The organism is Stenotrophomonas sp. B2, from assembly GCF_014947095.1.
Taxonomy (GTDB): Bacteria; Pseudomonadota; Gammaproteobacteria; order Xanthomonadales; family Xanthomonadaceae; genus Stenotrophomonas; species Stenotrophomonas maltophilia_P.
Map to the genome: position 1 here is coordinate 168,661 of NZ_JADCQA010000005.1, position 54,473 is coordinate 223,133.

Below are 54,473 nucleotides of genomic sequence, written 5' to 3' on the forward strand. Positions count from 1 at the left end.
AGGCGGTGCAGTGGGGTCTGCCTTCCCGCAAGGTCGATTTCCATGACCTGAAGGGGGATCTGGAGTCCCTGGCTGCTGCCAGTGGTGCCTCGCTGGAGTTCCGCCCGTCGAGCCGTGCGCATGGCCACCCGGCGCGCTCGGCCGAGGTGTTCCGCGACGGGGTTGCGATCGGCTGGATCGGCCAGATCCACCCGCGCCTGGCCAAGGCGATGGACATCGAGGCCGACGTCTACGCCTTCGAGCTGGACCTGGAGCCGCTGTCGGCGCGCCGCCTGCCGCGTGCCGGCGAACTGTCGCGCTTCCCGGCGGTACGCCGCGACCTGGCGTTCCTGGTGCCGGAGCAGGTGGCCTGGAGCGATCTGGCCGCGACGGTCCGCCAGGCCGCCGGCCCGCTCCTGCGCGAGCTGAACCTGTTCGACCGCTATGTGGGCCAGGGGGTCGAGCCGGGATTCAAGAGTCTCGCTATGGGCTTGATTTTGCAGGACAAGTCGCGCACTCTGACGGACCGCGACGTGGATGCGGTGGTGGCCGAGGCGGTCACCGCCATCGAGCGTGAACACCACGCCCGGATCCGCGGCTGAGCGGGCAGCACTCGGGGGTAGCAGGCAATGGCATTGACCAAGGCGGAGATGGCGGAAAAGCTGTTCGACGAAGTCGGTCTGAACAAGCGTGAAGCCAAGGAATTCGTCGACGCGTTTTTCGATGTGCTGCGTGAAGCATTGGAACAGGGACGTCAGGTGAAGCTGTCGGGCTTCGGCAATTTCGACCTGCGGCGCAAGAACCAGCGTCCGGGCCGCAATCCGAAGACCGGCGAGGAAATTCCGATTTCCGCCCGTACGGTGGTCACCTTCCGTCCGGGCCAGAAGCTCAAGGAAAGGGTGGAAGCTTATGCTGGATCCGGGCAGTAACCGCGAACTACCGCCGATCCCGGCCAAGCGCTACTTCACCATCGGTGAGGTGAGCGAGCTGTGCGACGTCAAGCCGCACGTGCTGCGCTACTGGGAAACCGAGTTTCCCAGCCTTGAGCCGGCCAAGCGCCGCGGCAACCGCCGCTACTACCAGCGCCATGACGTGCTGATGGTGCGGCAGATCCGCAGCCTGCTGTACGAACAGGGCTACACGATCGGCGGTGCCCGCCTGCGTCTGGAGGGCCCCGATGCCCGCGAGGAATCGGCGCTGAGCAACCAGATCATCAAGCAGGTGCGGATGGAGCTGGAAGAAGTGCTGCAATTGCTTCGCCGGTGACCCAAATCCCGCGTGATCCGCTATACTTCACGCCCCGCCGCACTGGCGGGAACATCGCAGCATCAGTCGGGGCGTAGCGCAGCCTGGTAGCGCATCTGCCTGGGGGGCAGAGGGTCGTCGGTTCGAATCCGGCCGTCCCGACCACTGTGATGGAACAGAAGGCCCGCGCAGCGATGCGTGGGCTTTTTTGTGGGTGAACCGATGGGCGATGCGGCCGCGTACGCCGGCCCATGCGTGACCGACATCCCGTATCATCGCTGCACATCCGATCGCATCGGTTTCTCCTTCCGTCTCTCTTCCGCGTCCGCTGGCGCAGCATGTGGCTGCGGTCACGGGCGTGCAGCGGGTCCGTGGAGGTGGATGCGCGGACCACGACGACCACAGGGGGTTGCGTTGATCAGCAGTACCGTCATTCATCGCTCGGCTGAGGCAGGTGCCGCCGAGGTGCAGGTCCTGGACACCACGTTCAAGGGCAAGCACGTCTTTGTCAGCTGGGGCCTGCGTGGGCCCGAGTTGACCCGCAGTGCCGACCCGGCCGCAACGGTGGCCGCGCGCCGCGCATTGCAGACCGTTTCCCGGCACAACGAGGGGCCGCGCAGCCCCGAGGTGTTCATCGCCAACCAGTCGGCGGTGGCGATCACGGTCTATCGCTTGTTGACCGAGGCCCGGTCCGGCGATGCGATCTTCTTTCTGTGCGACTCGCAGGCGGTGGTGGATTGGCTGGTCACGGCGCTGGAAGTGCAGGGGGCGGACTGATCGCGTCCATGCCGGCCGTCTATCCCGCCAGCGCGGCGTCAACCGCTGCCTGGGCGTGCAGGCTGGTGGTATCGAACAGCGGCACCGCACTGTCCTGCGGGCGTACCAGCAGCATGATTTCGGTACAGCCGAGAATGATCGCTTCGGCACCACGCGCCACCAGCCGCGCGATCACGTCTGCGTAGACCTGTCGCGAGCGCTCGCTGACCACGCCGGCGATCAGCTCCTGGTAGATGATGTCGTGGACCTGCTGGCGATCTTCGGCCTCGGGTACCAGCACTTCCAGCCCGAAGCGACCGGCAAGGCGTCCCCGGTAGAAGTCCTGTTCCATTGTGAAAGCAGTACCGAGCAGGCCCACCCTGCGCCAACCGGCCGCCACGACGGCGGTGGCGGTCGGGTCGGCGATGTGCAGCAGCGGCAGCGGGCAGGCTGCTTCGATCTGTGCGGTCAGCGCGTGCATCGTGTTGGTGCAGATCAGCAGTACATCGGCGCCGCCCGCCTGCAACCGCTCTGCCGCATCCACCATGTGCCGCGCAAGCGCATCCCAGTCGCCGTCGTGCTGCAACTGCTTGATCGGAGCGAAATCCACCGACCACATCAGCAGCTGCGCCGAGTGCGCGGCCCCCAGGCGACGGCGCACCTCTTCGTTGATGAGGCGGTAGTACTGCGCCGAACTCTCCCAGCTCATGCCGCCGATCAGGCCCAGGGTCTTCATGTGCAGCTCCAGGTGGGGAGGCGCCATTGCAGCACAGGCGGGCGGCGATGTCGCCGCGACCGCTGACAGGCGCGATAATGCGGCCATCGATGATCGAGGGCAGGGTGATGGGCGAATGCTGTGGCTGCGGCAGGACGATGGACCTGGCGGCGATGCAGGCGCGTCACCGCCGCGTGCTGCGGATCGTGCTGCTGGTCAACCTTGCCACGTTCGCGATGATGGTGCTGGCTGCCTGGTACAGCCATTCTTCGTCACTGCTGTCCGGTGCGCTGGATAATCTGGGCGACGCGGCCACCTATGCGCTCAGCCTCGCGGTGGTGGGTGCGGGCATCGTCGCCAAGGCACGTGTGGCGCTGTTCAAGGGGCTGCTGATCCTTGCCGCAGCGGTGGCCGTGGCGGTGCAGATCGGTTGGCGCCTGCTGCATCCGGAGGTGCCGCTGTTCGCCAGCATGGGCTTGGCCGCCCTGCTCAATCTGGCAGCCAATGCACTGTGCCTGTGGCTGCTCACACCCTATCGCAACGATGACGTCAACCTGGCGTCCGCCTGGGAGTGCTCGCGCAACGATCTGTACGAGGGCTCGGCGGTGCTGCTGGCTGCAGGGCTGGTCGCGCTGTTCGGTGCGGGCTGGCCCGATCTGCTGGTGGCGGCCGCACTGCTGATGCTGTTTCTGCGGTCGGCGATGCGTGTGCTGGGTACGGCGTGGTCGGAGCTGCGCGCGGCACGGCAGGTTCATGCGTGAGTGGCCGCCTGTAACCGTCGCATCGGCATCGCGCTGTATGTGACGTCGCGGTGAGCCACCGCCTATGCTGGGACGGTTCTCTTTCGTGGATGGCCGAATGTCCCTGCAGACCTGGTGGTGGTTCCTGGCTACGGTGTTCGTGCTGTGTGGCACCCCTGGACCGAACATGCTGCATATCCTCGGACGCAGCGTCGGCCTGGGATTCCGCGCCAGCCTCCCGGCCATGGCCGGCTGCCTGCTGGCCATGCTGGCGGTACTGGCGGCCTCCGCCGCCGGGTTGAGCGCACTGCTGCACTCCTCACCCATGCTGTTTGAAGTGCTGCGCTATCTGGGCGTGGCCTACCTGGCCTGGCTGGGCCTGAAAGCGTGGCGCGACAGCAGCCGGCTGGCAGCACCGGTGGACGTTGACGCCCCGGCGACGGTGCTGCCAGCGGACGGCGCCTGGGCGGTATTCCGCGGCGGCCTGCTGGTGGGCCTGAGCAATCCCAAGCTGCTGCTGTTCGCCACGGCGTTCCTGCCGCAGTTCGTCGATCCCGCGCGGGGTCAGGCCGTGCAGTACAGCGTCCTGGTGGCAACCTTCGCCAGCTGCGAGCTGTTCTGGTACGTGATGTATGCCGCCGGTGGCCATGGCCTGCGCCGTTGGCTCGGCCGGCCGTTCGCCCGGCGCTGGTTCGAGCGGCTGGTGGGCAGCGTGTTCCTGGCGTTCGCGGTGGCCCTGCTGCGCTTCCGGCCCCGTTGATCCGTATGCGGCTTCACGCCGCACGCGCGGCTCCCTCACGAGGCTGGCATCGGCTGCGGCCTAGGCTGATCGCACTGTTTTCAGTCCCTGTGGGGAAAGGATCGACATGATCAAGTGGGCCATCATCTTCGCCATCATCGGTGTGATCGCCGGCGTGCTCGGCTTCGGCGGCATCGCGGGTGCCGCGGTGGGTATCGCCAAGTTCCTGTTCTGGGCCGGCATCATCATTGCCGTGGTGCTGTTCCTGCTGGGCATGACCGTCGCGAAGAAGGTCAGCTAGCGGCTGCCTGCGTGGCAGCGCGCGCAGGCGTGCGCTGCCACGCGAGACGCACAGCCGTCAGTCTTCGATACGTGCGAAACGAGGCTGTGGGCCAAATGCGCCCGGTACCTGTTCTACGAACATGGCGTACGGTCGCACCCACAATCCGCCTTCGCCATACAGTGCGCGGTACAGCACCATCGGCTGCAGGGTCTCGCTGCTGCGCACGATGTCGATCACTTCATACTCGCCGCCCTTGAAATGGCGATAGCGGCCGCGCGCAAGCGTGGGCAGGGGACTGAGCGCCGTCATGGGTGCGGCACTCATCTGCGCGCCGGCTGTACCGGCATCGCGCAGTAGGCGTCGATCGCCTCGACGGTGTTGGCCAGGCCCTGCGCCTGGGCCAGTTCCCAGGGACGCTCGCAGCGCTGGCTGCGCTCGCACCACTGGTAGCCAGCCGAGCCGATGCAGCCATGGGCATCGCGATCACCGCCGACTACGGGTGCGGAAGTGGCTGCCGCTTCGCGCACGGGCGTCTGTTGCGGTGCCGCGCAGGCGGCCAGGGCCAGCAGCATCGGCGCCAGCATGAGGGCTTTCATCGAGGACACTCCGTGGCCTAAACCATCAGTGTGCGGCGGGCCAGCAGCAGCGGCAAGCACTCAACTCATCGACGCGCGGATCAGTTCCTCGATCAGGACCAGGTAGCAGGCTGCGAAGTAGAACTTCAGCAGCGTCGAGCGCTGCGGCGGTTGGAAGGTGCGCATGTGGAAGGGGCCCCTGTTGGTGACGATAGTGTGAAGCCAAGCTGACTTCGTGACAAGAATCACGAAAGTCATGGGGTGAACGGGCTCAGGGATGTGACGAAGCGCGAATTCCGATCCGCCGGCGGGGATTTTTCGGACAAATCTGATAGGCCCTGCCTGAAGCGCTCGCTAGCCTGAACAGGTATCGGCGCTCTCACCTCATCCCCGGCGCCGCGTCCATTCCCTCCGTTGGAGTCGATCATGGTGTTTACCGTCCACTGCAATGCCCAGCACTGGTTCGTGCTGGACCCCGAGGCGCGCACCACCGCCTCGTTCGCCCGCGGCGCCGACGCGTTCGATGTCGCCACCGAACTGGCCCAGGAACATCACCGCCGCACGGGCCAGCACTGCATCGTGCGTGTGGAGGCACTGGGGGGGGCAGTGGATGTACTGCGGATCGGTGCCTAGCGGCCGACCCCGCGGCGCAGTCAGCCGCGGTTGAGCTGTTTGAATGGGGAAAGAACCGACGGTGCGTTGCCCTCTGTGCGCCGCGCCGCGAATCCCGGATGCTTGCCGCCACGCATTCATCTGGAGATCTCGATGGGCAACGCACTCACCTGGCGCACCCTGGCCTGCGCACTGCTGCCGATGCTGGCCGCCGCCGGGGGCGCGCAGGCGCAGAACTATGGTTATGACGACGATCGCCATGGCGGCCGCGACGGCAGCGGCATCGTGCGATGCGAATCGGTCAAGAACCGCAGCAATGAGTGCCGCCTTGAAGGGCGGCCCCGGCTGATCCGCCAGTTGTCCGGCTCGCCGTGCGTGGAGGGCGAGACCTGGGGCCAGTCACGCTCCGGCGTGTGGGTGACCCGGGGCTGCCGGGCCGAGTTCGTCGGCGAGTCGCGTCGTGGCGGCGGCTGGGGCGGTGGATGGGGCAACGGGAATGGCCGCGGTGGCGAAGTCATCGCCTGTCATTCCAACGGCCATCGACAGGAATACTGTGACACCCGCGTCCGCCGCAGCGTACGCCTGATCCGGCAGGACTCCCGCAGTGCCTGTATCGAGGGCCGGACCTGGGGCTGGGACCGCCGCGGCATCTGGGTCAGTGATGGTTGCCGCGCCCAGTTCCAGGTGAACTGATCCTTCTGGCCATCTGCGTCAAAATCAGAAAAATCTGATATTGCTCACAGTTTGAACGCCGTATCGTCTGCGATCAGGGCACGGGTGGCCTGATCGCATCGGCAATCCGTGCCGGCACTGATGCACGCCTTCCGCCTTCATCGATACGCTGCCTCAAGGAGTGAGCTGCATGTTGATCCGCCTTCAGTGCGAACAGCGCCAATGGCGCGTTCTGCACCCGGATAGACCGGAGCCGATCGAGTTCCGCGACGGCGCCCGGGCCTTTGATTTCGCCCAGGCCCTGGCCAGGCTGCACTTCGTGGACACCGGGCAGCGCGCCGCCGTGCGCGTGGAAGCCAGCGGCGCGTTCGTGGAAGCGATCAGCTACGGTTGAACAGGGACCGCGCGTCGTTCCGCAGCAGGCGAGGGGAAACCGGGCGCCTGCCCGGTTCCACCCGGAACGGTCAGCCTGCCGCGCTCAGCGGCGGAGTGGTGGCAGCCAGCTGCGGCCAGCGCTTGAGCACGGCCGCGCGGATCCCGGCGGCATCGATGCCGGCTTCAGCCAGCAGGTCCTCGCGGCTGGCATGATGCTGGTAGGCGTCGGGCAGGCCGAGATGCAGGATCGGTCGCAGCACCGCTTCGGCGTTGAGCAGCTCGGCCACGCCGGAACCGGCGCCACCGGCCACCACGTTGTCTTCGATGGTCACCAGGCCTTCGTGCTGGGCGGCCATTGCCAGCACCAGGTCGCGGTCCAGCGGCTTGATGAAGCGCATGTTGACCACGCTCAGGCCCAACTCGCGGCCCACCTGTTCGGCGGCGGCAACGGTGCTGCCGAACGCCAGCAGGGCGATGTGGCTGCCCTGCACGCGCAGCTCGCCCTTGCCGATCGGCAGCGTGGACAGGTCACTGCCGGCCGCGACGCCGGTACCGCTGCCACGCGGGTAACGCACGGCGGCCGGGCCGGCGTACTGCAGACCGGTGCTGAGCATCTGCCTGCACTCCGCCTCGTTCGACGGGGCCATCACGACCATGTTCGGCACGCAGCGCAGGAAGCTCAGGTCGAGGTTGCCGGCATGGGTCGCCCCATCCGGTCCGACCACGCCGGCGCGATCAATCGCGAACAGCACGTCGAGGTCCTGGATGGCCACGTCATGCACCAGCTGGTCGTACGCGCGCTGCAGGAAGGTGGAATAGATCGCCACCACCGGCTTGCCGCCCTGGGTGGCCATGCCGGCGGCCAGGGTGACCGCGTGCTGCTCGGCGATCGCCACGTCGAAGTAGCGCTGCGGGTATTCCCTGCTGAAGCGCACCAGGCCGGAGCCTTCGCGCATCGCCGGGGTGATGCCGTACAGGCGTGGCTCCGCGGCGGCAGCGTCGCACAGCCAGTCGCCGAACACGTCGGTGTAGGTCGGCTTCTTGGCGCCGGTCTTGGCCACCAGGCCCTTGTCGGGATCGAACGGGCCCACTGCGTGATAACCGATCTGGTCGCCTTCGGCAGGCTCGTAGCCCTTGCCCTTGGTGGTCATCACGTGCAGCAGCTTGGGGCCCTTGGAGGCGCGCAGCGTCTTCAGCGTGGACAGCAGGGCGGGCAGGTCATGGCCGTCGATCGGGCCGGTGTAGTGGAAGCCCATCTCCTCGAACATCGTGGAGGGCACGAACATGCCTTTCCAGTGCTCTTCCCAGCGCTTCACGAAGCGCGCCGGATTGTTCTTCTTGTCGCCCAGGATCTTCTTGCCGCCTTCGCGCAGTGCATTGAGCGTGCGGCTGCCGGTGGCGCGGCCGAGCATCTTGGTCAGCCCGCCGACGGCCTCGGAGATCGACATGTTGTTGTCGTTGAGGATCACCAGCAGATTCGGCTCCGGCTCCATGCCGCCCGCGTGCATCAGCGCCTCGAAGGCCATGCCGGCGGTCATCGCGCCGTCACCGATCACTGCCACGATCTTGCGGTCGTCGCCCTGTGACTGGCGGGCGATGGCCATGCCCAGTGCGGCGGAGATCGAGGTCGAGGAATGACCGACCCCAAAGGTGTCGAACTCGCTTTCCTCGCGCTTGGGGAACGGCGCCACGCCGTCCTTCTGCTTGACGGTGTGGATCTCGTCACGGCGGCCGGTGAGGATCTTGTGCGGGTAGGTCTGATGGCCCACATCCCAGACCAGCTGGTCATGCGGGGTCTGGTACAGGTAGTGAAGGGCGACGGTGAGTTCGATCACGCCCAGGCCGGCGGCGAAATGTCCGCCGCTCTTGCCCACCGATTCGATGAGGTAGGCGCGCAGTTCGTCGGCGACCGCCCTCAGCTCGGATTCGTCGAACGTGCGCAGGTCATCCGGCGTCTGGATGTGCGCGAGGCGGGGATAGCGGGCAGAGTCGATCATCATGTTCGCACGTGTTCTGAACGACCATTTTCGCCCTCAAACGGGGGTGGGGCAAGCAAACGCCGCCGTCCGTGACAGGACGGTGAGGGTTGCCGGCCGGCAGGTTCAGGTGCTGAGCTTGGAACGCTTGGGCAGCTGCGCTTTCAGGAACGCCATCTGGTCGGCCAGGATGTTGCGGTTGGACAGGATCAGGTGCTCGATCCAGCTGGGCCGGTAGGGCACCGCCAGCAGCGGCATGCCGGCCTGCTGGGGGGTACGGTCACTCTTGCGCGAGTTGCAGTGGAAGCAGGCGGTGACTACGTTTTCCCAGCAGTCCAGCCCGCCCTTGGACAGCGGCATGACGTGGTCGCGGGTCAGCGAGGGACGGTTGAACTGCTGGCCGCAATACAGGCACAGGTGCGAATCGCGGGCGAACAGGGCCGGGTTGGTCAGGTTCGGGGTAGGGTCGATGGCACGGGATCGCGCGTGGCCGCGCGCGGCGATGATCGGATGCAGGTCCAGGCCACTCTGCAGGCCGCTGAACCGGTTGGTTCCGCCGTGGATGTGCAGGCAGGGGTCGCCAAGGGTCCAGGCGACGGCCTCGCGGGCGTAGAGGCAGGCGGCATCCTGCCAGGTGATCCAGTCCAGTACGCGTCCGTGGGCGTCGAGCGAGAGCAGCCGGACCGAACCGGGGCGGTGCAACGTCGTGACGTTGGGCGATGCTTCGACGCCCGGAGCAGAAAGCGGGGCTCCGGCTTCGATCAGACCCAAGCGTGTAGTGTCTGTCTCCATCGGGAGAACAGCTTATACCTGAATGTTGACGATTTGTGTATCGCCCGTCGGCGATACGCAAATCGCAAGATTCAGGTCCGCGCATTCCTCCTGTCTCCCGCGCCGTTGGCGCGCCCCCCTTAACAAAGGGGGGCTTTTCTCCAGAGGGATGATCGAGGGCGGTCAGGCCGGGGTCGGATCCCTTTCCGAGGGAAAGGGCTCTGACCCCTCATCCACGCATGGCGTGGATCTACCGGCGGGATGGGCTCAGGCGCCGAAGCGCTCGTCGTCCATCGCCATCAGCGGCGCCGCACCGGCCTGGATCGCGGCAGCATGGCTGAGCGTACGCGGCAGCACACGGGCGAAGTAGAAGCGCGCGGTCTCGCGCTTGCCCTGCGCGAATGCCGCGCCGTGCACACTGGCGTCGGCGGCGGCGACACTGCGTGCCCACCAGTACGCCAGCACCACGTAGCCGGAATAGAACAGGTAGTCGTAGCTGGCCGCACCCAGCTCGTCCGGGTTGCCGGCGGCGCGCTGCAGCACGTCCATGGTCAGCTTGCCCCATTCGGCGGCCTTGGCGCGCAGCGGGCCGATGAACTCGGCCAGCGCTTCGTTGCCCTCGTGTTCCCTGGCGAAGGCCTCGATCTCGGCCAGCATCAGCTTGAGGCCGGCCCCCTGGCTGGAGGCGGTCTTGCGGCCGATCAGGTCCAGCGCCTGGATGCCGGTGGTGCCTTCATACAGCGTGGTGATGCGTGCATCGCGCGCCAGCTGCTCCATGCCGTGTTCGCGGATGTAGCCGTGGCCACCGAAGCACTGCAGGGCGTTGTAGGTGTTCTCGATGCCCCATTCGGTCTGGCACGCCTTGGAGATCGGGGTCAGGAAGCTCACCAGGGTGTCGGCGCGCTCGCGCTCGGCAGCGTCGTCGGCGCGGTGGGCGATGTCGATCAGGGTGGCCGCGTGCAGGGCCAGCAGACGGCTGCCCTCGACCAGTGACTTCACCGTCAGCAGCATGCGGCGCACGTCCGGGTGGACCAGGATCGGGTCGGCCGGCCTGTCCGGGAACTTCGCGCCGCTCAGGGCGCGCGACTGCAGACGCTCACGGCTGTACTTGAGCGCGTTCTGATAGGCGCGTTCGGACAGGCCGATGCCCTGCAGGCCGACGCCCAGGCGCGCAGTGTTCATCATGGTGAACATTGCCTGCAGGCCCTTGTGCGGCTGGCCGACCAGATAGCCCTGCGCGCCGTCGAAGTTCATCACGCAGGTGACCGAGCCCTTGATGCCCATCTTGTGCTCGATGGAGCCGCAGCGCAGCGCGTTGCGCTCGCCGACGTTGCCCTCGCGGTCGACCTTGAACTTCGGGGTGACGAACAGCGAGATTCCCTTTGCACCCGGAGGCGCGTCGGGCAGCTTGGCCAGCACCAGGTGCACGATGTTGCCGGTCAGGTCGTGCTCGCCGGCAGTGATGAAGATCTTGGTGCCGGTGATCGCGTAGCTGCCATCGGCGTTCGGCTCGGCCTTGGTCTTGAGCAGGCCCAGGTCGGTACCGCAGTGCGGTTCGGTCAGGCACATGGTGCCGGTCCAGCGGCCTTCGATCAGGGGCTTAAGGAAGGCGTCGTGCTGCCACGCTTCGCCGTGCTGCTTGAGCGCTTCAATGGCGCCGTGCGAGAGCAGCGGGAAATTGCCCCACGCCAGATTGGCAGCGTTGATCATTTCATTCAGCGGCACGCCCAGGGTGTGCGGCAGGCCCTGGCCGCCCAGCTCGGGTGCGGCGGTCAGGCCGGTCCAGCCGCCGTCGACGAACTGGTCATAGGCCTGCTTGAAGCCAGGCGGGGTGGTGACTTCGCCGGTGGCCTGGTCGAGCACGCAGCCGATTTCATCGCCCACGCTGTTGAGCGGGGCCAGCACGCTCGCGCTGAAACGGCCGGCTTCCTCCAGCACAGCATCGACCACGTCGGCGGTGGCGTCGGTAAAGCCCAGGCGGGCGAACAGCGGTTCGACCTTGAGCACGTCGTGCAGGGCGAAACGGAGGTCGGAAAGCGGGGCGGTGTAGCTGCTCATCGGATACGTCTCGATCAGGGACAGGGAGAACGGCGCGGTGCGCCGCGATGGAAAGCGGTGTTCAGCGCAGCACGCCCGGCAGGCCCGGCGCCTGGTTCAACGTGCTGCGGCTGCTGACGTCGAAGCTGCGCTGCTTCTTTTCCTGCGGCGTGGCTGTCACCGAACCTTTCAGGCCATAGGCCAGGGTGCGGTTGCCGGCCAGCGCATCGGCCACCACCAGGCGTGCGGCCGAGCTGGGCACCAGGTCGACCGTGATGACGTCGGCGGAGGTGCCGCCGATGGAGATGCCGGGACGGGCCTGCAGGGTGCCGGCTTCGCTGTCGCCGACGCTCAGCGCCAGGGACACATCGTCGAACGTCATCGGCATCGAGCTGTAGTTCTGCAGGCGCAGCGCCACGGTCCAGTTGCCGTCGGCGCGGACGGTCAGCTGCTGCAGGCTGGCGGCCGGTTCCGAGACGCGCTTGACGATGCCGTCGCTGCAGGCGGCGAGGGCGAGGGTGCACAGGACGATCAAGACGGTACGGAAACGGTGCAACATGGGCGCAAGTCCTCTGAAGGGGGTGCGTTGGCGTAAGCATACTACGGCGTATGGTTCAGTGGATCGCCTGTGGCGACCCGCCGCAGAGGGTAGCGCGTGAAGATGGCGGCCGGGCACGTGCAGCGCCGGAGCGGGCGCGTTGCGCGCAGCCGCGCGGGGCGGCTCAGTCGGCCGGTGCGTCGCGTATCGGCGCCATCAGGCGCAGCGGCGCCAGGTCGTAGCCCATCGCCTCGGCCTTGGCCTTCAGCTGTTCGAACCGTGCGCGGTCCATCTCCGGCAGGCGCGACAGGATCCACAGATACTTGCGGTCAGGGCCGCCGACCATCGCCCACTGGTAGTCCGGATCCAGCGCCAGCACCCAGTAGTCGGCCCAGACCAGCGGCACCCAGCTCAGCCAGTCGGGGACGAAGCGCACCTGCAACTGGCCGGGATGTCCGGCCACGGGCCGGGCCACGCCTTCAGCCACCATGCGTTCGCCGTCGCCATTGCGGCAGGCATTGGTGACGCTGATGCGGCCATCGCGGCGCAATGCATAGTGGGCGGTGATGTCGCCGACGCAGCGCTTCTGGAACGACACGGGCAGGTGGGCGATCTCGTGCCACTGGCCGGCATAGCGGTCGATGTCCAGCGCATCGACGGCACGCACGGGTTCGCTGGCGGTCGCGGACAGCGAAGCCAGCAGCAGGCAGGCGAACAGGGCAGGGCGCAGATGCATCGGCAGACTCCGGCAGGACACTGGAGCGTAGGGGGCGTGCTGCGTGCCGGTGTGAATGTTTCGTCAACCGCCTGCATGGCGCGCCGGAAACAAAAAAAGACCCGCATTTCTGCAGGTCTTCAAGCATGGTGGCCGAGGACGGAATCGAACCGCCGACACGGGGATTTTCAATCCCCTGCTCTACCAACTGAGCTACTCGGCCAGATTGTGCGGCAGACCGCGATCGACAGCGGTGGCCGGAAAAAAAAGACCTGCATTTCTGCAGGCCTTCGAACGTGGTGGCCGAGGACGGAATCGAACCGCCGACACGGGGATTTTCAATCCCCTGCTCTACCAACTGAGCTACTCGGCCACGTGTTTCGTTGCAGCGACGTCGCTGCCAAGGACGCGCATATTACGGAGGTCGGCTGTCTTCGGCAAGCATTTTGGAAAAAAACCTTCACATTGCCGTCTGCGCGGGCGCAAGTGGTTGATCCTGCGTCGTGCCGAGGTGGCGGCGCAGGTCGATGGCGGACGAGGCGGGTGGTCGCGGCGGCGGCGAGGATCGTCGCCTGCAGCGGAAATCAGCGGGCCGCCCGCATCGGCAAACATGCAGGGGCAAGGCATGCGGCCGCGGTTGCATCAGGCAGGCGATGGAACGCTGTTTTCGCCGCCGCACGCGCCGATCGTCGCGGCGTATTGTCGCCCCTCCTGTCCAATGCTGTCCGCAGCAGAGTCCATCCCATGGCTGATCAACCGACCACCACCCGCATCGTCCTCGCCTCGCGGCCGCAGGGTGCGCCGATCGCTACCAATTTCCGCCTGGAGCAGTCGCCGCTGCCGGCGCCGGCAGCAGGACAGGTGCTGCTGCGCAACCGCTATCTGTCGCTGGATCCGTATATGCGCGGGCGCATGGACGAGGGACCTTCCTATGCGCCTCCCGTTGCCGTGGGTGCGGTGATGGAAGGGCAGACCGTCGCCGAAGTGCTGCAGTCGAATGCGGCGGGAATCGCGGTGGGCGAGCTGTTCCTGGCGCCGGGTGGATGGCAGACCCATGCGGTGCTGGATGCGCAGGTGCTGGGGCGTCGGCTGGACCCGGCGGGCCTGCCGCTGAGCACGGCACTCGGCGTGTATGGCATGCCGGGATTCACTGCGTATTCCAGCCTGCATGAAATCGCCCGGCTGCAGCCGGGCGAGACGCTGGTGGTCGCCGCTGCGACCGGGCCGGTGGGGGCAACCGTCGCCCAGCTGGCCAAACTGCAGGGCGCCCGCGTGGTCGCCATTGCCGGTGGGGATGGCAAGCGTGCCTACCTGCAATCGCTTGGCGTGGATGTGGCGCTGGACCATCGCGCGGCTGATTTCGCCGCGCAGCTGCGCGCCGCCGTGCCGGACGGCATCGACGTCTACTTCGAGAATGTCGGCGGCCACGTACTCGACGCGGTGCTGCCACTGCTCAACGATTTCGCCCGCATTCCGGTCTGCGGCACCATCGCCACCTACAACGCGCGCGGCGTCGAGCATCCCGGGCCCGATCGCCTGCCGGCATTGTTCAGCCAGATCCTGCGGCAGCGGCTGACGGTTCGCGGCTTCATCGTGCACGACTTCAACCACCTGTGGCCGCAGTTCGAGCGCGAGATGGCGCACTGGCTGCGGGAAGGGCGCATCCAGTACCGCGAGGACGTGGTCGAAGGGCTGCAGAGCGCACCGGATGCCTTCTTCGGGCTGCTGCAGGGGCGCAACTTCGGCAAGCTGGTGGTGAAGCTGGACTGAGCTCTCGCCGGTGTCCGCCGGGCATGGCCCGGCGCTGCCACGGCGCGAGCCGGCCACGGTCGGCATCCACCGGTCCTGATGCGGCGGCATCAGCCGTTGGCGGCTTTCTCCCGGCGCAGCAGTTCGCGCTTGCGGGCCACACCCCAGGCATAGCCGGACAGATCGCCATCGCGACGCACCACGCGATGGCATGGCACCGCCACCGCCAGTGGATTGCTGGCGCAGGCACGCGCGACCGCGCGGCTGGAACGCGGCGCGCCGATGCGCGCGGCAATGTCGGCATACGATGCGGTCTGCCCTTGGGGAATCTGCTGCAGCGCCTGCCAGACGCGCTGTTGGAAGGCGGTGCCGCGGATGTCCAGTGGCAGTGTCGCGCCACGTGCCGGATCCTCGACCAGGCCGATCACCTGCGCCACCAGCTGCTCGTAGCCGCTGTCGGCGCCGACCAGCTTCGCCTGGCGGAAGCGTTGCTGCAACGACTGCAGCAGCGCTTCCGGATCGTCGCCGAGCAGGATCGCCACCACGCCGATGCTGCTGCTGGCCACCAGTACGCTGCCCAGCGAGCTTTCGGCGATGGCGAAATGGATCACCTCACCGCGTCCACCGCTGCGCCATTGCCGGGGCGTCATTCCCAGCAGGCGCGGCGCGTTCTCGTAGAAGCGGCCGCTGGAGCCGAAGCCGGCGTCGTGGAAAGCATCGGTGATGCGCGCCTGCTGTTGCAGTCCTGTGCGCAGCCGATCGGCGCGCAGGGCCGCCGCATACTGCTTCGGGGTCAATCCGGTGGCCTGCTTGAACAGGCGATGCAGCCGGGTCGGGCTGCAGCCCGCCAGTTCGGCAAGCTCCTGCAGTGAGGGTTCGTCGAGACGGGCCTGCAGGTGGCGGCAGACGCGTTCGACGCGGGCATCGGTGGTTGCGATGGCAGTGTCCATGCGTCGATTCTGGCACGTGCCCCGCTGGCGGAAACTCCGTTTCCTGCACGCGCCGGCAGGGCCTGGAAACGGAGTGTCAACGGGGCAGGGGCGCGACATCGTAGGGTCCACTTCACTGCCTGGACCCCGAACATGCGCCTGCACGACAAGATCGCCCTCATCACCGGTGCCAGCGCCGGCATCGGCCGCGCCTGCGCGCTGCGTTTCGCCGCCGAGGGCGCAAGGCTGGTGCTCAACGCGCGGCAGCCGGAGCCGTTGCAGGCGCTGGCCGATCAGATCCGTGCTGCCGGCGGCGAGGCGGTGGTGCATGCCGCCGATGTCGCCGGGCCGGACACTGCACAGGTGCTGGTCGACCTGGCGCAGCGGGCCTTCGGAGGCCTGGACATCGCGATCAACAATGCCGGGATGCTGGGGCCGGGCGTGCCCGCTGCGGAGTTTCCGGTGGACGCCTGGAGGCAGGTGATGGCCACCAACCTCGATGCAGCCTTCCACGCCGCGCGTGCGCAGTTGCCAGCCCTGCTGGCGCGGGGCGGCGGCTCGCTGGTGTTCGTCGGCACCATCGTCGGCCATACCGTCGGCTTGCCCGGCATGGCCGCCTACGCCTCGAGCAAGGCCGGGCTGATCGGCCTGAGCCAGGTGATCGCCGCCGAGTACGGCGCACGGGGCGTGCGTTGCAACGTGCTGCTGCCCGGCGGCACCGACACCGAGATGGGCCGGCAGGCTGCGCCAGACGAGGATGCGCTGGACTTCGTACGGTCGCTGCATGCGCTCAAGCGCCTGGCCGGGCCGGAAGAGATCGCCAACGCTGCGCTGTTCCTGGCCAGCGATGAAGGCAGCTTCGTGACCGGTAGTGCGATGCGCGTGGACGGCGGGATATCCATCAATCGCACCTGAGGGGACGGCCGGCGGCTGCACATGGCGTTCGCGCCGGACTGACCCGTCCGTTACCCGGCGACCTCTAGCGTGGCTCCAGCGCCGGCCTCCGCCGGCGGCGGAGCCACGCATGAGCAGACACGAAAAGGACACGCCCGATCCACGCCAAGGGGCGCAGGAAAGCCGCCAGGACCGGAAGCAGGACGACGTCGCCAAGCAGCGTCCGGGACAGCGCGACCAGCAGGTACGTGACACCCACTCGCGCAGTCCACGGCGCAAGGATGGTGGGCAGGAGCCTGCCTGACGCGTCATTGCTGCAAGCGCCCTCGGCCCGAGCCAGCGGCTGCCCGATGCTGGGTTTGTCGCCACCGGGCTCGGTCATGCGCAGGTCGCGCGTCTCATCGGCCCGTTAGCCCGGGGCGCGCAACGAAAAAGGCCGGACCCTGGGTGTCAGGAGTTCCGGCCTTTTTCATGCCCTGGTGGGCATGTGGATGGTGGAGCCAAGGAGGATCGAACTCCTGACCTCGTCATTGCGAACGACGCGCTCTCCCAGCTGAGCTATGGCCCCGTAGTGCGCTGTCATTGTATCGCTGGCGGTCGGCCTTGCCAAGCGACGCGCGGCCGTGGCCATAGGCGACTGTGCCGAGTCCGCCGGCTTTCGTGCGATTCCGTTGCGCGAAACGAAATCGTAACAATTTGGAGGATAATCCCCAGTCTGCGCAGCAGTTCCCTTTCTCGCCGCCCGGCCCGCGCAGGCCGCCCGGACGTCTCCTCAGAGCTTTCGATGCCTTCCCATACCGATTCCCGCCGTCTGTCGGGCATGTCGTCTTCCCTCGTTTCCTTCCGTCGCCATCCGCTCGCGCTGGCCTGCGCAGGCCTGGCGCTGGTCGGCAGCTTCGGCGCCGCGGCGCAGGACAGTGCGCCGACCCCCACCGGGCTGGATACCATCACCGTGACCGCCGAACACCGTGAGCAGAACCTGCAGGAGGTGCCGGTGTCGGTGGGCGTCGTGCAGGGCGAGCGCATGCGCGACTTCACCGCCGGCGGCGACGACACCCTGCTGGCGCTGTCCGGCCGCGTGCCGAGCCTGTATGCGGAAACCACCACCGGTCGTATCTTCCCGCGCTTCTACATCCGCGGGCTGGGCAACATCGATTTCTATCTGGGTGCTTCCCAGCCGGTGTCGATCATCCAGGATGACGTGGTGCTGGAGCACGTGGTGCTCAAGTCCAATCCGGTCTACGACGTGGACCAGGTGGAAGTACTGCGCGGCCCGCAGGGTTCGCTGTTCGGCCGCAACACCACGGCCGGCATCGTCAAGTTCGACACGCTCAAGCCGACGCAGGACTACACCGGCCGCGTCAGCGCCAGCTACGCCAGTTACAACAGCGTGTCGATCGATGGCGGCTTTGGCGGTCCGATCAACGATATCGCCTCGTTCCGCGTGTCGGCCCTGTACCAGCATCGCGACGACTATGTCGACAACACCTACAGCGGCCCGAGTGCGGATGGCACCGTCAGCCCGAAGAAGAACGCCATGGGCGGTTTCGATGACCGCAACGTCCGCGCCCAGCTGCTGCTGACGCCGAGCGAGCAGTTCTCGATCCTGGCCTCGGCACACGCGCGCGATTACGAAGGCACCTCGACCCTGTTCCTGCGCGGTGCGCTGACCAAGGGTTCCAACCGCACCGACGTGCCGCGCGACCAGGTCGCCTACGACGAAGCCGACAACAACCCGCAGGCCTACAAGACCTACGGTGGCTCGGTGAAGGCGCGCTATGATTTCGGCGCGATCGACTTCACTTCGATCACCGCGTATGAAACCACCTCCGGTTACAGCCGTGGCGATACCGATGGCGGTGCTGCGGTGAACTACCCGGTCAACGGCGTGCCCACCGGCTACGGCCAGTCGATGGGCCGGATCCGCGACCTGGACCAGTGGACCCAGGAATTCCGTCTGGCCAGCCATGACGACAGCGCGTTGCAGTGGCAGGCCGGCGCGTTCTATTTCAACGGCAGCGACACCACCGACTTCTACCAGCGTGCCTGGTTCCTGCAGGGCGCTGCGCGCAATCCGAACAACTGGGTACGCCTGCGCAACAAGAACACCTCCTGGGCCGGTTTCGGCCAGCTCAGCTACGCCTTCACCGACAGGTTCACGGTCACCGCTGGCCTGCGCCAGACCCGCGACGAGAAGCACACCCGGCTGCTGAAGACCGCCGACACCGCTGCCGGGGTGGTGACCTACAAGGGCCGCACCGACGTCAGGATGTCCGATACCACGCCCAGCTGGGACCTGAGTGCGATGTACCAGATCACGCCGGACGTCAGCGTCTATGCGAAGGTGGCGCGCGGCTTCCGTGGGCCCACCATCCAGGGCCGTTCGGCGGTGTTCAATGCCGACTTCACCACCGCCGACTCGGAGACCATCCTGTCCTGGGAGGCCGGCGTGAAGAGCAGCCTGTGGGACGACCGCCTGCGCCTGAACGCCACCGCGTTCACCTACACCGTCAACGATATCCAGCTCAACGGTAACGATTCGGACGGCAACGGCGTGCTGTTCAACGCAGACAAGGCCAAGGCGTATGGTTTCGAAGCAGACATGGAACTGCGTCCGGTTCCCAACCTGACCCTGAGCGCCGGTGTCAGCCTGCTGCACAGCGAAATCAAGGACAAGCGCGTGTACGCGCAGGTCTGCGGCCTGAATGGCCAGGTGGTGTGCACGGTGGATGATCCGACCATCAAGGTGGGTGCGAACACCTTCGCGCAGATCGACGGCAACCCGTTGCCGAACGCACCGAAGTACAACGTCAACCTGGCCGCACGCTACGATTTCCCGGTCAGCGACGCGGCCACGATGTTCGTGTCCACTGACTGGAACAAGCAGGGCTATACCAGCTTCGTGCTGTATGACAGCAAGGAGTTCAACTCCAAGGGTGACTTCGAGGGCGGCCTGAAGATCGGCTACTCCGGCAACTACGGTGCCTATGAAGTCGCGCTGTTCGCACGCAACATCACCAACGAGAAGAATCTCAAGGGCGTGATCGAGAACTACATGGCCGCGGTGTACAACGAGCCGCGTACCGTGGGCGTGTCGCTGAACATGAACTGGTAATCGAACGGTTGCGGGAAGGGGCGGCCCGGTGATCCTGGCCGCCCCTTTCCGTTGCTGCAGCGGGTTGTCAGCGCACCGGCAGCAATGGCTGCAGGCGCGATTCCAGTGCCTGCTGGCGCCAGCCGGCCAGCGCCGACGGCCACTGGCGGTGCTCCAGGTAGCTTTCCAGGTGCTTGCGCGAGGCCAGCACCCCGTCCGCCAGGCCCAGTTCGCGGCTGCATTCGGCCACGGCGTCCTGCATTTTCTTCAGCGTCTTCTTGCTGCTGTCGGTGGGCTGGGTGGCCAGCGGCGCGTCCTGCTCATCGGCCAGCGGAGTGTCCAGGGCCTGCCACACGGCGGCTGTCAGCTTGCGCGGCGCCTTCGGGAACGGCTCGAACAGCTTGGCGAGCGCGTCGACATCGGCCGGTGGCGAGCGCGCCAGCAGGGCGGCAAGTTCGTTGTCCAGGATCCAGCTGCGCGGCCGGTCGCTCTGGCGTGCCTGCACATCGCGCCAGCGCAGCAGGCGCAGCAGGCGTCGCTGTGCCTCGGCATCGAGGAACTGGGCCGAGCGCATGGACAGGTGCGGCCAGCGGTCCTCATCGTTGGCGACGCTGGCCAACAGGCGTTCAGCGTCGTCGTGCAGCCACTGCTGGCGTCCCATCGCCTGCAGTCTCGCGTCGATCGCGTCATGCAGCGCGAACAGGTGCTCGACGTCATCGGCGGCATACTGCAGCTGCGACTCGGAGAGCGGGCGGCGCATCCAGTCCGAGCGGGTCTCGCCCTTGGCCAGGGTCACGCCGGTGATCTCCTGCACCAGCTTCTGGTAGCCCATGCCGGCACCGATGCCGGCCAGCGCCGCGCCGATCTGGGTATCGAACAGCGGTCGTGGCAGCACGCCGCAGGTCCATTTGAAGGCCACCAGATCCTCGCTGGCGCTGTGCATCACCTTGATGATCGACGTATCGGTCAGCCAGGGGGCCAGTGCTTCGGGCATGCCGGGAATCAGCGGATCGATCAGCAGGATGTCCTCGCCGACCGCCATCTGCACCAGCGCCAGTTGCGGCCAGAAGGTACGTTCACGGATGAATTCGGTGTCCAGACCGATGCGGGTGGGACGCTGCTGGTAGTACGCATCCAGCTCGGCGGGGGTGGTGATCCAGATTGCCACGGGTCAGGGCCTGCTACTCGGGTTTGCTCAGGCAGGGGAGAATAGCCTAACGTCGGTCCGCGTCCGTGCCGAAGGAGGCTCTGCTTGCGTTTTCCGCTGTCGTCCGCGCTGTGCGCCAGCCTGGCCCTGGCTCTGGTCGCCTGCACCCCGTCACCGCCGACACCGGCAGGCAAGGCCGGCGAGGGTTCCGGCCAGGCGGCATCGCCGCCGGCGCCGGAGGATCGGCCGGCGGTGCAGGGCAGCGTGACCATCGCCGGTCAGGATGCCGCCGAAGACGTGCAGCAGTGGACGCCGCCCCGTGTCGATCGGGAGGGGCGCAGCCTGGCGCAGCTGCGCAGGGCCGCCGAGCAGGCGTTTGCCCAGGATCGGCTGTACGAGGATGGCGATGCCGCCATCCCGCTGTGGCTGGCGGTGCAGGAGGAGGTGCCTGACGACCGCCAGGCCCGTGCTGGCCTGCAGCGTGCCCGCCAGCGCCTGCTGCAGCAGACCGATGCCTTGCTGGTGCGGCCGCTGCAGCAGCGCGAGGCGCTGGCCGAAGCGGGACGCCAGGCGCTGGTGTTGCTGACCCTGGCCCCTGACGATGAAAAGGTGCGTGCCCTGCAGGCGCGGGTGGAGATCGCGCAACGCGTGGTGGCCTACAACCGGGCCGGCGAGGAGGACCTGCGCGCGGACCGGATCGGCGAGGACGGTGACGGCGCGATCGGCAGTTTCCGCGAGGCGTTGGCGCTTGACGAGGGCAACCGCCGCGCACGCCAGGGCCTTGCTGCGGCGGAGAGCGGCCTGATCCGCCGTGCCGAGGAGGCCGCCCGCCGCCGTGACTTCGCCAGTGCCGGCACCTGGCTGGCCGAAGCCAGCAAGGTCCGTGATTCCTCTCCGACCATCGCCGACGCCTTCGAGCGCATCGAGCAGATCCGGGCCAACACCCTGGCGCAGCTGCGCGACGAGGGCCTGCGCGACCTGGCGACGCCGCAGGGCCTGAAACCTGCACGCGAGAAGCTGGCCGAAGCACTGCGCATCGCGCTGCCCGGCGACGCGGTCGTGGCGCAGCTGCGCGAGCGCATCGATCTGGCAACCCATTACGGCAGCTTCCGTCCCGGCCAGGTGTTCAGCGACGCGATGCGCGATGGCGGGCGTGGCCCGCAGATGGTGGTGGTGCCGCATGGCGGCTTCCAGATGGGCGCAGGGGATGCCGAGCCCGGCGCCACCGATGCCGAGCGCCCTTCGCATTACGTGCGGTTTGACCGCGGTTTCGCGATGGCCATCACCGAGGTGACCGTCAGCGATTTCGAGCGCTACGTCAAAGCCACCAATGCCCGCCCACGCGCGACCCGTCGCGGTCATTCGGTGGTCTATGACGAGCGCAGCGGCAACTTCATCCGCCGCAGCGGTGTCGACTGGCGCTCGGATTACGACGGCGCGCGCGCGCTGGGCAACGCGCCTGTGATGCATGTGAGCGTGCGCGACGCGGAAAACTATGCCGCGTGGCTGTCCGAGCAGACCGGCTACAGCTACCGGCTGCCCAGCGAGGCCGAGTTCGAGTATGCGCTGCGCGCCGGCAGCAGCGGCCGTTATCCCTGGGGGGATACAGGCACGCCCCCGCCGGGCAGCGGCAACTTCACCGGCAGCAAGGATGTCTCGCCGTCTGGCCGGCATTGGCACAACGCGTTCATCGGCTATGGCGATGGCTGGTGGGGCCCGGCGCCGGTGGCGAACTTCCGGGCCAACGCGTTCGGCCTGCACGACATGGCCGGCAATCTCAGCGAATGGGTGGCCGACTGCTGGCATTCCAGCTACCGGCGTGCGCCCTCCGACGGCGTGGCCTGGTTCAACCCGGGTTGTCGGGCGCGGGTGATCCGCGGAGGCAACTGGGCGAACTCTCCCGAGCAGACCCGGGCGGCCTGGCGGCAGTCGCAGGACTCGGACACCACCAACGCCCGCATCGGGTTCCGCCTGGTACGCGGCATCTGAGCGGCCGGCTTCACCCGGCGCGGGCTCCGGCACACTAAGATTGCGCCGTGCCCGCCGGCCGGCGGGGCCAGCCGGAAGACCACCGCATGCGCAACGACCCATTTTCCCGCTCGCCGCAGGGCCCGCAGCGGCGTGGCCTGTTCGGCAACATCCGCTGGTGGGTACTGCTGCTGGCGGCGGGTTACGCGGCCTTTTACTGGTTTTCGAACCGGACGGTCGATCCCTATACCGGCGAGAAGGTCATGATCGACAGCAGCCTGGATGCCCAGCAGGAAACCGCGCTGGGGCTGCAGGCCTACCAGCAGATCCTGGCGCAGGAGCGGCCACTGGACCCGAACGCGCAGATCTCGCGTGACGTGCGTGCGATTGCCGAGCGGTTGATCGCCAAGGTCGATGTGGTGGAGACCGCATTGGCGCGGGAGCATGGCGTGGAGCCGGCCCATTTCGCGCGCAGCTTCCAGTGGGAGGTGAACGTGATCCCCTCCGAGCAGGCCAACGCCTTCTGCCTGCCGGGCGGGAAGATGGCGGTCTATACCGGTCTGGTGCCGGTGGCGCGGACCAAGGATGCGATGGCGGTGGTGATGGGGCATGAGATCGCCCATGCGCTGCTGCGCCATGGAGCGCAGCGCATGGCACAGCAGAAGCTGACCCAGATCGGGCAGATGGCCGGGGCTGCCAGTGGCATGGATGCGCAGCAGCAGCAGATGGTGATGTCGGCGATGGGTTATGGCTATCTGCTGCCCTACGCACGCAGCCACGAGACCCAGGCCGATGAGGTGGGGCTGATGCTGGCTGCGGCTGCCTGTTTCGATCCGCGCGAAGCGGTGCCGCTGTGGCAGCGGATGGGCCAGGCCAGTGGTGGTCAGTCGCCGCCGGAGTTTGCCTCCACCCATCCCAACCCGGGAACCCGGATCCAGAATCTGCAGGCCCTGATGCCGAAGGCGCTGGAGTACCGGAAGCAGTTCTGCGAGGCGGCCAGGTAGGAAGGCGCACGCCGGGCTGCGCCTTGGCCCCCGCTTACCTGACCGAGGTGACCTGCACGTCGATGACGCCGTCGCCCACGCGTGCCTGCAGTGCGTCGCCGGGCTGGACCTGTTCAACCTGTCGTACCAGTGCACCATCATCGGCACGGGTCACGATGCTGTAACCGCGTGCCACCGTGGCCAATGGACTGACCGCTTCCAGGGACCGGGCCAGGCCGCGCAGGCGCAGCGCATCGCGTTGCAGCAGCCGCTGCATCGCTGCATGGGGGCGTCCGCGCAGGGCCGACAGGCGACGCTGCATCGCGTCCAGCTGGCGCTGCGGATGATGGCCACGCAGCACCGCGGCAGCATGGCGCAGGCGCGCGGCACGGCGCTCCTGCTGCTGGTTGAAAGGCGCGTGCAGCCGCCGGCCCAGCTCCAGCTGACGGCGCCGCAACAGGTCCAGCCGGGCCTGTGGACTCTGCGCATTCAATCGCAACAGCGCACGGTCGGCGCGCTGCATGGCCTGTCCTACCGCGTGGCGCTGCAGCTGTGCCAGCCGCGCGGCATTGCGGCGCAGGCGCAGGGCCAGGTCAAGCTGGTCGGGGACCAGCAGCTCGGCCGCCACCGAAGGTGTCGGCGCGCGCAGGTCGGCGGCAAAATCACTCAGGCTGAAGTCGGTCTCGTGGCCGACGGCCGACACGACCGGCGTATCGCTGGCGGCGATCGCGCGCGCCAGCGCTTCGTCGTTGAACGCCCATAGATCTTCCAGTGAACCGCCGCCGCGGGTCAGCAGGATCACGTCGTAGCGACCACTGGCATCGGCTGCCTGCAGCAGGCGGGTGATCTGCGCGGCGGCGCTGGAGCCCTGCACCAGGGTCGGCAGCAGGTCCACCTCCAGCAGCGGGAAACGACGCCCCAGTACGCTCAGCACATCGCGCACGGCGGCGCCGGTCGGCGAGGTGATCACCGCCAGCCGCCGCACATGCGCGGGCAGCGCCCGCTTGCGTGCAGGATCGAACAGGCCTTCGGCGTCCAAGCGCGCCTTCAGCTCCTCGAACGCCCGCCGCAGCGCGCCTTCACCGGCTTCCTCCATGTGGTCGAGCACCATCTGGTACTCGCCGCGTGCGTCGTACAGGGTCACCCGGCCACGCACCAGCACGCGCATGCCCTCGCGCGGTACGAACTTCAGGTACTGCGCCTTCATCCGGAACATCGCCGCACGCAGCTGTGCCCGTGCGTCCTTCAGGGTGAAGTACAGGTGCCCGGACGCAGGGCGGGCCACACTCCCCAGTTCGGCTTCGACCCAGATCGCCGGGAAGCTGCCTTCCAGCAGGTCGCGCGCCAGCGTGTTGAGCTGGCTGGGAGTGAGAATGTCGTTGTTGCGTGGCTGCATGGGTACGGCGCGCTGCGGGTGGAGCGGGCACTCAGGATCGCACGTTGGCGCGCGCCGGGCACGCCCGGCTCAGGTCGTGCGGTGCTGTGCCAGCGCCCACTGCACGTGCTCGCGCACCAGCGGCGAGGGATCATCGATGCGGGTCTGCAGTGCGGCCAGGGTCTGCGGCGCTGTCGGCGCGTTGCCCAGTGCCACAGCGATGTTGCGCAGCCAGCGCTCATGGCCGCTGCGACGGATCGGGCTGCCCTCGGTGCGGCGCAGGAATGCCGCCTCGTCCCAGGCGAACAGCTGATCCAGGCGCGCGGTGTCCAGGTTGTTGCGTGCGCGGAAATCGGCTTCATCGGTGCGCTTGGCAAACTTGTTCCACGGGCAGACCAGCTGGCAGTCGTCGCAGCCGTAGATGCGATTGCCGATCAGTGGCCGCATGTCCTCGGGGATCGCGCCGTCATGCTCGATGGTCAGATAGGAAATGCAGCGGCGCGCATCCAGCCGCTGCGGGCCGGTGATGGCGCGCGTGGGGCAGATGTCGATGCAGCGCGTGCAGGTGCCGCAGTGCGCAGTGGCGGGCGCGTCGACCGGCAACGGCAGGTCGATGTAGATCTCGCCGATGAAGAACCATGAGCCCCCCTGGCGATCGATCAGGCAGGTGTGCTTGCCGATCCAGCCGAGCCCGGCGTTGCGGGCCAGGGCCCGTTCCAGCACCGGTGCCGAATCGACGAAAACGCGGTAGCCCAGTGGCGCGACTTCATCGTTGATCCGCGCAGCGAGCTTCTGCAGGCGGTTGCGCATCAGCTTGTGGTAGTCGCGCCCCAGCGCGTAGCGCGCCACGTAGGCGCGGCCGGGATCGGCCAGGGTCGCCCAGGCTTCGGTATCGTCGCGGTGGCTGTAGTCCATGCCCACGGAAATGACCCGCACCGTGCCCGGCAGCAGTTCCGCCGGGCGTGCGCGCAGCGTGCCGTGGCGTGCCATCCAGTCCATGGTCCCGTACAGGCCCTGGCCCAGCCAGTCGGCCAGGTGTGCCTCGTCCTCGCCCAGCTCGATGCCGGCAATGCCGCAGCGCTGGAAACCGTGTGCACGGGCCAGTTCGCGGATGCGCTGCACGGCCTGGACCGGGTCGGCTGGGGCAGGGGCGGGGACGGAGGACATGTGCACCAGTATAAAATCCCGGCATGCCCGATCTCTCTCTTCTGTTCGACACCGCTGCTGCGCGCGCGCTGGACGCCCGCGCGTCGGCGCTTGCCGGTGATGGTGGCTGGAGCCTGATGGCGCAGGCTGGCCTGGCGGGCTGGCAGTGCCTGCTGCAGCAATGGCCGGATGCCCGCAGTCTCTATGTGGTGGCTGGCGCCGGTAACAACGGCGGCGATGGCTACGTACTGGCGACCCATGCGCTGCAGGCGGGCCGCCAGGTGCAGGTGATCACCCTGCCGGGCAGGCTGCCCGCCACGCCGCTGGCGCAGCAGGCGGCGGCGGCATTCGCTGCCGCCGGCGGCAGCAGCATCGAATTCGACGGCCAGCTGCCGGTCGCCGACGTCGGCGTGGATGCGCTGTTCGGTCTCGGCCTGGATCGGGCCCCGGCCGGCATGGCGCAGGCGCTGATCGAAGCACTCAACGCCTCTCCGGCGCCGGTGCTGGCACTGGATGTACCCAGCGGTGTCGATGCCGATCAGGGCGGCGTTCCCGGCGTTGCGGTGCGCGCGGCGGTCACCCTGCAGTTCATTGTCTCCCACCGGGGCCTGTACACCGGCGACGCGCTGGATCATGTCGGCCAGCGTCGGCTGGCGCCGTTGGACCTGCCGGAGGCGGCGCGGGAAGGCATCGCGGCCAGCGCGGAACGCTGGGTCGGCGACCGTCTGCGGGCGCTGCTGCCGCCGCGCCGGGCGAATACCCACAAGGGCGAGTCCGGGCATGTGCTGTGTGTGGGCGGCAACCACGGCAGTGGCGGTGCAGCGGTGATGGCGGCCGAGGCCGCACTGCGTGCCGGTGCCGGACTGCTCAGTGTCGGCACCCGTCGTGAGCATGTGGGGGCGATGCTTGCGCGCCTGCCCGAGGCGATGGCGCATGCGCTGGAAGATGGCGCGGCGTTGCCTGCGCTGCTGGACCGCGCACGGGTCGTTGCGATCGGGCCGGGCCTTGGCCAGGACGACTGGGCGCGTGCGCTGCATGCCAGCGTGCTCGCCTGCGGGCGTCCACTGGTGATCGACGCCGATGCCCTGAATCTGCTGGCGCAGAACCCGCACGCGGTGCCTGATGCCATCCTGACGCCGCATCCGGGAGAGGCTGCACGCCTGCTGGGCTGCAGTACCGCCGAGGTGCAGGCCGATCGCTTCGGCAGCGCGCAGGCGCTGGCCGAGCGCTATCACGCCACGGTGGTGCTGAAGGGTGCCGGCAGTGTAGTCGCGGCACCTGCGCGGCTGCCGCGGCTGATCGCGGCCGGCAATCCGGGCATGGCGGTCGGCGGCATGGGAGATCTGCTGACCGGCGTCATTGCTGGACTGCGCGCGCAGGGATTGGACGCATTCGATGCCGCGGCAGGCGGCGCCCTGCTGCACGCGCTTGCTGGCGACGCCGCGGCCATCGACGGCGCGCGTGGTCTGCTTCCCACCGACCTGCTGGCGCCCCTGCGGCGGCTGGCCAATCCGGAACGCTCCCCATGAACGAATTCTTCCTTGCCGACAGCGATGCCACCGAACGTCTCGGGCAGTGGCTGGCGGCCACGCGACCGCCGCAGGCGTTGATCGAGCTGCGCGGCGACCTCGGCGCCGGCAAATCCACCACCGCGCGTGCGCTGCTGCGTGCGCTGGGCGTGCAGGGTGCGATCCGCAGCCCCACCTACACCCTGGTCGAGCGCTATCCGCTGGCCAGTGGTGGCGAGGCGTGGCATCTGGACCTGTACCGCATCGGCCAGGCCGGGGAACTGGATTTCCTGGGCCTGGACGAGGGCAGTGCGGTGCTGTGGCTGGTCGAGTGGCCGGAACGGGGGGCGGGCGCATTGCCGCCGACGGACCTGGTCGTGGCGCTGGAGATCGAGGGCCAGGGGCGCCGGGCGCGTCTCAGTGGGCTCAGCGACGCTGGCCGGGAATGGCTGCAGCGGCTGGCCGAAGGTGGAGACTTGCGGCCTGTTTCTGTCGCCTGACGAGAACAAAGATCGGCAGGTTACGGATTATTAAGGAAAAAGGTATTGCATTCCGTTCAGCGCGGTGATTGAATCCTGAGCCATGCGCCTGGGGAACCGTCTCATCGCCATCTGTGCCGCCGTCGGACTGGGTCTGGCGAGCCTCAGTGCGTGGGCGGGTGAAGTCCGTCAGGTACAGCTGAATACAGGCTCCACCGGCACCCGCGCGGAAATCTCGCTGGTCGGCAGTGGCGGCTACAAGACGCTGTCACTGGCCAACCCGAACCGGCTGGTGGTCGATTTCCCGGATTCCACTGCCGTGCGCAACCTGAAGATGCCGGCTGCGCAGGGCGTGGTGACGGCAGTGCGCACCGGACAACCGGTTCCGGGCACCTTCCGTGTTGTTTTCGATCTTGCGGAATCCGTGGCGCCGTTCCGCCCGCAGATGCAGCGCGAAGGAGAGGCGTCAAAGCTGGTGATCGAATGGCCGGGTGACAGCCCGGGCGTGGCCGCTGCGGCGCCGGCGCCGGCTCCGGTTGCCACGACCACGCAGACGACGGCACCCAGCATGCAGACGCGCAGCGACGCCGCCCGCGCTACCGCGTTGTTGACCGCGCAGGTGCAGCAGCAGGCCAGTGCCACGGCTGCCGCCCCGGCCGCGCCCACGCCGGCGCCGTCCACCGCGCCCGTGCAGGTGGCCGCTGCGGGCACCAGCGCCAGCAGCACCCCGCCGGCATCGTCGCCCGCGGCGATCCTGGCCGGCCAGCGCACCGCTGCGGTGGTGAGCAATCCGCCAGCCCCGGCACCGGTACCGGCATCGCCGCCGCCCGAACCGCCGCGTCCGGCGATGCCCAGCGACGCTTCGCGCATCCGTATGCAGCCTGGCATGCGGCACCTGGTGGTGGCGATCGATCCCGGCCACGGCGGACAGGATCCGGGCGCGATCGGACCCACCGGCAAGCGCGAGAAAGACGTTACCCTGGCGGTGGCGCGTGAGCTGGCCCGTCAGGTCAATGCCACGCCGGGCCTGAAAGCCTATCTGACCCGCGACAGCGACGTGTTCATCCCGCTGCCGATGCGCGCACAGAAGGCCCGCGCGAACAAGGCTGACATCTTCATCTCGATTCATGCGGACGCCGCCGAGAACCGCTCGGCGACCGGTTCATCGGTGTACGTGCTGTCCACCAAGGGTGCCTCGTCGCAGCGTGCGCGCTGGCTGGCGGACAAGGAAAACGCCGCCGATCTGGTCGGTGGTGTGCGCCTGCAGCAGACTGAAGGCACGCTGGCCAACGTTCTGCTCGATCTGGCGCAGAGCGGTTACATGAAAGCGTCCGAAGATGCGGCCGGCCACGTACTGGGTGGACTGAAGCGGATCGGCAACAACCACAAGCCAAACATCGAGCGGGCCAACTTCGCGGTGCTGCGCACCTCGGACATGCCGGCGATGCTGGTGGAAACCGCCTTCATCTCCAATCCGGACGAGGAGCGCCGCCTGATCGACCCGGGCTACCAGCGCAAGATCGCCGGTGCGGTGCTCGATGGCGTGCACACGTTCTTCAGCCGGCAGCCGCCGCCGGGGACGCTCTACGCGGCCCGCGCACAGGCCGAGATCGACGCGGCTGCCACCATGGCCGGCGGCAGCAAGTAGGCCGCACCCTGTTGGACCGGCCATGCCTGGGGCGTGGCGCATCATCGGCATCGCACAGGTGATCCGGCTCGACTCTCCACGCGGTACCTCCGCTATCATCGGCGCATGAAGTCTGCTGCCTACCTTGCCCCATGAGCGCGCCCGGCCCGCGCCCGATCCGGCCCCTGCCGGACATCCTGATCAACCAGATCGCCGCCGGCGAGGTGGTCGAGCGCCCCGCGTCAGTGGTCAAGGAACTGGTCGAGAATGCGATCGATGCCGGCGCCAGCCGTGTCGACATCGACCTGGAAGAAGGCGGCGTGCGCCTGATCCGCATCCGCGACAACGGCAGTGGCATCGCAGCGGAGCAGCTGCCATTGGCCGTCTCGCGGCACGCCACCAGCAAGATCGCCAACCTGGACGATCTGGAGTCGGTGGCCACGCTCGGGTTCCGCGGCGAAGCGCTGCCATCGATCGCGTCGGTCAGTCGTTTCACCCTGGCGTCGCGCCGCGCAGATGACGAGCACGGTTCCGCGCTGCAGATCGATGGCGGCAAGATCGGCGAGGTCACGCCGCGCGCGCACGCACCGGGTACCACGGTGGAAGTGCGCGAGCTGTTCTACAACGTGCCCGCGCGACGCAAGTTCCTGCGCGCCGAGCGCACCGAACTGGGGCACATCGAAGAATGGCTGCGCTCGCTGGCGCTGGCGCGGCCGGACGTCGAGCTGCGGGTCTCGCACAATGGCAAGGCATCACGCCGCTACAAGCCGGGTGACCTGTATTCGGACGCGCGGCTGTCCGAGACACTGGGCGATGATTTCGCGCTGCAGGCGGTGCGCGTGGACCACAGCGGCGCGGGCCTGCGCCTGCACGGCTGGATCGCGCAGCCGCATTATTCGCGGGCCAGTACCGACCAGCAGTACCTGTACGTCAACGGCCGTTCGGTGCGCGACCGCAGCGTTGCCCACGCGGTGAAGATGGCCTACGGCGATGTGCTGTTCCATGGCCGGCAGCCGGCCTACGTGCTGTTCCTGGAACTCGACCCCACGCGCGTTGACGTCAACGTGCATCCGGCCAAGCACGAAGTGCGTTTCCGTGATGCGCGGCTGGTCCATGATTTCGTCTACCGCACGCTGAAGGACGCGCTGGCCGATACCCGAGCCGGCGTGTCGGCGCAGGAGATCGGTGCAGGTGCCGGGCAGGCAGCGGACGCCGGGGCAGCAGCGGCGGCATCGACCGTGGGCGCGTCCGGATTCGGTCTGGTCCGTGGTCCTGCTCCGGGGGCGGGCGGCGGTGGCGGATATCAGGGATGGCGCCCGCAGCAGCCGCTGGGCCTGCAGGTTGCCGATGCGCCGGCCGCCTACGCTGCGCTCTATGCCACGCCTGCTGCAGGCGAAGGCGGCACCGCGCAGCCTGCGATGCCGAGCGGAAACGGCCTGCCGGACACCCGTGCAGACGCGGGCGTGCCGCCCCTGGGGTATGCGATCGCGCAGCTGCATGGCATCTACATCCTGGCCGAGAATGCCGAAGGCCTGATCGTGGTCGACATGCACGCGGCGCACGAACGCATCGGCTACGAGCGGCTGAAGAACGCGCACGATGGTATCGGCCTGCAGTCGCAGCCGTTGCTCGTGCCGATCACGCTGGCGGTGGGCGAACGCGAAGCGGATACCGCAGAGAGCGAGGCCGCGACGCTGGCCTCGCTTGGTTTCGAGGTGACGCGGGCCGGCCCGGGCTCGCTGCATGTGCGCAGCATTCCCGCGCTGCTGGCCCACGCCGAGCCGGAGGGGCTGCTGCGCGATGTGCTGACCGACCTGCGTGAGCACGGCCAGAGCCGCCGCGTAGCGAGCGCGCGCGATGAACTGCTGTCGACCATGGCCTGCCATGGCGCTGTGCGTGCCAATCGCCGGCTGACGGTGCCGGAAATGAACGCCCTGCTGCGCGACATGGAGATCACCGAGCGATCCGGCCAGTGCAACCACGGCCGGCCGACCTGGGCCCGTTTTTCGCTGGCGGAGATCGACCGCTGGTTCCTGCGCGGACGTTGAGGGGAGCATCGATGGCGTATCGGGGAATGGGCGGCCTGCTGGCTGTCTTGTTGCTGGCAGCCTGCAGCCCGGCGCCGCCGCCGGCGCCTGCGGTGGTGGAAGATCCGGCATACGCCGCCGCGCAGCAGCAATGGCGCGTGGCGCGTTATCAGGACCTGACACGGCCTGATGGCTGGACGGCGCTGGTCGGTCTGCACTGGCTGCAGAACAGCTCGCACTTCGTTGGCAGCGGTGCCACCAATGGCATCCGCCTGGCAGTGGGGCCGGACAAGCTCGGCCTGCTGCGGCGCGAGGGCCGGCAATGGTGGTTCACGCCGGAAGCCGGGGCGGAGCTCACTCACAATGGCCAGCCGGTGAAGGGGCGCATCCGCATGGATACCGACAAGGATCCGCAGCCTACCCTGCTTGCCTTCGACGGTGGCAAGGGCCAGCTCAGCCTGATCCGGCGTGGTCCGCGCGATGCGCTGAGGGTCAAGCATGCCGACGCGCCTGCACGCCGGGATTTCGCCGGCCTGCAGTACTGGCCGGGAGGTCCCGACTGGCAGGTGCAGGCGCGCTTCGTTGCGCACGCACCGGGCAAGACCTTGCCGATCGTCGACATCACCGGACTGACCACCGACATGCCCAATGCCGGTGCCGTCGAGTTCGAGCGTGATGGCCGGACCTGGCGGCTGGAGGCGATCGGTGCCCCCGGCGAGCCCCTGTTCCTGATTTTCGCGGACCGCACCAGCGGCCGCGGCAGCTATCCCGCTGGCCGCTATCTGGATACCGGCGCTCCCGGCGCCGATGGCCGCGTGCTCATCGATTTCAACCACGCCTACAACCCGCCCTGCGCGTTCACGCCCTACGCGACCTGTCCGTTGGCACCGCCGGAGAACCGGCTGGACCTTCGCGTGGACGCGGGCGAAAAGGCCTACCACCTGCCTGAAGGAGAAGGCTGACATGCTGATCAGACACCTGTTACACGCCGCCCTGTTGCTGCTGGCCTGCGCGGTGGCGCCACTGGCGCAGGCCCGCAATGCGCCGGCCGCTGAAGGTGCGTCGGTCAAGCCGCCGGTACCGCTGCTGTGGAAGGTCACCGGCCCCGGCGATTCACGGCTGTATCTGCTGGGCTCGTTCCATCTGTTGAAGCCGCAGGACTATCCGCTGTCGGCCGACGTGGAGCAGGCCTTCGGGGCCTCGCAGCGCGTGTTGTTCGAACTCTCGCCGGAAGACATGCAGTCGCCGCAGCTGGCCAGCCGCATGGTGCAGGCCGCCGTGCGCACCGACGGCAGCGAGCTGAAGCGTGATCTCGATGCAGCGACCTGGCAGAAGCTGCAGGCCTTCGCCACCGCGAACAAGCTGCCGCTGGCGCAGATGCAGGGCATGAAACCCTGGTTTGTCGGTCTGAGCATTTCAGTGGGGCAGATGCAGAAGATGGGCCTGGACCCGGCCCTCGGTCTGGACCGTCACTTCATGGAGCGCGCACAGGCGACCGGGCGCAGCACCGGTGGTCTGGAGGACATCGATACGCAGATCGGCATGCTTGATGGGATGTCGGTGCAGGAGCAGCGGCAGATGCTGTCCGAAGCCCTCGATCAGGCCGACAAGGGTGATGAACAGGCGCGCATGCTGCACGACGCATGGCGCCGCGGTGACGAGCGCCTGCTGTGGACGAAAATGGCTGCCGAGATGCGCCAGCAGTATCCGCAGCTGTATCAGCGCATCAATACCGGCCGCAATGATGCCTGGGTGCCGAAGCTGGTGCCCTATCTGCAGGCGGGGCAGGGTGGCACGCTGGTGGTGGTTGGCACGCTGCATCTGCTCGGCAGCGATGGCGTGGTCGAGAAGCTCAGGGCGAAGGGCTACAAGGTCGAGCGTGTCTGCACGGCGTGCAAGGCGAAGCGCTGACGTCTGCCTGCGGATGACCCGCAGACGAAAACGGCGCGCCAGTGGCGCGCCGTTTTCATGTCAGTCCCTGCCGTAGCTCAGCGGCGGGTCTTGCCGCCGGTGCCGGTGCCCGGTTCGTTCGGCTTGCTGCCGGTTCCGGTTCCCGTGCCGGTTCCGCCGGGGCGGGGGCCGCCGAAGCCGGTGCCCATGCTGCGCTGGAATTCCTGCCACAGCTCCAGGTTGCGTTCGGTCAGCTGGTTCATCATCGCCCACGGCGTCTGGCCCAGCAGGTTGCCCATCTGCTGGCGGAACTGCTGCTGCTGGTCCAGGAACACCTGCATGCTGCGTTCCAGGTAGTTGCCCATGAATCCCTGCAGGGAGTCGCCGTAGAAGCGGATCAGCTGGCTCAGCAACTGGGTGGAGAGCATCGGCTCGCCGTCCTGCTCCTGGTCGGCGATGATCTGCAGCAGGACCGAACGGGTAAGGTCGTCACCGCTCTTGGCGTCGCGGACCTCGAAGTCTTCACCGTCCAGTATCAGCTGGCGGACGTCCTCGATGGTGATGTAGCTGGAAATCTCGGTGTCGTAGAGACGGCGGTTCGGATACTTCTTGATGATGCGGGTCGCAGCCATGAAGCGGTCACTCGTCACAGTAGACGCGCAGCATGGCGCAGTGCAGCAGCCGTTGCAACCGCCCCAGCCCCCGCCAGGCTTGGCTTTCACGGCGGATCATGTTGCGCAACAAGGGTTTGCGTGCTGCGCAGCATGACCGCAGGCAGGTGCGGTCCGGCACGTGACCGGCCGCGCCCGCGCGGATCACCAGCCCATGTGGTGGCCGCCGTTGATGTCCAGGTTGCTGCCGGTGATCCACGAGGCCTCCTCGGCCACCAGGAAGGACACGCCGTAGGCGATCTCCTCCGGCTTGCCCAGGCGCCCGGTCGGAATGTCGGCGATGATCTTGGCCCGCACTTCCTCCGGCACGGCCATGACCATGTCCGTGGCGACATAGCCCGGCGAAATGGTGTTGACGGTGATGCCGAAGCCCGCGTTCTCGCGCGCCAGTGAGATGGTGAAGCCGTGCATGCCGGCCTTGGCGGCGGCGTAGTTGGCCTGGCCGTACTGGCCCTTCAGACCGTTGATCGAGCTGATCTGGATGACCCGGCCCCAGCCGCGACGACGCATGCCTTCGATGACCGGGCGGGTGACGTTGAACACCGAGTTGAGGTTGGTGTTGATCACGTCATGCCACTGGTCCGCACGCATCCGGTGGAAGGTCGTATCGCGGGTGATGCCGGCGTTGTTGACCAGGATCTCGACCGGGCCCAGTTCGTTTTCGACGGCGCGCACCATCGCTTCGGCACTGTCCGGATCGGACACGTCGCCGGCGAAGATGGACACGCTGTAGCCGCGTTCGGTCATCGCCTGTTGCCAGGCGCGGGCCTTGGCTTCATCACGATAGTTGGTGGCGACCCGGTGGCCCTGGTCGGCCAGGCGTTGGCAGATGGCGGTGCCGATGCCGCCGGTTCCGCCGGTGACCAGTGCGACGCGAGATGTCATGGAATGCAGTCCGGGTTTCAGGTGGGGGAAGGGGGATTCTGCAACATCGGCGCGGAAAGTGCGCCCGTCGGCAACAGGATGTCCGTGCGTGGCAGGCGGGCCGGATCGAATGCCTGCCGGGCCGCCGCGAGCAGGTCGTGCAGATCGTCGTGACCCTCGAGTGCGGCGGGCGACTGGCCGAGCAGGCCCCACAACTGACGCAGCACCGGCACCGGGCGGGCGCTGTCGACCGGCAGCGCGGCCAGCGACTTGGACAGCTTGTGCCCCGGGGCGTCCAGCAGCAGCGGCAGGTGCCAGTACTGCGGCACTGCCAGTCGGAGTGCCTGCTGCAGCAGGATCTGCCGCGCGGTGGAGTCGAGCAGGTCGGCGCCGCGCACCACGTCGGTGACGCCCTGCGCGGCATCGTCGACCACCACCGCCAGCTGGTAGGCCCAGCACCCGTCGGCGCGGCGCAGCACGAAATCACCCACCTCGGCGTGGACGTCCTGCACCTGACGGCCGCGCAGGCCGTCGTCGAACTGCACCTCGCTGCCGGCCGGTACGCGGAAGCGGACGGCAGGGTCCGGTCGGGGCTGCCGCGCGACGCAGCGATGGTGGATGCCACCCCGGGCTGCCAGTTCGCTGCGGCTGCAGTGGCAGATGAAGGCCTGCCCGCTGGCCAGCAGCCTGTCCAGAGCCTGCTGGTAAGCATCGCCACGTTCGCTCTGCCACAGCACCGGACCATCGTGGGCCAGGCCGAATGCCGCCAGTGCCTGCAACTGCGCGTGCGCAGCCCCGGGCACGGTGCGTGGGGGATCGATGTCCTCGATGCGCAGCCGCCACAGGCCATGGTGATGGCGCGCGAGCAGCCAGCTGCCGAATGCAGCCAGCAGGGAGCCGGGGTGTAGCAGGCCGGTAGGCGAGGGCGCGAAGCGGCCGCAGGAAAGGGGGGAGGTCATGCTGGCTGAATCGTCGGTCAGGTTGGTGCTTGAATTCAAGCTGACCGCACCGCAAATTGGCGGATATCGACCCCTTCCGAGCCGGAATTTCCCATGTTTACCCGCATCGCACTCTTTCTAGCCACCAACTTTGCAGTGCTGATCCTGGCCGGCATCGTGATGTCGCTGCTGGGGGTCAATCCGAACCAGATGAGCGGCCTGCTGGTGATGGCTGCGATTTTCGGCTTCGGCGGTTCCTTCATCTCGCTGCTGTTGTCCAAGTGGATGGCCAAGCGCTCCACCGGCGCGGTGGTGATCACCGAGCCACGCAACCAGACCGAGCGCTGGCTGCTGGCCACCGTCGAGCGCCAGGCCAAGGCGGCCGGCATCGGCATGCCCGAAGTGGCGGTCTACGATGGCCCGGAGATCAACGCATTCGCCACCGGCGCCAACCGCAACAACGCGCTGGTGGCGGTGTCCACCGGTCTGCTGCAGAACATGAGCGAAGATGAGGCCGAAGCCGTACTGGGCCACGAGATCGCCCACGTGGCGAATGGTGACATGATCACCATGGCGCTGCTGCAGGGTGTGTTGAACACCTTCGTGATCGTGCTGGCGCGCGTGGTCGGCGGCGTCATCGACAGCGCGCTGTCGGGCAACCGCGAAGGCGGCGGCCGCGGGTTCGCCTACTACATCATCGTGTTCGTGCTGGAGATGGTGTTCGGCCTGTTCGCGACCATGATCTCGATGTGGTTCTCGCGCCATCGCGAGTTCCGCGCCGATGCCGGTGGCGCCTCGCTGGCGGGTCGCCAGAAGATGATCGCCGCGCTGGAGCGCCTGCAGCTCAACCACGGCCAGAGCACGCTGCCGACCCAGATCGCCGCCTTCGGCATCGCCGGTTCGACCGCGAAGAAGCTGTTCATGAGCCATCCGCCGCTGGAAGAGCGCATCGCCGCGCTGCGGGCCTCGACGGTGGTGTAAGCCTCCGGTTGCAACGCACTGCTACAGGAACGCCCGGCCCCGTGCCGGGCGTTTCTGTTTGCGCGTCGGCAGCATCGACGCGTGCCCGCAGGATCGTTTCCGCGACTGCGGAGGGGTGTCACTTTCAAGGTCGAAGGCGAAGCGGCCGCTTCGCTCGCCGGGCATGGCCCGGCGCTACCCGTCATCGTCGTGCAGCTGTGGTTCTTGACCTTGGGTCCGCCTTGAGCGAGCCGAGCACCGCAGGTCCGGCGAGGGCGAAGAGGTGCGGGTGTCTGAGCGCAGCGAGTTCCCGCACCGTCCCTCGACGGACCGAGGAGCGCAGGGAACCGGCGTGCACAGCACGTCGGCTCGCGTCCTGGCGGCGTGTTTCTTTGGTTACTTTCTTTGCACGAGCAAAGAAAGTGACAAGCACGATCACTGCGGATACGAAAACGGCACCTTCACAGGTGCCGTCTCCATGAACCGCTTTACAGGGAAGCTCAGAACTTCGCGTCGAACTCGGCCGCATAGCCCGTGTTGACCAGCACCTTCTGCAGCGACTCGGCCACCTTCAGGTTGCCCGCCACCACCTGCTGGGTTTCCGGACCGCGGTTGTCCATGCGTGCAAGCGGCGCTCCCTTGAAATCGCACACCTTGCCACCGGCCTCACGCACCAGCAGCACGCCGGCCGCGATGTCCCAGGCCTTGACCCCGGCCTCGAAGTAGGCGTCGGCGCGACCGCAGGCGACATAGGCCAGGTCCAGCGCAGCGGAACCGGTACGGCGGATGTCCTCGGCCTGCACCAGCAGGGCATCGACCGCCTTCAACTGGGCGCCGGCACGGGCGCGCTCGCGCGGAGCGAAGCCGGTCTGGATCATGGTGCCGCCCAGGTCCTTGCGATCCGCCACGCGGATGCGACGGTCGTTCAGCACGGCGCCCGCGCCACGGCTGGCGGTGAACAGCTCGTTGCGCAGCGGATCGAAGATGACCGCGTCGGTCGGCTCGCCGTTCTCGACCAGGGCGATCGATACACAGTAGTGGGGCACGCCGCGCAGGTAGTTGCTGGTGCCGTCCAGCGGATCGATGACCCACATGTGGCGATGTTCGCCCTGCACGCCGCCTTCCTCGCCAAACACGCCGTACTCGGGATACGCGCGCTTGAGCTCCTTGACGATGACCTTTTCCGCGTCCGCATCGACTTCGCTGGCGTAGTCCATCCGCCCCTTCTGCACCACGTTCAGTGCCTCGAGCTTGTTGATGTTGCGCAACAGGACGTTGCCGGCGAGGCGGGCGGCCTTGACCATGACGGTGACGGCGGGTTTCTGCATGGCGTGGGCTCCCGGAAAGGCAGAAGGGTAGGACTGGCGGGGGAAAAGAGCGGGTCCGGCGCAGTGGCCGGCCGCACAGTTTACCATTGGTCATCGTCCAGCTCGACCTTTTCCCTGTTCATGTCCCAGTTCCCCGCCGCCACCCGCCTCCGATTCGTCCTGGTCGGAACCCAGCATCCCGGCAACATGGGCGCCGCCGCCCGCGCCCTGAAGACCATGGGCCTGGCCCGCCTGGTACTGGTGGCCCCGGAAAAACCGCTGGACGAGGAGGCATTCCGCCGCTCGGCCGGCGCCGAGGACGTGCTCGGCGATGCGCCCGTGGTGGCCACCCTGGCCGAGGCCGTCGCCGACTGCCGTCTGGTGTTGGGGTGTACGGCCCGCGCACGCCGGGTCCAGCTGGAGGAGTACCTGCCCGCCGACGCAGCGGCCCGTGCGGTCGCCAAGGCCGGTGAGGGTGCCGAGGTGGCGCTGGTGTTTGGCCGGGAACGGACCGGCCTGACCAACGAGGAGCTGCAGCTGTGCCACGCGGCGGTGCACATTCCGTCCGATCCGGCGTTCAGTTCGCTCAACCTCGCCGCCGCCGTGCAGGTGTTGGCCTACGAGGTGCGCATGCAGCTGCTCGGCGCCCAGCCTGCCGTTGGCGCCGAACCGGGCTTTCGTGAGCAGGTGGCCAGCCACGAACAGATGGAGAGCTTCTTCGCCCAGCTTGGCGACACCCTGGACGAGATCGATTTCCACAAGGGCCGTGCGCCGGAGTCGGCGATGCGCAAGCTGCGCCGCCTGTTCCTGCGCAGCGAGCCGAGCGAGCAGGAAGTGCGGTTGCTGCGCGGCATCCTGGCCGATGCCCAGCGCATGGCGCGTCTGGCCAAGCCGGGCAGTCACAACGGCTGACGACGTTCTCATTTTTTCGGGTAGTCTGTCCGGATACCCAGGGGGGGATGAAACCGGTGTCGGGTCTGCGAACGGCAATGCAGGGGGCGCTGCTGAGCCTGGCCATGGTCCTGCTGGCCGGAACGGTGCGCGCTGCGCCGGATCCGGTGCTGGTGCTGGGCCGGATCAGCGACGATCCCAAGGCCCATTACCAGCAGCTGCAGCCGCTGCTGGACTACGTGGTGGCACGCATGCACGACGTCGGCATCCAGGAGGGGAGGATACTGATGGCGCGTGATCCGCAGCAGATGGCCAGCTATCTGCGGCGGGGGCAGGTCGACTGGGTCACGGAAACCGCCGGAACCGCAGTGGCGCTGGGTCAGCGCAGCGGTGCGCGGCCGTTGCTGCTGACCGAGCGCAATGGCGTGCGTGAGTACCAGACCGTATTCTTCGTGCGCCGCGACAGCCCGTTCCAGCGGCTGGAGGACCTGCGGGGCCACCGCCTTGCGCTGCAGAACACCGCATCCACCAGCGCCTACCTGGTGCCGGTGATGACGTTGCTGGGCCACGGGTTGTCCCCACAGATCCTCGCGGGTACGTGGGACGCTCCGGGCACGGACAGCGTCGGCTATGTGTTCGCCCGCAGCGAGCTGAACATCGCCACCTACGTGCACAAGGGCGTGGCCGATGGGGGTGCGGTGAGCAGCGTGGACTGGAACGATGAACGGCGCATGCCGCGGGCGTTCCGGCGCGACTTCCGCGAACTGTTGCGCACGGAGCCCTATCCTCGCGCCGTGGAGGTGGTGCGCGCCGACCTGGATGCACGCGTCCGTAACCGCCTGCAGGAGGTCCTGCTGCAGGCGGCCAGTGATCCACAGGCACAGGCGGCGCTTCACCGTTTTTTTGGTACTTCCGGTTTCCACCGCGTCGACGCGCATGCGCAGCAGCGGCTGGATGAATTGAAACAAGGATTGACGCGCGTGCGGATGGAAGTGGAATGAAGTGGCTCGGCTCGGGAATGCAGGCGCGGTTCCTGCTCGCGATGGGCGGGGCGATGCTTGTGGTGGTGGCGATCCTGGCGGTGCTGCTGGGGCGGCAGGCGGCGATGCAGAGCGAGGTGCGCAACCTCAGCGGCGGCGTCATCCATGAACTGTTCGACCGCAGCGTGCGCAGCCGCGGCGAAGCGATCGCCCGTGAGCTTTCCGATGCGCTGGCCAACCCGCTGTACTACCACGATCTGGACCAGGTCGGCGCACTGGTGCGCAGCACGTCGCGGCAGCCCGTGGTGCGCTATGTGCTGGTGTTCGACGAACGTGGCCGGCTGGTGCACGACGGTTCGGTGGAGGTCGCCGCCTTCGGTCAGCCGATGGGAGACCCCCTTGCACCGGGCGCGATCGCCGCGCGGACGCTGGTGGTGCAGCAGTCGCCAAAGGTGCTCGACAACACGATGCCGATCATGGTCGGCAACCAGCGCATCGGCGGCGTCCGCGTCGGCATGGCGCTGGACGAAGTGCAGCAGCGCGAGCAGGCCGCCAACGCAACGCTGGGCGAGCGCCTGCAGCAGGTCGGCAGCCGTCATCTGGGCTGGCTGCTGCTGATGCTCGGCCTGCTGGTGGTGATCGGCGTGGCGGTGATCTTCTACGTGCAGCGCACCCTGGTCGCGCCGATCCGCGACCTGGCGGTGGCGGCCCGTCGCATCGAAGCCGGCGACTACCAGGCGCCGCTGCTGGAGAATACCCGCGACGACGAGGTCGGCGAGCTGGTGCGGGGATTCGCCCGCATGCGTGATGCCATCGCCCGCCACGACCGCGAGGTGCGGCACATGGCCTACACCGACGCACTGACCGGCCTGACCAACCGCTTGGCGTTCCGCGAAGCTCTGGACCACCGGCTGATGGCCGCGCGTGCGTCCAAGCAGCGGTTGGGCCTGTTGTTTGCGGACATCGACGATTTCAAGCGGGTCAACGATACCCTCGGGCATGAAGCGGGCGACGAAGCACTGCTGCAGTTTGCCCAGCGGATCGGCCGCGCCGTCGCCGAGGCCGGGGGCGATGAGGCGCTGCTGGCCCGTTTTGGCGGCGACGAGTTCGTGATCCTGGTCGGCGACGGCGATGTCGCTGCCAATGCGCGGCTGCTGGCCGAGGTGCTGGTGCGCGAACTGGGCAAGCCGCTGGTGGTGCAGGGCAGGGAGCTGTTCCTGGGCACCTCCATCGGCGTGACCCTGTTCCCGGACGATGCCGCAGACGCGACCACACTGCTGAAGAACGGCGACATCGCCATGTACCAGGCGAAGATGGCCGGCAAGAATTGCTACCGGTATTACAGCCGGGCGATGGACCATGCGGTCGAGCGCCGCGTGCACATGGAACAGGAACTGCGCGGCGCCTGGGAGCGCGGCGAGCTGCGCCTGGCCTACCAGCCGATCTTCCGCACCCGCGACCGGCGGATGGTCGGCGTCGAGGTGCTGCTGCGCTGGCAGCATCCCACTCTGGGCACGATCCCGCCGTCGGTGTTCATCGAAGTGGCCGAGCAGAGCGGGCTGATCGAGGTGATCGGGCCGAAGGTGCTGCGCGCGGCCTGTATGGAAGCGTCGCAGTGGCCGCGCAGTGCGGGCGGCGATGATCTGTTCGTGTCGGTGAACGTGTCGCCCCGGCAGCTGCGTGGCGGCGAGCTGCCGTCACTGGTCGCACAGTGCCTGCATGAGTCGGGGCTGCCGGCTTCGCGCCTGCATCTGGAACTGACCGAGACCGCCGTGATCGGTGATGAGATGGTGGCCGCGCAGTTGCTGGACAAGCTGCATCGCACCGGCGTCAAGGTGTGGCTGGACGACTTCGGCACCGGCTTCTCGGGCTTGAGCCACCTGCGCCAGGTGCCCGTGGACGGCGTGAAGATCGACAAGAGTTTCATTGCCGACATGCAGCGTGATCCGGACGACCTGGCGCTGACCACGGCGATCATCGCCATGGCCCACGCGCTGGGCATCACGGTGGTTGCCGAGGGCATCGAGCAGCAGGCGCAATTCGAGCTGCTGGCCCAGCGTGGCTGCGATCTTGGCCAGGGCTACTGGCTGAGCCACCCGGTCACCGCGACCGAAGTGGTGCGGATGATCGAGTCCGGCGTCTGAATCCTGGTTCAGGGGTCAGATCCCTTTCTGCAGGAAACGGCTCTGACCCCGGCGGGATCGTTACAGCGGGCGCTTGCTCGGGTCGCCGGGCAGTTCCCGCACCAGCTTGGGAACCAGGTAGCCGGACAGGCGCGCGGTCAGGCCGGCGATCAGCTCCCTGGCGCGGGTGTCATCCACCTCGAAGTGGGCCACGCCCTCGACCCGGTCCAGCTGGTGCAGGTAATAGGGCAGCACGCCGGCGGCAAAGCTGCGTTCGCTCAGTTCCTGCAGCGCCTGCACGCTGTCGTTGACGCCACGCAGCAGCACTGCCTGGTTCAGGAGCTGGGCGCCGGTGCCACGCAGGCGCGCCATTGCCGCGTCCACGCTGGCATCGAACTCATTGCCATGGTTGGCATGGACCACGATCGCCAGCGGCCACGGCAGGCTGCCCAGCCAGGCCAGCAGCTCGTCGTCGACCCGTTCCGGCAGCACGATCGGCAGCCGGGTGTGGATGCGCAGGCGACGGATGTGCGGAATCCGCCGCAGCGCGTCGGTCAGTTCGACCAGCTTGTGGGTGGCCAGCGACAGCGGATCCCCCCCGGACAGGATCACTTCGTCGATATCCGGATCGGCGGCGATGGCGTCCACCGCTTCCCACCAGCCGCCCTTGGCGGCATTCTCAGCGGCGTAGTCGAAGTGCCGGCGGAAACAGTAGCGGCAATTGATTGCACAGCTGCCGGTGGCGATCAGCAGCGCCCGGCCCCGGTACTTCTGGATGACCCCGGTCGCCTTCCTGGCCGCACCATCGCCCACCGCGTCGAAGCTGAACCCGGGAACGACCTGCATCTCGTCATTGACCGGCAGCACCTGGCGCAGCAGCGGGTCGGCCGCATCGCCCTTGCGCATGCGGGCCACGAACCCGTCCGGTACGCGCAGCGCGAACTGGGCCATGGCCGCCTCGGACACGCCCAGTGCGACCGGATCCAGCTCCAGCCGCGCCAGCAGTGCGTGCGGGTCGCGCAGCGCCTGGCGCCAGAGTTCCTGCCAGCGTGCTGGTGCACCCGGCGACGACGGGCGGGGAAAGGCGGAAAGCTGCATGGAGAGGGGGCCTGCGGTTATCATGGGGGCAGAAAAACAGTCGCCCACCGGCATCCGGTGGGCTTTCCATTCTACCGGCTCGCCGCACCCGCGGCGGTTTTGCCATTTGAGGAGCTTGAGCATGGCCACTGTGGGCATGAATGACGTCAAGAACGGGATGAAGATCCTGGTCAACAATGAACCGGCGGTCATCACCGATACCGAATACGTCAAGCCGGGCAAGGGCCAGGCGTTCACCCGCGTCAAGTACCGCTTCATCCGTTCGGGCCGCGTGGTCGAACTGACCATGAAGGCGACCGACGACCTGGAAGTGGCCGACGTGGTCGACACCGACATGAACTACATGTACAGCGATGGCGAGTACTGGCACTTCATGGATCCGGAGACCTTCGAGCAGGTCCAGGCCGACAAGGCCGGCATGGGCGGCGCCGAAAAGTGGCTGAAGGGCGAGGAAGCCTGCATCGTGACCCTGTTCAACGGTGCGCCGATCTTCGTGCAGCCGCCGAACTTCGTCGAGCTGAAGATCACCGAAACCGATCCGGGCGTCCGCGGTGACACCTCCGGCGGTGGCGGCAAGCCGGCCACGCTGGAAACCGGTGCCGTGGTCCGCGTGCCGCTGTTCGTCAACCAGGATGAAGTCATCCGGGTCGACACCCGTTCGGGCGAGTACTCCTCGCGCGTGAAGTAATCCGGCGCAGCCGGATGACCTGTGAGCCGGGCCCAGGCCCGGCTTTCCGGGCATCGCCCGGAACCCGTTGCCGGCGTCTACGGCGCCGCAACGGACAGCCGCCGGGCGTGGCCCGGCGCTACCGCCTCCCGTGAGGTTCTCCCCCCAGCCAAGTGAGCCTGCATGAGCGACAGCCCGCACCTCCCCGAAGCCTGCGACCTGCTCATCGAAGCTGGCTACGTCGTTCCGATCGAACCGCATGCCGTGGTGCTGGAAGACCATGCCGTAGCCGTGCGTGGCGGCGAGATCGTGGCCGTGCTGCCGCGTGCCGAAGCGCGGGCGCGCTTCCGTGCCGCGCAGGTGGTCAGCCGTCCGGACGCCGCGCTGATGCCGGGCCTGGTCAACGCGCACACGCACAACCCGATGACCCTGCTGCGCGGCGTTGCGGATGACCTGCCGCTGATGACCTGGCTGCAGGAGCACATCTGGCCGGTGGAAGCGGCGGTGATCGGCCCCGAGTTCGTCGCCGACGGCACCACGCTGGCGATTGCCGAGATGCTGCGCGGCGGCACCACCTGCGCCAACGAGAACTACTTCTTCGGCGACGTGCAGGCGGCGGTCTACAAGAAGCATGGTTTCCGCGCGCTGGTGGGGGCGGTCATCATCGATTTCCCGACCGCCTGGGCGAAGAGCGACGACGAGTACTTCGCCAAGGCCGGTGAACTGCACGACCAGTGGCGCAACGACAGTCTGATCGGCGTCGCGTTCGCACCACATGCGCCCTACACGGTCAGCGATGCCAATTTCGAGCGGGTGCGGATGCTGTCCGACCAGCTCGACATGCAGGTGCACCTGCATACCCATGAGACCGCGCAGGAAGTCAGCGACTCGATCAGGCTGCATGGCCAGCGTCCGCTGGCGCGACTCGATCGCCTCGGCCTGGTCAATGACCGGTTGATCGCGGTGCACATGACCCAGCTGACCGACGCGGAGATCCACCTGTGCGCCGAGCGTGGCGTCAGCGTGGTGCACTGCCCGGAATCGAACCTGAAACTGGCCTCCGGCTTCTGCCCCGCCTGCGCCCTGCAGCGCGCAGGCGTGAACCTGGCCATCGGTACCGATGGCTGTGCCAGCAACAACGACCTGGACATGTTCAGCGAGAACCGCACCGCGGCGATCCTGGCCAAGGCTGTCGCCAACGACGCCACTGCGCTGGACGCGGCCACCACGTTGCGCGCTTCCACGCTCGGCGGTGCCCGTGCGCTGGGCTTCGGCGAGCGGATCGGCTCGATCGAGGTGGGCAAGCAGGCCGATCTGGTCTGCGTGGACCTGTCCGCGCTGGAAACCCAGCCGCTGCACAACGTGCTTTCGCAACTGGTGTACGCCACCGGCCGGCAGCAGGTGAGCGACGTCTGGATTGCCGGCAAGCCCAAGCTGGTGCAGCGCGAGCTGGTCGGCATGGACCTGCCGGGCATCATCGCCAACGCGCGCCAGTGGCGCGAGCGCATCCGCCATATCCGCGCCTGAACCCCGGCGCTGCAAGGATTCCCCATGACTGCCCCCCATGCTTCCTCCAATTTCGATCAGGCCGAGCTGAACAAGTTCGCCGCACTGGCCAACCGCTGGTGGGACGCCGATGGTCCGCAGAAGCCGCTGCATGCACTGAACCCGGTGCGCCTGAAGTACGTGGCCGACCGCGTGCCGCTGCGCGGCGCACGTGTGCTCGACATCGGCTGCGGTGGCGGCCTGCTGAGCGAAGCACTGGCCCAGGCCGGCGCCGATGTCACCGCCATCGATCTGGCCCCGGAGCTGGTCAAGGTCGCGCGGCTGCACGCACTGGAAAGTGGTGCCAAGGTCGACTACCGGGTGCAGGCCGCCGAGGACCTGGCCGCTGAACAGCCGGGCAGCTTCGATGTGGTGACCTGCATGGAGATGCTCGAGCACGTGCCGGACCCCGGCGCGATCATCGAGGCCTGCAGGCGGCTGCTGAAGCCGGGGGGGCACCTGTTCCTGTCGACCATCAACCGCACGGCCGCCGCATTCGCGGTGGCCATTGTCGGTGCCGAATACGTGGCGCGCCTGTTGCCGAAGGGCACCCACCACTACCAGGAATTCATCAGGCCGGCCGAACTGGCACGCTGGTTGCGCGAGGCTGATCTGCAGCTGGCCGATGTCAGCGGCATGGCATACGAGCCGTGGCGCAACCGTGCCCGCCTCAGCACCCGCACCGACATCAACTACCTGGCCTACGCAGTCAAGCCGGCATGACCGCCACGCACTTCCCGCGCGCGGTGCTGTTCGACCTGGACGGCACCCTGCTGGACAGTGCGCCGGACTTCGTTGCCACCTGCGACGCCATGCTGGCCGAACGTGGACGCGCGTCGATCGATCCGGCGCAGCTGCGCCCGGTGGTGTCCAAGGGCTCGCGGGCGATGATCGCGGCGGCCTTCCCGGACCTGGATGCGCATGCGCGCGACGCCCTGATCCCGGAGTTCCTGCAGCGCTATGAAGCGTTGATCGGCCAGCACGCGGTGCTGTTCGATGGCGTCGCCGGCATGCTCGCCGCGCTCGATGCTGCTGGAACGGTATGGGGCATCGTTACCAACAAGCCCGAGTACCTGGCGCGGTTGATCCTGCCGCAGCACGGTTGGCAGCAGCGCTGCGCCGTGCTGGTCGGCGGCGACAGCCTGGCCGAGCGCAAGCCGCACCCGCTGCCGCTGCTGCACGCTGCGCAGGCGATCGGTGTCGCGGCAAGCGACTGCGTGTATGTCGGCGACGACGAGCGCGACATCATCGCGGCGCGCGCCGCGGCCATGCCATCGGTGGCAGCGCTGTGGGGCTACCGCCTGCACAGCGACGACCCGTTGGCCTGGCAGGCCGATGTACTGGTCGAGAACGCCGCACTTCTGCAACTGGCCAGCCTGTGGCCAACCCGGCCGGCACGCCCGGCCCACCCGTAAGGACGATCGTAGTGAGCAGCACCGCGCTGGAAAGCTTCCTCGACAAATGGCGCAGCCGTTGGCCGGAATGGTCGGTGGCCGCGCCGTTCGTGGCCGAATCGCACCGTGAGTTGGCCGTAGCGTGGTTCGCGCTGCTGCAGGAATTCGACGACATGCTCAATACCAGCGGCGATCCGTTGCCGGCCGATGCCAAGCTGGCATGGTGGGGCGAGGAGCTGCGCAGCTGGGAAGGACAGCGTTCGCGCCATCCGTTGGGTCGTGTGCTGGAACCGGTGCGTGCGCCGTGGGCGCGGTTGGCGGAAACGCTGCCGGATCTGGTGGAGGCACGCACCGTCGCGCCGGATGCGGCCAGTGCCGAAGCCGCGCTGGCCCGCTACGCTGAAGCAGTCGCGGCCGTGGAAGTGGTGTTGTTCGATGACAGGCCGCGGACCGGTGCGGGCCGGGCCGTGCAGTTGCAGACGCTGGCCCAGCGCCTGCAGGACGCAGGCGTGGCCGGCGTGCCGCGCAGCCTGCTGGACGAGGACACCCGCTCCGCCGCGCAGCGCTGGGCGCAGCACCTGTTGAAGGGGTGGGGCGCGCGCGTGCCCGGGCCGCGCCCGCGCCGCGTGTGGTCCAGCCTGGCCCGTGCACGCCTGACGGCCCAGGCGGCCGGCAAGCCGATCGAGGCGACCCCGCTGCGCACCCTGTTGCGGGTGTGGTGGGCCGCACGCGGCTGATTCCGTTGCCGCTGCGCTCGCCGGGCATGGCCCGGCGCTACCGGGTTGCAGGTTGTTGATTCCGTTGCCGCTGCGCTCGCCGGGCGTGGCCCGGCGCTACCGGGTCGCGTGTCGCTGATTCCGTCGCCGCTGCGCCGCCGGGCAATGGCCCGCCCCACCCGTTGGGGGCACTTGTAGCGCCCGGCCCGGGCCCCGCGGCCCGGTTTGGGGGGGGCGGGCCGCGCCGGCCCCCCCCCGGCGAGGGTGCACGCGGGTTACTTCCGCTCCAGCACCAGCAGCGGATCGATGCGGGTGTCGAACCAGTTCATGCCCCAGTGCAGGTGTGGGCCGGTGGCACGGCCGGTGGCGCCAACCGCGGCAATGACCTGGCCCTGCTCGACGCGATCACCGACCTTGACGTCGATGCGCGACAGATGCAGGAAGTTCGAGCTGACGCCGTAGCCATGGTCGATCAGCAGCGTGCCACCGGTCAGGTACAGGTCGGGGCCGGCAAAGGTGACCACCCCGGCGGCGGGTGCCTTCACCGGGGTGCCGGTGGGTACCGCGATGTCCATGCCGGAATGGCCGGCACCGGGCTGGCCATTGTAGACGCGGGCATTGCCGAAGCGGCCGCTGATGCGGCCCTGCACCGGCCAGATGAAGGTCTGGGTGAAGTCGGTGCGGTCATCGTCGCGGGCACGCGCGGCGGTTACCTGTGCCTGCTCGCGCTTGATCCGTTCGGCAATGGCGGGCGGAGGATTGACCGTCTTCGGCGGTACGCCGTTGACCCGTTCGGTCGGCCAGTCGCGCGGCGTCACCGAGATGGTGGCCGTTTCGCTGCCGCCGTCCGGGCGCTGCACCTGCACGCGCAGCGGCCCCTTTTCATCGCGGCCGATACCGAACACCACGCTGCCGTAACCGCTCACGCGCAGCGAGCGGCCGGCATACTGCACGCGGCTGCCGGCGGGAACCTTGCCGATCACCAGCGCGCCCTGCGACGCACTGGCAGGAAACACCACGCGGCTGTCGATCAGGCTGCCGATGCCATCCTGGGCCTGTGCCGCAGATACGGCCCAGAGGGGGGCGGCAACCAGCACCCCCAACATGAGGAACCCACGCATCAGCGGTCGTAGGTCAAGCGCTGGCCGGCCGGCTCGCCCACCAGCGTGCTGCCGTCCCACACCCGCTGGCCGTTGACCCAGGTGGAGGCGATGCGCGACCGGAAGGTCGTGCCTTCAAACGGCGACCAGCCGCACTTGGAGAGCACGTCCTCGCGCTTGACCGTGAACGGCACGTCTTCCACCAGCACGAGATCGGCGAAATAGCCTTCGCGCAGGAAGCCGCGCTGTTCCACGTCGAACAGCTGGGCCGGGGCATGCGCGAATTTCTGCACCACCTGCTCACGGGTCAGTTTGCCCTCGTGCACGCGCTCCAGTGCGGCCACCAGCGCGTACTGCACCAGCGGCAGGCCGGAGGGCGCCTGCGCATAGGGCTTCTGCTTCTCCTCCCAGGTGTGCGGGGCATGGTCGGTGGCCAGCACGTCCAGCACGTCGTCGGCCAGCGCGGCGGTGATCGCCTCGCGGTCGGCCACGTCCTTGATGGCCGGATTGCACTTGATCAGGTTGCCCTTGGTGGCGTAATCCGGGCGGGCGAAGTGCAGGAAGTGCACGCAGGTTTCGGCGGTGATCTGCTTGCGGCTGCCATCGGCCCGGATCAGCGGGCCCTTCTCGAACAGTGCCAGTTCGTCGGCGGTGGAGATATGCAGGACGTGCAGGCGGGTGCCGTGCTTGCGTGCCAGCGACAGCGCCAGCCGCGTCGACTTGATGCAGGCTTCGCGCGAACGGATGTCCGGGTGCATGTCCGGGGTCAGCGCGTCGCCGTATTTTTCCTGGAAGGCTTTCAGGTTGGCATCGATCATCGGCGTGTCTTCACAGTGCGTGATGATCGGGGTCGGACACTCGCGGAAGATCGCGTCCAGTGTTTCCGGGTTGTCCACCAGCATGTTGCCGGTGGACGCGCCCATGAACACTTTCACGCCCGGCGCCTTCTTCGGATCGAGCTGGCGGATGGCCTCAAGATTGTCGTTGCTGGCCCCGTGGTAGAAGCCGTAGTTGGCCCAGGCGCGGCCACGCGCCAGTTCGTACTTGGCTTCCAGGATGGTGGAGTCCAGCGTCGGCGGATTGGTGTTGGGCATGTCCATGAAGCTGGTCAGGCCACCGGCCACGGCCGCTGCCGATTCACTGGCGATATCGCCCTTGTGGGTCAGGCCCGGCTCGCGGAAGTGCACCTGGTCGTCGATCATGCCGGGCAACAGCCAGCGGCCGGCGGCGTCCACCACTTGCTCGCCCTCGCGCGGCGCCAGCCCGGTGCCGATCTGCGCGATGCGACCGTTCTCGATGCGCAGGTCGCCGTCGAAGGTGCGGCCTTCATTGACCATGCGGGCATTGGTGATGAGCGTGGAGGACATGTCAGTGTTTTCCTGTGCAACGGCATGAAGGGGTGTCGGTGCGTTCGGGCACGAGGTCGACACCGCCGGGGTGGAAGGGGTGGCAGCGGCCGAGCCGGCGCGCGGCCAGCCAGCTGCCGCGCAGCGGGCCATGCAGGGAGATGGCTTCCATCGCGTATTCAGAACAGCTGGGCACGAAACGGCAGCGTGGCCCCAGCAGGGGGCTGACGAAGCGCTTGTAGAAGCGCAGCAGGGCAATGAGCAGGCGCGAGATCACCCAGTCATCTTATGCCAGTTGGCATGAAGGCCGCATTTGTGCAGGATGGGCCGTTGGTCGCATGTCGCCGATGGCCTGCGACCGGTACCGGCACCTTCGGGTGCCGGCCAGGTTCCGTACCGCGCGAGGCGGTCCGTGTTCGTCGGACTGCCCCTTGGGGGCCTTGACTCCAGGACTGAATGGAGCGGGGCTGTCGAGGTTGCTGCTGCGGGTCGGGTAGGCTATAAAGGCCCGCTTTCCCGGGCCCCGGGGAATCCAAGGAAGAGCGTTTCGTGGCTGCTAAAAAAACTGCAAAGAAGGCCGCAAAGGCCGCCAAGAAAACCGCCAAGCCTGTTGTGAAGAAGTTGGCGGCAAAGCCCGTTGTCAAGAAGCCGGCGGCCAAGCCGGCGACCAAGGCAGCGTCCTCGCAACCGGCGGCCAGGAAGGCCACCGCGAAAAAAACGCCGGCCAAGGCAAGCAAAGCGGCCGTCAAGAAGGCCGCTGCGCCGGTCAAGGCCAAACCTGCTGCTGCCAGCAAGAAGGCGCCGGCAGTGAAAAAGGCCGCCAGCAAGGCGGTGCCGGTCAAGAAGGCTGCTGCCAAACCGGCTGCGAAGAAGCCGGCAGCCAAGCCGGCGCCGAAGGCGGCGGTGAAAAAGCCGGTTGCACCGCCAGCGGCAAAGAAGGCCGCGGCGCTCAAGCCGGCGGCCAAGCCTGCCGCTGTAAAGAAGGTCACCAAGAATATCGCCACGCCGGCTGCCAAGCCGGCACCGGCCCCCGTAGTGAAGTCCGCACCGAAGCCTGCCGCAACGCAGGCTCCGGCCAAGCCTGTCCCGGCCAAGACCGCGGCAGGTGCTGCAGCCAAACCGGCACCCAAGCCGGCCTCGGCCGCTGCACCTTCCGCGTCGACCGCCCCGCAATCCAAGAATCCCGTGCCCGTTTCGAAATCGCCTGCCAAAACCGCCGTGAAATCCGATCCCGCTCCGAAGACCGTGTCGCGCCCTGTCGGCAAGGTCGCCGTGGCCGTCGCCGCCCGCTCGGCCGCGCCGGCCCCGCGCAGCAAGTACAAGGTCGTCGAGTACAAGACCGACGAGGCCACCGGCCGCCCGATCCTGCCGGCCGGTTACAAGCCGTCGTCGGAAGAGGAATACATGAGCCCGCTGCAGCAGGAGTACTTCCGCCAGCGTCTGCAGAACTGGCGCGCGGACCTGGTGGAGGAGTCCAAGCAGACCATCGAGAATCTGCGCGAGGAAGTGCGTGACATCGGCGACGAGGCCGAGCGTGCGACCCGTGAGACCGAGAACTCGCTGGAACTGCGCACCCGCGACCGCTACCGCAAGCTGATCGGCAAGATCGACAGCACGCTCAAGCGCCTGGAAGCCGGTGATTACGGCTACTGCGTGGACACGGGTGAAGAGATCGGTCTGGAGCGCCTGGAAGCCCGCCTCACGGCCGAGCGCACCATCGACGCCCAGGAGCGTTGGGAGCACCTGCAGAAGCAGCAGGGCGACTGATTCCCGATCGTTGTCTCGTCATGCAGAAAACCCGGCCTTGGCCGGGTTTTTTGTTGGGTTCACGTTGGCTGTGTAGAGCAGCGCCTTCCGGGTATCGGGTGGAGCCCGCGGGTGGAGCCGGGCAGGACACGCTGCAAGTACATCCCTGTAAGCTCGGCCGCGGCATCCATGCCGCGGACGGTCCTGCCCGGCCCCACCCACAGGCTCTCGACGCTTCCCTGCGTGCGCGGCCGATGTAGAGCCGAGCCCACGCTCGGCTCAGGCCGAAGCCGGAGGGCAAGGAATAGCAAAAGCAAAAGCAGCCAAGCATGGCTTGGCTCTACCAGGAGCGGTCATGCGTGCGCTCGCGGCTGTTGGGTCCGCCTTGTAGCGAGCCGAGCACCGCAGGGCACTGGCGCGCAGCGCCGGCTCGCGGATGGCGGCGTGTTTCTTTGGTGACTTTCTTTGCACGAGCAAAGAAAGTTACACCCCGCCGCGGTCGCGGAAGAAGCCCGCCGGGCGCGGCCCGGCGCAACCGCTGCGTGGGCGCACGGAAATGCGCAGCCGAGCATGGGCTCGGCTCTACAGGTTCACTGCAGGTCGCGAAGATTCAACTTCCGCAGCGTCGGGTTCTTCCATGCCGTGATGCCGGCCACGCTCAGCACCGCGAAGCCCCCCAGCACCACTGCCGGTACCAGGCCCAGCAGTCGTGCCATCGTGCCGGCATAGAAGGCGCCCAGTTCGTTGGACGAACTGATGAAGATGCCGTTGATCGACGATACCCGCCCACGCATTTCCTCGGGCGTCGCCAACTGCAGGATGGTCGAGCGGACCACCACCGACACGCCATCGAAGGCGCCGTAGAACAGCAGGATCAGCGCCGACAGCCAGAAGTGCTGCGACAGCCCGAAACCGATCACGCACAGCCCGAAGCCCGCGACCGCAGACAGCAGCACCCGGCCGGCGTTGCGGTGCAGGGGGTGCCGGGCAAGCCACAGGCCCACGCCGATCGAGCCCAGAGCGGGCGCAGCGCGCAGGATGCCCAGCCCTTCGGGTCCATGGTGCAGGATCTCATGCAGGAAGGCGGGCAGCATTGCCACCACACCGCCCAGCAGCACCGAGAACATGTCCAGCGCCATCGCGCCGACCATGATGCGGTTGCCGACCACGAAGCGCGCACCTTCGGCGATGCTCTGGAAGATCGGTGCTGCGGGGCCGCTGTGCACCGGTTCCTCCACCTTCAGCGTGGCCAGGCAGGCCACTGCCACCAGCGCGAAGGCCGTCGCCACGCCATAGGACAGCCCCTTGCCTCCCAGGCCGACCAGTACGCCGCCCAGCGCCGGACCCACCACCATGCCGGCCTGGAACACCACGGCCCCCAGTCCCGCACCGCGTGCGAACTGCTCGCGCGCCAGCACGCGGGCGAACAATGCATTGTAGATCGGCGAAAGAAAGGCACGGACCATGCCGGTCAGTGCGATCGCCGCATAGATCGGCCATACGCCGTGGAACGGCAGCCAGCCCTTGGCCACGCTGGTCAGTACCAGTGCGGTGGCGATCAGGCCGGAGCAGGCGACCATTCCCAGCTTGCGTCGCGGTAGATGGTCGACCAGATAGCCGGCGAACGGGGCCACGCAGAAGAACGGCAGCACTTCGGCCAGACCGATCAGGCCCAGCGAGAACGGATTGCGGGTAACTTCGTAGATGTGCCAGCCGACGGTGACGGCCACCACCTGGTAGGACAACATGGCGAAGATGCGGTAGGCCAGCAGCTTGGCGAAGCCCGGCCGGGCCAGCAGGCCCAGCGCCGTGTCTTCGGCCGGGGCGGTCCCGCTCACGGGTGTCCGCGCTGCAGCTGGGCCTGCGCCGTCTCGCGGATGAAGGCCAGCATCGCTGCGACGCCGTTGCTGCGGGTCGGCGAAAGATGGCGGGCCAGGCCGATGTCCTGGATGTAGCTCGGCTGCGTGTCCAGGATTTCCTGTGCCGAGCGCCCGGAATAGACACGCAGGGCCAGGAAGATCAGGCCGGAGACGATCGCCGAATCACTGATGGCGTGGAAGCGCAGCGACTGCGCATTGCCTTCCGGAACGATCCAGACCATCGACTGGCAGCCGAGCAGGCGGTGTTCTTCGGTCTTCCACTCTTCGGGGAAGGCCGGCAGCTTGCGGCCTAGGTCGATCAGGTACTGGTAGCGCTCGGACCAGTCGCCGAAGAAGCCGAATTCCTCGGCGATGGCGGCCTGGGCCTCGGCGGTGGTGGGTTCAAGCGGGAACGGGGAGTCGATCACTGCAATCTCTTCGGTGGGGGCGTGGCGGGCGCGGATCAGCCGCGCTTGCGCGACCAGCGCACGCCCTGCGGGGTGTCTTCCAGCACGATGCCTTCGGCGGCCAGCTGGTCGCGGATGGCGTCGGAGCGGGCGAAGTCACGCGCCTTCTTGGCGGCGGCGCGTTCATCGATGAGGCCCTGGATGCGCGCATCCTCGCCATCATCGTGGGCAACGGTGCCGAACCACTGCGCCGGGTCGGCCTGCAGCAGGCCCAGCGCCAGACCCGCACCGAGCAGCTCGCCTTTCAGGCGCGCCTG

55 protein-coding genes and 4 tRNA genes (2 of these 59 only partly in view) are annotated in these 54,473 nt (G+C 67.8%); 33 read left to right on the forward strand and 26 right to left on the reverse strand.

Annotated elements, in window-relative coordinates:
• The 5 genes from pheT to IMX13_RS07475 form a co-directional block, all read left to right on the forward strand.
• Positions 1-581: the 3' end of a phenylalanine--tRNA ligase subunit beta gene (gene pheT, locus IMX13_RS07455; protein WP_193396118.1), read on the forward strand. Its footprint begins 1,801 nt before the window's first position; 581 of the gene's 2,382 nt are visible here — the last part of the coding sequence; the start codon falls outside the window, past its left edge; the stop codon is at positions 579-581.
• A 27-nt stretch (positions 582-608) separates the two neighbouring features.
• Complete coding sequence (locus IMX13_RS07460) at positions 609-908, forward strand: integration host factor subunit alpha (protein WP_005410432.1); 300 nt, start codon at positions 609-611, stop codon at positions 906-908.
• Entirely contained in the window at positions 889-1,245 is a 357-nt protein-coding gene (locus tag IMX13_RS07465; RefSeq protein ID WP_053518690.1) for a MerR family transcriptional regulator, read from the forward strand. Before IMX13_RS07460 ends, IMX13_RS07465 begins: the two co-directional genes overlap by 20 nt.
• 67 nt (positions 1,246-1,312) lie before the next feature.
• Positions 1,313-1,389: transfer RNA gene (locus IMX13_RS07470), tRNA-Pro, on the forward strand.
• Between the two features lie 216 nt (positions 1,390-1,605).
• Positions 1,606-2,001 carry a hypothetical protein gene (locus IMX13_RS07475; protein WP_193396119.1) on the forward strand — a complete coding sequence of 132 codons (396 nt, stop codon included), beginning with the start codon at positions 1,606-1,608 and terminating at the stop codon, positions 1,999-2,001.
• A 19-nt stretch (positions 2,002-2,020) separates the two neighbouring features.
• Here IMX13_RS07475 and IMX13_RS07480 read toward each other — a convergent pair whose 3' ends face one another.
• A complete protein-coding gene (locus IMX13_RS07480; RefSeq protein WP_193396120.1) occupies positions 2,021-2,716 on the reverse strand; it encodes an aspartate/glutamate racemase family protein in 696 nt (231 codons plus the stop codon).
• A gap of 107 nt (positions 2,717-2,823) precedes the next feature.
• On the opposite strand from IMX13_RS07480, the gene IMX13_RS07485 reads away from it, so the two are divergent.
• The 3 genes from IMX13_RS07485 (at position 2,824) to IMX13_RS07495 (ending at position 4,475) form a co-directional block, all read left to right on the forward strand.
• Positions 2,824-3,456 (forward strand): cation transporter, encoded by a 633-nt coding sequence (locus tag IMX13_RS07485; RefSeq protein WP_193396169.1) that lies wholly within the window; start codon positions 2,824-2,826, stop codon positions 3,454-3,456.
• Between the two features lie 97 nt (positions 3,457-3,553).
• On the forward strand, positions 3,554-4,195 hold the full coding sequence (locus IMX13_RS07490; RefSeq protein ID WP_193396121.1) for a LysE family translocator: 642 nt from the start codon (positions 3,554-3,556) through the stop codon (positions 4,193-4,195).
• 106 nt (positions 4,196-4,301) lie between these two features.
• Positions 4,302-4,475 carry a DUF1328 domain-containing protein gene (locus IMX13_RS07495; protein WP_006380555.1) on the forward strand — a complete coding sequence of 58 codons (174 nt, stop codon included), beginning with the start codon at positions 4,302-4,304 and terminating at the stop codon, positions 4,473-4,475.
• A 57-nt stretch (positions 4,476-4,532) separates the two neighbouring features.
• Here the strand turns inward: IMX13_RS07495 and IMX13_RS07500 are convergent, their stop codons facing one another.
• Together IMX13_RS07500 and IMX13_RS07505 are read right to left on the reverse strand one after the other, a co-directional pair.
• Positions 4,533-4,766, reverse strand: a complete 234-nt coding sequence (locus tag IMX13_RS07500; RefSeq protein ID WP_193396170.1) for a DUF1653 domain-containing protein — start codon at positions 4,764-4,766, stop codon at positions 4,533-4,535.
• Positions 4,767-4,777: 11 nt separating this feature from the next.
• A complete protein-coding gene (locus tag IMX13_RS07505) occupies positions 4,778-5,053 on the reverse strand; it encodes a hypothetical protein (RefSeq protein WP_193396122.1) in 276 nt (91 codons plus the stop codon).
• 405 nt (positions 5,054-5,458) lie between these two features.
• On the opposite strand from IMX13_RS07505, the gene IMX13_RS07510 reads away from it, so the two are divergent.
• The 3 genes from IMX13_RS07510 (at position 5,459) to IMX13_RS07520 (ending at position 6,710) form a co-directional block, all read left to right on the forward strand.
• On the forward strand, positions 5,459-5,665 hold the full coding sequence (locus IMX13_RS07510; protein WP_065175527.1) for a hypothetical protein: 207 nt from the start codon (positions 5,459-5,461) through the stop codon (positions 5,663-5,665).
• A 132-nt stretch (positions 5,666-5,797) separates the two neighbouring features.
• Positions 5,798-6,337: a DUF3011 domain-containing protein gene (locus IMX13_RS07515; RefSeq protein WP_111186452.1), complete on the forward strand. Its 540-nt coding sequence runs from the start codon at positions 5,798-5,800 to the stop codon at positions 6,335-6,337.
• A gap of 169 nt (positions 6,338-6,506) precedes the next feature.
• Positions 6,507-6,710 carry a hypothetical protein gene (locus tag IMX13_RS07520; protein WP_053518700.1) on the forward strand — a complete coding sequence of 68 codons (204 nt, stop codon included), beginning with the start codon at positions 6,507-6,509 and terminating at the stop codon, positions 6,708-6,710.
• Between the two features lie 70 nt (positions 6,711-6,780).
• Here the strand turns inward: IMX13_RS07520 and dxs are convergent, their stop codons facing one another.
• From dxs to IMX13_RS07555, 7 genes are all read right to left on the reverse strand, one after another.
• Positions 6,781-8,688, reverse strand: a complete 1,908-nt coding sequence (dxs, locus tag IMX13_RS07525; protein WP_065175547.1) for a 1-deoxy-D-xylulose-5-phosphate synthase — start codon at positions 8,686-8,688, stop codon at positions 6,781-6,783.
• 105 nt (positions 8,689-8,793) lie between these two features.
• Positions 8,794-9,459, reverse strand: coding sequence for an HNH endonuclease (locus IMX13_RS07530; protein ID WP_053518701.1), 666 nt, complete (start codon positions 9,457-9,459; stop codon positions 8,794-8,796).
• Between the two features lie 246 nt (positions 9,460-9,705).
• Positions 9,706-11,496 (reverse strand): acyl-CoA dehydrogenase C-terminal domain-containing protein, encoded by a 1,791-nt coding sequence (locus IMX13_RS07535; protein WP_193396123.1) that lies wholly within the window; start codon positions 11,494-11,496, stop codon positions 9,706-9,708.
• 61 nt (positions 11,497-11,557) lie between these two features.
• Positions 11,558-12,034, reverse strand: a complete 477-nt coding sequence (locus IMX13_RS07540; protein WP_065181910.1) for an LEA type 2 family protein — start codon at positions 12,032-12,034, stop codon at positions 11,558-11,560.
• 163 nt (positions 12,035-12,197) lie between these two features.
• Entirely contained in the window at positions 12,198-12,749 is a 552-nt protein-coding gene (locus IMX13_RS07545) for a lipocalin family protein (protein ID WP_193396124.1), read from the reverse strand.
• Between the two features lie 126 nt (positions 12,750-12,875).
• Positions 12,876-12,951: transfer RNA gene (locus IMX13_RS07550), tRNA-Phe, on the reverse strand.
• Positions 12,952-13,025: 74 nt separating this feature from the next.
• A tRNA-Phe gene (locus IMX13_RS07555) sits at positions 13,026-13,101 on the reverse strand.
• A gap of 371 nt (positions 13,102-13,472) precedes the next feature.
• Between IMX13_RS07555 and IMX13_RS07560 the strand changes: the two genes are divergently transcribed.
• On the forward strand, positions 13,473-14,498 hold the full coding sequence (locus IMX13_RS07560; RefSeq protein WP_053520341.1) for an NADP-dependent oxidoreductase: 1,026 nt from the start codon (positions 13,473-13,475) through the stop codon (positions 14,496-14,498).
• An 89-nt stretch (positions 14,499-14,587) separates the two neighbouring features.
• On the opposite strand, the gene IMX13_RS07565 is transcribed toward IMX13_RS07560, so the two are convergent.
• Complete coding sequence (locus IMX13_RS07565; RefSeq protein WP_193396125.1) at positions 14,588-15,427, reverse strand: methylated-DNA--[protein]-cysteine S-methyltransferase; 840 nt, start codon at positions 15,425-15,427, stop codon at positions 14,588-14,590.
• Between the two features lie 132 nt (positions 15,428-15,559).
• On the opposite strand from IMX13_RS07565, the gene IMX13_RS07570 reads away from it, so the two are divergent.
• Together IMX13_RS07570 and IMX13_RS07575 are read left to right on the forward strand one after the other, a co-directional pair.
• Positions 15,560-16,321 (forward strand): SDR family oxidoreductase, encoded by a 762-nt coding sequence (locus IMX13_RS07570; RefSeq protein ID WP_164150601.1) that lies wholly within the window; start codon positions 15,560-15,562, stop codon positions 16,319-16,321.
• Positions 16,322-16,430: 109 nt separating this feature from the next.
• Entirely contained in the window at positions 16,431-16,604 is a 174-nt protein-coding gene (locus tag IMX13_RS07575; protein ID WP_193396126.1) for a hypothetical protein, read from the forward strand.
• Positions 16,605-16,792: 188 nt separating this feature from the next.
• On the opposite strand, the gene IMX13_RS07580 is transcribed toward IMX13_RS07575, so the two are convergent.
• Positions 16,793-16,868: transfer RNA gene (locus IMX13_RS07580), tRNA-Ala, on the reverse strand.
• A gap of 252 nt (positions 16,869-17,120) precedes the next feature.
• On the opposite strand from IMX13_RS07580, the gene IMX13_RS07585 reads away from it, so the two are divergent.
• Positions 17,121-19,415, forward strand: a complete 2,295-nt coding sequence (locus tag IMX13_RS07585; RefSeq protein ID WP_319637176.1) for a TonB-dependent receptor — start codon at positions 17,121-17,123, stop codon at positions 19,413-19,415.
• Between the two features lie 67 nt (positions 19,416-19,482).
• Here IMX13_RS07585 and rnd read toward each other — a convergent pair whose 3' ends face one another.
• Complete coding sequence (gene rnd / locus IMX13_RS07590) at positions 19,483-20,562, reverse strand: ribonuclease D (protein ID WP_053520336.1); 1,080 nt, start codon at positions 20,560-20,562, stop codon at positions 19,483-19,485.
• An 84-nt stretch (positions 20,563-20,646) separates the two neighbouring features.
• On the opposite strand from rnd, the gene IMX13_RS07595 reads away from it, so the two are divergent.
• Positions 20,647-22,530 carry a formylglycine-generating enzyme family protein gene (locus IMX13_RS07595; RefSeq protein ID WP_193396128.1) on the forward strand — a complete coding sequence of 628 codons (1,884 nt, stop codon included), beginning with the start codon at positions 20,647-20,649 and terminating at the stop codon, positions 22,528-22,530.
• A gap of 86 nt (positions 22,531-22,616) precedes the next feature.
• On the forward strand, positions 22,617-23,513 hold the full coding sequence (locus IMX13_RS07600) for a M48 family metallopeptidase (RefSeq protein WP_053520218.1): 897 nt from the start codon (positions 22,617-22,619) through the stop codon (positions 23,511-23,513).
• Positions 23,514-23,547: 34 nt separating this feature from the next.
• On the opposite strand, the gene xseA is transcribed toward IMX13_RS07600, so the two are convergent.
• Both xseA and queG read right to left on the reverse strand, forming a co-directional pair.
• The gene (gene xseA, locus IMX13_RS07605) at positions 23,548-24,888 is read right to left on the reverse strand and encodes an exodeoxyribonuclease VII large subunit (protein WP_193396129.1); all 1,341 of its coding nucleotides are present in this window, start codon (positions 24,886-24,888) and stop codon (positions 23,548-23,550) included.
• A 69-nt stretch (positions 24,889-24,957) separates the two neighbouring features.
• Positions 24,958-26,034, reverse strand: coding sequence for a tRNA epoxyqueuosine(34) reductase QueG (queG, locus tag IMX13_RS07610; RefSeq protein WP_193396130.1), 1,077 nt, complete (start codon positions 26,032-26,034; stop codon positions 24,958-24,960).
• Positions 26,035-26,057: 23 nt separating this feature from the next.
• On the opposite strand from queG, the gene IMX13_RS07615 reads away from it, so the two are divergent.
• The 6 genes from IMX13_RS07615 to IMX13_RS07640 all read left to right on the forward strand — a co-directional run bounded on the left by IMX13_RS07615 (position 26,058) and on the right by IMX13_RS07640 (position 33,565).
• Positions 26,058-27,542 carry an NAD(P)H-hydrate dehydratase gene (locus IMX13_RS07615; protein ID WP_193396131.1) on the forward strand — a complete coding sequence of 495 codons (1,485 nt, stop codon included), beginning with the start codon at positions 26,058-26,060 and terminating at the stop codon, positions 27,540-27,542.
• The gene (gene tsaE / locus IMX13_RS07620; RefSeq protein WP_111186443.1) at positions 27,539-28,021 is read left to right on the forward strand and encodes a tRNA (adenosine(37)-N6)-threonylcarbamoyltransferase complex ATPase subunit type 1 TsaE; all 483 of its coding nucleotides are present in this window, start codon (positions 27,539-27,541) and stop codon (positions 28,019-28,021) included. Before IMX13_RS07615 ends, tsaE begins: the two co-directional genes overlap by 4 nt.
• An 82-nt stretch (positions 28,022-28,103) precedes the next feature.
• Positions 28,104-29,648, forward strand: a complete 1,545-nt coding sequence (locus IMX13_RS07625; protein ID WP_111186442.1) for an N-acetylmuramoyl-L-alanine amidase — start codon at positions 28,104-28,106, stop codon at positions 29,646-29,648.
• A 131-nt stretch (positions 29,649-29,779) separates the two neighbouring features.
• Entirely contained in the window at positions 29,780-31,675 is a 1,896-nt protein-coding gene (mutL, locus tag IMX13_RS07630; protein ID WP_193396132.1) for a DNA mismatch repair endonuclease MutL, read from the forward strand.
• A gap of 11 nt (positions 31,676-31,686) precedes the next feature.
• Complete coding sequence (locus IMX13_RS07635) at positions 31,687-32,616, forward strand: DUF1684 domain-containing protein (protein ID WP_193396133.1); 930 nt, start codon at positions 31,687-31,689, stop codon at positions 32,614-32,616.
• Between the two features lies 1 nt (position 32,617).
• Positions 32,618-33,565 (forward strand): TraB/GumN family protein, encoded by a 948-nt coding sequence (locus tag IMX13_RS07640; RefSeq protein ID WP_193396134.1) that lies wholly within the window; start codon positions 32,618-32,620, stop codon positions 33,563-33,565.
• A gap of 77 nt (positions 33,566-33,642) precedes the next feature.
• Here IMX13_RS07640 and phaR read toward each other — a convergent pair whose 3' ends face one another.
• The 3 genes from phaR to gluQRS form a co-directional block, all read right to left on the reverse strand.
• A complete protein-coding gene (gene phaR / locus IMX13_RS07645) occupies positions 33,643-34,176 on the reverse strand; it encodes a polyhydroxyalkanoate synthesis repressor PhaR (RefSeq protein WP_053520096.1) in 534 nt (177 codons plus the stop codon).
• A gap of 183 nt (positions 34,177-34,359) precedes the next feature.
• Positions 34,360-35,100, reverse strand: a complete 741-nt coding sequence (gene phbB, locus IMX13_RS07650; RefSeq protein WP_065175510.1) for an acetoacetyl-CoA reductase — start codon at positions 35,098-35,100, stop codon at positions 34,360-34,362.
• Positions 35,101-35,117: 17 nt separating this feature from the next.
• Positions 35,118-36,038, reverse strand: coding sequence for a tRNA glutamyl-Q(34) synthetase GluQRS (gene gluQRS / locus IMX13_RS07655; RefSeq protein WP_193396135.1), 921 nt, complete (start codon positions 36,036-36,038; stop codon positions 35,118-35,120).
• 93 nt (positions 36,039-36,131) lie between these two features.
• On the opposite strand from gluQRS, the gene htpX reads away from it, so the two are divergent.
• A complete protein-coding gene (htpX, locus tag IMX13_RS07660; protein ID WP_053520093.1) occupies positions 36,132-36,998 on the forward strand; it encodes a protease HtpX in 867 nt (288 codons plus the stop codon).
• Positions 36,999-37,477: 479 nt separating this feature from the next.
• On the opposite strand, the gene IMX13_RS07665 is transcribed toward htpX, so the two are convergent.
• Positions 37,478-38,305, reverse strand: a complete 828-nt coding sequence (locus IMX13_RS07665) for an inositol monophosphatase family protein (protein WP_053520092.1) — start codon at positions 38,303-38,305, stop codon at positions 37,478-37,480.
• A gap of 120 nt (positions 38,306-38,425) precedes the next feature.
• On the opposite strand from IMX13_RS07665, the gene IMX13_RS07670 reads away from it, so the two are divergent.
• The 3 genes from IMX13_RS07670 to IMX13_RS07680 are packed head-to-tail and all read left to right on the forward strand — an operon-like array spanning position 38,426 to position 42,299.
• Complete coding sequence (locus IMX13_RS07670; protein ID WP_053520091.1) at positions 38,426-39,196, forward strand: RNA methyltransferase; 771 nt, start codon at positions 38,426-38,428, stop codon at positions 39,194-39,196.
• A 47-nt stretch (positions 39,197-39,243) separates the two neighbouring features.
• A complete protein-coding gene (locus IMX13_RS07675; protein ID WP_193396136.1) occupies positions 39,244-40,176 on the forward strand; it encodes a phosphate/phosphite/phosphonate ABC transporter substrate-binding protein in 933 nt (310 codons plus the stop codon).
• Positions 40,173-42,299: an EAL domain-containing protein gene (locus IMX13_RS07680; protein ID WP_053520089.1), complete on the forward strand. Its 2,127-nt coding sequence runs from the start codon at positions 40,173-40,175 to the stop codon at positions 42,297-42,299. Before IMX13_RS07675 ends, IMX13_RS07680 begins: the two co-directional genes overlap by 4 nt.
• Positions 42,300-42,359: 60 nt before the next feature.
• On the opposite strand, the gene epmB is transcribed toward IMX13_RS07680, so the two are convergent.
• Positions 42,360-43,376, reverse strand: a complete 1,017-nt coding sequence (gene epmB, locus IMX13_RS07685) for an EF-P beta-lysylation protein EpmB (protein ID WP_053520088.1) — start codon at positions 43,374-43,376, stop codon at positions 42,360-42,362.
• A gap of 121 nt (positions 43,377-43,497) precedes the next feature.
• Between epmB and efp the strand changes: the two genes are divergently transcribed.
• From efp to IMX13_RS07710, 5 genes are all read left to right on the forward strand, one after another.
• Positions 43,498-44,064, forward strand: coding sequence for an elongation factor P (gene efp, locus IMX13_RS07690; RefSeq protein ID WP_053520087.1), 567 nt, complete (start codon positions 43,498-43,500; stop codon positions 44,062-44,064).
• A 162-nt stretch (positions 44,065-44,226) separates the two neighbouring features.
• The gene (locus tag IMX13_RS07695; protein WP_053520086.1) at positions 44,227-45,570 is read left to right on the forward strand and encodes a TRZ/ATZ family hydrolase; all 1,344 of its coding nucleotides are present in this window, start codon (positions 44,227-44,229) and stop codon (positions 45,568-45,570) included.
• A gap of 24 nt (positions 45,571-45,594) precedes the next feature.
• Positions 45,595-46,311: a bifunctional 2-polyprenyl-6-hydroxyphenol methylase/3-demethylubiquinol 3-O-methyltransferase UbiG gene (ubiG, locus tag IMX13_RS07700; RefSeq protein WP_193396137.1), complete on the forward strand. Its 717-nt coding sequence runs from the start codon at positions 45,595-45,597 to the stop codon at positions 46,309-46,311.
• Positions 46,308-47,003 (forward strand): phosphoglycolate phosphatase, encoded by a 696-nt coding sequence (locus tag IMX13_RS07705; RefSeq protein WP_053520084.1) that lies wholly within the window; start codon positions 46,308-46,310, stop codon positions 47,001-47,003. The genes ubiG and IMX13_RS07705 overlap by 4 nt, the downstream gene beginning before the upstream one ends.
• An 11-nt stretch (positions 47,004-47,014) precedes the next feature.
• Complete coding sequence (locus tag IMX13_RS07710; protein WP_065175504.1) at positions 47,015-47,719, forward strand: squalene/phytoene synthase family protein; 705 nt, start codon at positions 47,015-47,017, stop codon at positions 47,717-47,719.
• A 254-nt stretch (positions 47,720-47,973) separates the two neighbouring features.
• On the opposite strand, the gene IMX13_RS07715 is transcribed toward IMX13_RS07710, so the two are convergent.
• Genes IMX13_RS07715 through yidD form a run of 3 tightly spaced genes read right to left on the reverse strand, consistent with a single transcriptional unit; the run spans position 47,974 to position 50,421 of the window.
• Complete coding sequence (locus tag IMX13_RS07715) at positions 47,974-48,819, reverse strand: M23 family metallopeptidase (RefSeq protein WP_065181928.1); 846 nt, start codon at positions 48,817-48,819, stop codon at positions 47,974-47,976.
• The gene (locus IMX13_RS07720) at positions 48,819-50,165 is read right to left on the reverse strand and encodes a dihydroorotase (RefSeq protein ID WP_053519682.1); all 1,347 of its coding nucleotides are present in this window, start codon (positions 50,163-50,165) and stop codon (positions 48,819-48,821) included. Before IMX13_RS07720 ends, IMX13_RS07715 begins: the two co-directional genes overlap by 1 nt.
• 1 nt (position 50,166) lies before the next feature.
• Complete coding sequence (gene yidD, locus IMX13_RS07725) at positions 50,167-50,421, reverse strand: membrane protein insertion efficiency factor YidD (RefSeq protein WP_193396138.1); 255 nt, start codon at positions 50,419-50,421, stop codon at positions 50,167-50,169.
• A gap of 272 nt (positions 50,422-50,693) precedes the next feature.
• On the opposite strand from yidD, the gene dksA reads away from it, so the two are divergent.
• Positions 50,694-51,911, forward strand: a complete 1,218-nt coding sequence (dksA, locus tag IMX13_RS07730) for an RNA polymerase-binding protein DksA (RefSeq protein WP_128989529.1) — start codon at positions 50,694-50,696, stop codon at positions 51,909-51,911.
• A 569-nt stretch (positions 51,912-52,480) separates the two neighbouring features.
• Here dksA and IMX13_RS07735 read toward each other — a convergent pair.
• The 3 genes in view from IMX13_RS07735 to cysS are tightly spaced (at most 35 nt apart) and all read right to left on the reverse strand, a layout consistent with a single transcriptional unit that may run on beyond the window.
• The gene (locus IMX13_RS07735) at positions 52,481-53,728 is read right to left on the reverse strand and encodes an MFS transporter (RefSeq protein ID WP_111186432.1); all 1,248 of its coding nucleotides are present in this window, start codon (positions 53,726-53,728) and stop codon (positions 52,481-52,483) included.
• A complete protein-coding gene (locus IMX13_RS07740; protein ID WP_053519686.1) occupies positions 53,725-54,177 on the reverse strand; it encodes a SufE family protein in 453 nt (150 codons plus the stop codon). The genes IMX13_RS07735 and IMX13_RS07740 overlap by 4 nt, the downstream gene beginning before the upstream one ends.
• A gap of 35 nt (positions 54,178-54,212) precedes the next feature.
• Positions 54,213-54,473, reverse strand: partial view of a cysteine--tRNA ligase gene (cysS, locus tag IMX13_RS07745; protein WP_065181932.1) — the end only. The gene runs 1,116 nt beyond the window's last position; the window shows 261 of its 1,377 coding nt (coding positions 1,117-1,377); its start codon lies beyond the right edge, outside the window; the stop codon is at positions 54,213-54,215.

What these genes read in the sequence shown, in the direction of transcription:
- IMX13_RS07460 (WP_005410432.1), top strand. Translation starts at nt 609, where the DNA reads ATGGCATTGACCAAGGCGGAGATGGCGGAAAAGCTGTTCGACGAAGTC.
- IMX13_RS07465 (WP_053518690.1), top strand. Translation starts at nt 889, where the DNA reads ATGCTGGATCCGGGCAGTAACCGCGAACTACCGCCGATCCCGGCCAAG.
- IMX13_RS07475 (WP_193396119.1), top strand. Translation starts at nt 1,606, where the DNA reads ATGCGCGGACCACGACGACCACAGGGGGTTGCGTTGATCAGCAGTACC.
- IMX13_RS07480 (WP_193396120.1), bottom strand. Translation starts at nt 2,716, where the DNA reads ATGAAGACCCTGGGCCTGATCGGCGGCATGAGCTGGGAGAGTTCGGCG.
- IMX13_RS07485 (WP_193396169.1), top strand. Translation starts at nt 2,824, where the DNA reads ATGGGCGAATGCTGTGGCTGCGGCAGGACGATGGACCTGGCGGCGATG.
- IMX13_RS07490 (WP_193396121.1), top strand. Translation starts at nt 3,554, where the DNA reads ATGTCCCTGCAGACCTGGTGGTGGTTCCTGGCTACGGTGTTCGTGCTG.
- IMX13_RS07495 (WP_006380555.1), top strand. Translation starts at nt 4,302, where the DNA reads ATGATCAAGTGGGCCATCATCTTCGCCATCATCGGTGTGATCGCCGGC.
- IMX13_RS07500 (WP_193396170.1), bottom strand. Translation starts at nt 4,766, where the DNA reads ATGACGGCGCTCAGTCCCCTGCCCACGCTTGCGCGCGGCCGCTATCGC.
- IMX13_RS07505 (WP_193396122.1), bottom strand. Translation starts at nt 5,053, where the DNA reads ATGAAAGCCCTCATGCTGGCGCCGATGCTGCTGGCCCTGGCCGCCTGC.
- IMX13_RS07510 (WP_065175527.1), top strand. Translation starts at nt 5,459, where the DNA reads ATGGTGTTTACCGTCCACTGCAATGCCCAGCACTGGTTCGTGCTGGAC.
- IMX13_RS07515 (WP_111186452.1), top strand. Translation starts at nt 5,798, where the DNA reads ATGGGCAACGCACTCACCTGGCGCACCCTGGCCTGCGCACTGCTGCCG.
- IMX13_RS07520 (WP_053518700.1), top strand. Translation starts at nt 6,507, where the DNA reads ATGTTGATCCGCCTTCAGTGCGAACAGCGCCAATGGCGCGTTCTGCAC.
- dxs (WP_065175547.1), bottom strand. Translation starts at nt 8,688, where the DNA reads ATGATCGACTCTGCCCGCTATCCCCGCCTCGCGCACATCCAGACGCCG.
- IMX13_RS07530 (WP_053518701.1), bottom strand. Translation starts at nt 9,459, where the DNA reads ATGGAGACAGACACTACACGCTTGGGTCTGATCGAAGCCGGAGCCCCG.
- IMX13_RS07535 (WP_193396123.1), bottom strand. Translation starts at nt 11,496, where the DNA reads ATGAGCAGCTACACCGCCCCGCTTTCCGACCTCCGTTTCGCCCTGCAC.
- IMX13_RS07540 (WP_065181910.1), bottom strand. Translation starts at nt 12,034, where the DNA reads ATGTTGCACCGTTTCCGTACCGTCTTGATCGTCCTGTGCACCCTCGCC.
- IMX13_RS07545 (WP_193396124.1), bottom strand. Translation starts at nt 12,749, where the DNA reads ATGCATCTGCGCCCTGCCCTGTTCGCCTGCCTGCTGCTGGCTTCGCTG.
- IMX13_RS07560 (WP_053520341.1), top strand. Translation starts at nt 13,473, where the DNA reads ATGGCTGATCAACCGACCACCACCCGCATCGTCCTCGCCTCGCGGCCG.
- IMX13_RS07565 (WP_193396125.1), bottom strand. Translation starts at nt 15,427, where the DNA reads ATGGACACTGCCATCGCAACCACCGATGCCCGCGTCGAACGCGTCTGC.
- IMX13_RS07570 (WP_164150601.1), top strand. Translation starts at nt 15,560, where the DNA reads ATGCGCCTGCACGACAAGATCGCCCTCATCACCGGTGCCAGCGCCGGC.
- IMX13_RS07575 (WP_193396126.1), top strand. Translation starts at nt 16,431, where the DNA reads ATGAGCAGACACGAAAAGGACACGCCCGATCCACGCCAAGGGGCGCAG.
- IMX13_RS07585 (WP_319637176.1), top strand. Translation starts at nt 17,121, where the DNA reads ATGTCGTCTTCCCTCGTTTCCTTCCGTCGCCATCCGCTCGCGCTGGCC.
- IMX13_RS07600 (WP_053520218.1), top strand. Translation starts at nt 22,617, where the DNA reads ATGCGCAACGACCCATTTTCCCGCTCGCCGCAGGGCCCGCAGCGGCGT.
- xseA (WP_193396129.1), bottom strand. Translation starts at nt 24,888, where the DNA reads ATGCAGCCACGCAACAACGACATTCTCACTCCCAGCCAGCTCAACACG.
- queG (WP_193396130.1), bottom strand. Translation starts at nt 26,034, where the DNA reads ATGTCCTCCGTCCCCGCCCCTGCCCCAGCCGACCCGGTCCAGGCCGTG.
- IMX13_RS07615 (WP_193396131.1), top strand. Translation starts at nt 26,058, where the DNA reads ATGCCCGATCTCTCTCTTCTGTTCGACACCGCTGCTGCGCGCGCGCTG.
- tsaE (WP_111186443.1), top strand. Translation starts at nt 27,539, where the DNA reads ATGAACGAATTCTTCCTTGCCGACAGCGATGCCACCGAACGTCTCGGG.
- IMX13_RS07625 (WP_111186442.1), top strand. Translation starts at nt 28,104, where the DNA reads ATGCGCCTGGGGAACCGTCTCATCGCCATCTGTGCCGCCGTCGGACTG.
- mutL (WP_193396132.1), top strand. Translation starts at nt 29,780, where the DNA reads ATGAGCGCGCCCGGCCCGCGCCCGATCCGGCCCCTGCCGGACATCCTG.
- IMX13_RS07635 (WP_193396133.1), top strand. Translation starts at nt 31,687, where the DNA reads ATGGCGTATCGGGGAATGGGCGGCCTGCTGGCTGTCTTGTTGCTGGCA.
- IMX13_RS07640 (WP_193396134.1), top strand. Translation starts at nt 32,618, where the DNA reads ATGCTGATCAGACACCTGTTACACGCCGCCCTGTTGCTGCTGGCCTGC.
- phaR (WP_053520096.1), bottom strand. Translation starts at nt 34,176, where the DNA reads ATGGCTGCGACCCGCATCATCAAGAAGTATCCGAACCGCCGTCTCTAC.
- phbB (WP_065175510.1), bottom strand. Translation starts at nt 35,100, where the DNA reads ATGACATCTCGCGTCGCACTGGTCACCGGCGGAACCGGCGGCATCGGC.
- gluQRS (WP_193396135.1), bottom strand. Translation starts at nt 36,038, where the DNA reads ATGACCTCCCCCCTTTCCTGCGGCCGCTTCGCGCCCTCGCCTACCGGC.
- htpX (WP_053520093.1), top strand. Translation starts at nt 36,132, where the DNA reads ATGTTTACCCGCATCGCACTCTTTCTAGCCACCAACTTTGCAGTGCTG.
- IMX13_RS07665 (WP_053520092.1), bottom strand. Translation starts at nt 38,305, where the DNA reads ATGCAGAAACCCGCCGTCACCGTCATGGTCAAGGCCGCCCGCCTCGCC.
- IMX13_RS07670 (WP_053520091.1), top strand. Translation starts at nt 38,426, where the DNA reads ATGTCCCAGTTCCCCGCCGCCACCCGCCTCCGATTCGTCCTGGTCGGA.
- IMX13_RS07675 (WP_193396136.1), top strand. Translation starts at nt 39,244, where the DNA reads ATGAAACCGGTGTCGGGTCTGCGAACGGCAATGCAGGGGGCGCTGCTG.
- IMX13_RS07680 (WP_053520089.1), top strand. Translation starts at nt 40,173, where the DNA reads ATGAAGTGGCTCGGCTCGGGAATGCAGGCGCGGTTCCTGCTCGCGATG.
- epmB (WP_053520088.1), bottom strand. Translation starts at nt 43,376, where the DNA reads ATGCAGCTTTCCGCCTTTCCCCGCCCGTCGTCGCCGGGTGCACCAGCA.
- efp (WP_053520087.1), top strand. Translation starts at nt 43,498, where the DNA reads ATGGCCACTGTGGGCATGAATGACGTCAAGAACGGGATGAAGATCCTG.
- IMX13_RS07695 (WP_053520086.1), top strand. Translation starts at nt 44,227, where the DNA reads ATGAGCGACAGCCCGCACCTCCCCGAAGCCTGCGACCTGCTCATCGAA.
- ubiG (WP_193396137.1), top strand. Translation starts at nt 45,595, where the DNA reads ATGACTGCCCCCCATGCTTCCTCCAATTTCGATCAGGCCGAGCTGAAC.
- IMX13_RS07705 (WP_053520084.1), top strand. Translation starts at nt 46,308, where the DNA reads ATGACCGCCACGCACTTCCCGCGCGCGGTGCTGTTCGACCTGGACGGC.
- IMX13_RS07715 (WP_065181928.1), bottom strand. Translation starts at nt 48,819, where the DNA reads ATGCGTGGGTTCCTCATGTTGGGGGTGCTGGTTGCCGCCCCCCTCTGG.
- IMX13_RS07720 (WP_053519682.1), bottom strand. Translation starts at nt 50,165, where the DNA reads ATGTCCTCCACGCTCATCACCAATGCCCGCATGGTCAATGAAGGCCGC.